Origin of the sequence: Aeromicrobium wangtongii (assembly GCF_024584515.1) — a bacterium.
Lineage (GTDB): Bacteria > Actinomycetota > Actinomycetes > Propionibacteriales > Nocardioidaceae > Aeromicrobium > Aeromicrobium wangtongii.
Map to the genome: position 1 here is coordinate 2585344 of NZ_CP102173.1, position 57317 is coordinate 2642660.

Here is a 57317-nt window from a genome sequence, read left to right on the forward strand (position 1 = left end):
GCGCACACCAGCAGGACCAACGACATGCCGATGACGAAGATCGACGCCGATCCCTTCTCGCTGCGGGTGCTCATTCGGTCCTCCGGTAGGTGTCGAGCGGGGCGCCGCCGCTCGCGCTCATCGACAACGATCCGGGCAGCCCCAGCAGGCCCAGGCCGTCGTGGGGCACCTCGCAGTCGATCGTGACCTCGACGGAGCCACCGGCGCGGAAGTTGTTGTCGTCGAAACGCGCCATGCGGCACGAGGCGAAGCCGTCGAGAGCGGCCGACGCCGACTGCTCGGCTGCCGAGCGGGCGGCCCCGGATGAGCGCTCCAGCGACGCGGCTCGTGCCGCGTCGCGTGCTGCCGCCTCCATGTCGGCGCGCACCGACACCCAGCGGCCGCCGGCGACGACCAGCAGCATGAACAGCACCAGGATGGGGATCATCAGGACGACCTCGACCGCCATGGATCCCTCCTCACGCCGGACGGGCCGCTGCACGTCGCCGGTCACTCGTCCTCCCGGAACTGCTCGACAGGGCCCTGCACCTCTTCGCTCAGGCGCGGACGTCCGATGAACGGCAACAGCTGCTCGCCGTCGGCCTCGACGACGGCACGGACGTCGCGGTCGCCGTTGACCAGCTCGACCTGTACGTCGATCCGGGACAACAGTCCCCGGCCGAGGTCGTCGGCGTACTGCCGGCCGCGCTCGATGCCGGCGGCACGGTCGCCGGTGACCCGGGTCGTCCGGGCCGCCTCGCGGGCGGCCGCCGACACGGCCTGGTTGCCCAGGTACACCAGGGCGAACTGGATCGTCAGGATGATCGCGACCATGAGCAGCGGCAGGTAGAGCACCAGCTCGATGGCGCTGGTGCCCTCCTCCCGGTTTCTGCGCGGTCGCGATCGGGTCATTACTGGTTCTTGATCTCGTTGCTGATCTCGTTGGCCTCGCTGGTCAGCGCGCCCTGGAGGATGCCGGCGATCACGACGCAGATGCCGACCACGATCGCGGCGATGATGACCCACTCGACCGCCGAGGCGCCACGCTCGTCGTCGGTGCGTGCTCGGTGCCGACGGACGTCGAGCATGGCGATCAGGAAACCGATGGGGGATGCCGGGTTCAACATGGATGTTCCTCCTGGGTGGGGGTGGTGGGACGAGGCGGACATCAGACGCCGGTGATCTCGGAGATCGCCGGGTAGATGAGGAATACGAGGAAGCCGACGCACAGCAGGAGCTGCGCGATCAGCATGGACTGGGAACGCTGGGCCGCGCGGCTCTCGGAGTCGGCGAGCTCGCGTTGGCGCATGGACGCCGCGCGGGCCGACAGGGAGTCGCGCACCTGCGCACCGTCCTCGGCGACGAGCGCGAGGGCCGCGGCGAGATCGCGCAGCTCCTCGACGGCCATCTCCTCGCCCAGGTCGCCGAGCGCGGCCCACGGCGTGACCCCCTGCAGCCGCGCGGACTCGATCGTGTCGCGCAGCCGGACCATGGCCCACCCGTCGCTGAGCTGGGCGGCCGAGGACAGCGCCTCCGGCACACCCCGGCCGCCGGCCAGGTTCATGGCGACCAGGTCGAGGAAGGCTCCCACGACGTGCCGGAAGTCGCGGCGCCGCTCCACCGCCTGGGTCGACAGCTGGGCGGTGGTCAGCACGACACCGCCGAGGGCGCCGACGCCGGCCAGCCACAGCGGGACCACAGGGCTGAGACCGAACATCGCAACGGCAGGCGCCAGCATGAGCGTGGGTGCGAACAGGCCGGCGACACCAGCCAGGACCGACATCCCCAGGTGCGCCTCGACCGAACGTCCCATGACGGACAGATCGGCGCGGACGCCGGCCGGGATGCGCCAGCCGCGCATCTCCAGCATCGTCCAGACCGACGAGCCGATCCGGCGCATCCGGACGGACTCCTTGCTGTGCCGCCGGTCGGCGGTCAACGAGTCCTGGACGCGGTTGCGCATGCGCGCGGAGTCCAGTCGGGCCAGCTCGGCGGCGGCCGTGCCGGTGCCACGGTCGAACTGCAGGGCCAGCGTCAGGCCGCCGAGGCCGGCCAGGGCGCCGGCCAGCAGGACGAGCATCATCGGACCGCACCTCCTGAGACCGGGGCCTCGGCCTGGAACAGGAACCGGGCGGGCAGCTCGAAGACCGACAGGCGCCGCATCCACATGAATCCGGCAGCGAACAGGCCGAGCACGATCAGCAGGACCAGCTGCCCCACGAACGAGGAGTAGGGCTCGACGTAGTCGCGGTTGAACAAGGTCAGCCCGAGCACGAAGGTCACCGAGATCGCCACCACGATCTGCACGCTGCGGCGGGTGCTGGCTCGGGAGGACACCACGCGGCGGCGCATCTCCAGCTCTTCACGCGCCGATCCGGCCAGGGAGGTGAGGACCTCGCGCAGGCCGGGCCCGCGCAGCCGCGCGTTGAGCATCAGCGCCGCGACGATGAGATCGGCGCTCGCATCGTCCAGGTCGTCGGCGAATCGCTGCAGCGCCACCGGCAGCGGGGTGCGCACACGCAGTCGGTCCGACATCGCGATCAGCTGGGGCGAGATGGCTGGCGCGGCGGCGTAGGCGGTGGCGGGGATCGCCTGTTCCAGGCCGACGGCGCCGGCGATCGTGTCGCGCAGGGACTCGGTCCAGGCCGCGAGGCCCTCGAGCTGCGCGATGGCCCGCTTCTCGCTGGACGCACCGCCGAACAGGGCGGGGCCGAAGAACACCAGCAGTCCCCCGGCGCCGGCCAGGACGGGCCACCTCGTCAGGACCAGCAGCAGCAGGCCGACACCGATGGCCACGGGCAGGCGGGTGCCGTACGCCTTCAGCTTGGGCAGCAGGGTCGAGGGGATCACGACGCGCGAGGGCGCCTCGGGCGTCAGCGCCCACACCAGCAGCAGGGCCGCGGCGCCGACGGCCGCGCCCAGCAGCACGATCACCAGCAGGCTGGACTCCAGCATCAGGCGTCCTGCGGATGGAACAGGGCAGGCTGGTAGCCGGCAGCGATCAGGTCGTCCATGCAGCTGACGGAGGCCGCGGGAACGACCGAGCCGTCCGGGCCCTCCGCGAACACCTCGCTGGACAGCACCCGTCCGTCGACGCCGTTGACCTCGCGCACCGAGGTGATGACACGGCGCAGGTTGCCGCCGGACGCGTACTCGTTGCGACGCTCGACGAACACGACGAAGTCGATGGCTCCGGCGATCAGCATCATGGTGGCATCGGCAGGCAGGCGCTCGGCGGACTGGATCGCGTACGTGCAGATACGGTTGAAGACCTCGAGGGACGAGTTGGCGTGGATCGTCGACAACGAGCCGTCGTTGCCCTGGCTCATGGCGTTGAGCATCGTCACGATCTCGTCGCCGAGCACCTCGCCCACGATGACCCGGCTGGGGTTCATGCGCAGCGACCGCCGCACGAGATCGGCCATCCCGATCTGGCCGCGGCCCTCGGAGTTGGGCAGGCGCTCCTCGAACGAGACGACATTGGGGTGCAGGTCGGGGAACTCCCCCAGACCGAGCTCCAGGGCGCGCTCGACCGTGATGAGACGTTCGTGCGGCTCGATCTCGTTGGCCAGTGCGCGCAGCAGCGTCGTCTTTCCGGCGTTCGTGGCGCCGGCGATCATGATGTTCTTGCGAGCACCGACGGCGGCCGACAGGAACGAGGCCAGGTCGGGGGTCATCGTGCCGTTCTCGACCAGCGTCTCCAGCGACACCCGGCTCAGCCGGGCGCGGCGGATCGACAGGGACGGACGCTGGGTGACGCCCATGACGGCTGACAGACGGCTGCCATCGGGCAGCCGCAGGTCGAGCTCCGGGTTGGCGGTGTCGAACGGACGGCTCGTCAGACCGGAGTAGGCGCCGAGCACCTGCACCAGCTCGACGAGCTCGTCATCGCTCTCGGCCACCGGCGGCATCCGGCGCTCCTCGCCGTCGGCGTAGCCGACGAACACGTTGTCGTAGCCGTTGATGTCGATGTTCTCGACGTCCGGATCGTCCAGCAGCGGCTGGAGCCGTCCGACGCCGTACAGGGCGGCGTGGATGCCGTCGGCGAGCTCGGCCTCCTCGGCCAGGTCCGGGGGCGTGCGTCCCGCGGCGATCTCGGCGCGGGCATGGCCCTCCAGCACGCGGGCGATCACGGCGCGGGCGAACTGGCGCTCGTCCTCGCTGGTCATCCCGGGCAGTCCGGCAGCGGCGTCGTCGCGACGCTGGCGGGACAGGCGGTCGGCGACCTCTTCGCGCAGGCGGCGCAGCAGCAGCTGGTCCATCGTCACACCGCCGCCTCGTGCTCGGGCTCCCACGCGGCCTCACGGGGGGCGACGAGCGCCTGCACGCGCGTGGCGACGTCGAGCAGGGAGCGGTGGAACAGGGAACGGCGCAGAGCCCGGTCGGAGATGGCCGGGAGCGCGCGGACCGTCTTGGGGTCGTGGGCCACGGTGCCCAGCACCGGCACGTCGATGCCGCTGCTGGCCAGCAGCCGGCCCAGGTCGTCGGCGCTGCGCCGGTCGCCGGGGTCACCGACCAGCAGGACGGCGGTCCGGACCCGATCGCCCTGGCCCGCCCGCACTGCGTCGGACATCCACCGCAGCCGCTCGCGCAGGTGCGCCAGGGCCGCGATCTCCGAACGTGCGACCAGCACGATCGCCGAGGCCTGCTCCAGCACCGGCATCGCCGGCGAGCCGGGGCTGAGCCGTCCGCAGTCGGCCAGCACGTCGGCGGAGGCGTTGCGCAGGCCCGCACCGATGTGGGGCCAGGCCGGGCCGAGGCCCTGCACCTGGCCGGGACCGGCGACACCCACCAGCACCTGGGTGCCGTCCTCGGCACGTTGCAGGTGATCGGCGAGGTCGGCGGCCTTGCCGCTGCGCACGGCGGCACCGTACGACAACAGACCGTTGTCGTGGTCCAGCGGCAGACCGTCGCTGCGGCCGAGCCGCAGGCCGATGTCGCCGCCGACCGGGTCCAGGTCGGCCACCACGACGTCCCGGTGCCACACCGACGCCAGACCGGTGACGGTCTGGGTGACGCCCGGTGATCCCTTGGCCGAGGCGAAGGCGATGAGCGTCATGAGCTGCTGCCCCCCAGCACCGTCAGCTGGGCGCTGTCGACCGTCACGCCGCGGCGGATCAGTGCCATGCCGAGCAGCTCGTTGCCGGCGGCGTCGATCACCTCGTCAGCGGCGTCGGCGGGAACGACGACCGTCGCGGTGCTGTTGCGGCTCCCACCGCCCGAGAGCCCTGCGTCCCCGCCGGTCTGCTCACTGAGGATCAGGCCCACGGCCAACGGCCGGACCGAGGACGATCCGTCACCCAGACGCACGAGGCGCACCTCGTCACCCGAGCGCAGGGTCGGTGGGAACTGACCGGACTTCAAGGTCACGCCGACCTGCACCTGATCGGACGTGAACGGCTCGGCGGTCGTCAGCAGGGAGGTGTCGAGCAGCTGCCCCTCCGACAACGAGGTCATCGTGTAGGCCTTGAGGACCATGCTGGCGTCCTTCTCGGGAATCAGCCGCAGGCCCTCGCTGGCGACGCGCGTGGTGCCGAGCATGTCGGTCGTGATCCGGGTGCCGGCCGGGACGTCCTGGGTCAGCACCAGCACCGGCTCGCGCGAGTCCAGCCGCAGGGCCAGCAGGCCGGCCAGCGCGGCGCCTCCGACGATCAGCAGCACGGCGAGCGCTGCCAGGGCCGGGCGCCGGCGACGCGGCGGGGACGGCCGATCCGAGCTGAGCGCTGCGACCGCGGACCGGGAGCGAACTCCTCGCGCAGCGCGATCGCGCTGCCGGTCGTGCACCGAGACCCCGGACTCCCGGGTGGACTCCTTCACCATTGCTGCAACTTCCCCTGGATGGCGGGGTGCTCAGCGTCCGACCGAGGAACTCGGCGTGCACTGCCCCCGCAAGTTGACACAAGACGAGGTCATCTTAGGGGGACAGAGGCGCAAACGGCACGCGGTACGACAGAGTGTCCGGCACAGGCCGCCTCATGGGCGGACAGCACGTCCGCATTGCTTGCTACCTTGCGGTGCATGGCTGACCAGTCCGCGACCCAGGAGGCGCGTCGTGGTGGGTGATCGGCTGATCGGGCGGGCAGCGACGTCCTTGCTCGATCGCGACCACGCGGCGATCCCGCCCGAGGAGCTGCCCCTGTGGGAACGCGCCGAGGCCTTGAAGATCCTGCGCCGCGAGTGCGACTCGTGGACGCGTCTGGGCGCGGGACTCGTGGCGTGGGTCGGGGCGGTCGTCGGGGCGGCGGCCCTGTCCGCGGTCGTCTCGCACGACGCGCCGGTGTGGTTGCGCATCGTGTGCCTGGTCGCGGGCGCCGCCCTGGTGATCGGCTCGTGGCGTCTCGGACGCCGAGCCTGGCTGGCCGGACGCCGGGTCATCGACGCCTATTGCTGGTGGACGCTGCTGCCCGAGCGGATGCCGCAGGGTGGCGCCGGCGTCGACGGGTGGCGGGCCAACCCGGTCGTGGACGCGGTCCAGGCACGGTTGTTCGTCTTCGAGGGCGCCCGCGTCGTGCGCATCGCCCTGGCCGCCGTGTCGATGCTGGCTCCGCTGGCCTTCCTCGACACGCTCGACCGGGGACCCCGCGCCTCCTGGTACGAGGGCGAGACGACGTCGTTGTGGCTGTTCTGTCTGGCCTTCCTGACGGTGGGCCTCGGAACCGGCGCGGTGCTGCTGTGGGGGCAGTTCCGTGCGGCCCGCGCCTACACCGAGCGCGATCCCGTCCAGCGGTGGCTGCTGCGCCGTGACCGCTGACCGGCGTCCCTGACCGCGAACGCTCAGCGGGCCTGGTCGTGGGCCATCAGCGCGACGCCGAGCGACAGCCGTGAGGCGGGATCGTCGATCGGGACGCCCAGCACCTGCTCGATCCGCGCGAGCTTGGCGTACAGGGACGGACGGTTGCGGTGCGCCGTCCGGGCGAGCTCGGCCTTGTTGCCGCCGACCGCCAGGTACATGCGCAGCAGGTCGAGCAGTCCGTCGCCGTGCCGCGCCTCGTGCTCCAGGAGCGGGTCGAGCTCGGCCTCGACGAAGGCCTGCACCCGTGGGTCGTCGCGCAGCTGGGCGACCAGTCCGTGCAGGCGGATGTCGGCCTGCCGGTGGAAGGGTCGGTCGCTCGGGCCCATCTCGTGGGCGACCCGCGCCACGTGCTGCCCGATCCGCAACGAGCGCGCCGTGCGCAGCAGACCGGCATCGGTCGTCCCCACCCCGACGGTCAGCCGACCGCCGTCCTCGGCGTGCAGCGCCTGTGCCAGCGCCGTCAGGACCGCGTCGTCGGTCGTCCCGGCCGGGATCGACATCAGCAGACCCACCTGGTCGTCCCCGAGCAGGCCCGACACCGCAGAGAGCCGCGCGGCGCCGAGCGTCCGCGCGACGCGCTCGGTCAGCCGGCGCCGCGCCCGCAGGGCAGACGTCGCGTCGGCGGGCGCATCGGACTGGACGACGACCGCGACGTAGCGCGATCCCGCCGTCAGACCCAGGGCGCGCGCCCGGGTGGACGCGGTGGTCTCGTCGACGATCCGCTCCTCGAGCAGCTCGGTGAGGAAGCCGCCCTGCGCCTGCAGCTGCAGCGACAGCTGATCGCGCTCGACCATCCGGGACAGCTGCAGGGCCTGGGCGGTGCGCTCGATCAGCATCCCGGACCGTTGCTGGTCGGCGACAGGATTCGGGATCACCAGGCGTCCCCACGCATTGCCGCGGTTGCCGACCGGCGTCGTGAGCCATCCCTCCACCCCCGTCAGGGCGGTGTGCTCGACCAGCGGGCACAGCCGGGAGCGCCGCTCCCAGTCCGCCAGCAGCCCTGCCGCGGGCCGGCCGATCGCGTGGAAGGCGACGACCCGGCGGTTGAGGTCCTCCAGCACCATCGAGGCGCCGGCGATCGCGGCACCGGCCCGCACGATGTCATCGGGTCCTCCCCCGTCCAGGCTCAGCGCCGTGAACGTCTCGTGGACCTGCTGGGCGAAGCGCACGAAGTCGAAGCGGTCGGCCACGATCTCGCGGTGGACCTGCTCGGTCACCAGGACGAACCGGGTCTGCCGGTGCAGCACGACGACGGGGAATTCGGCGTCCCGGGCCACGTCCAGCACCGGCTGCGGCACGGACCTGAACCGCTCGCCCAGCTCGATGACCAGACCGGCCGCGCCCGCATCGATCAGCGCCGAGACGTAGGCGACGGCCGCATCGGCCGAACCGCTCATCGCCAGGCCGGTGGACAAGATCAGCTCCTCGCCCTCCAGCAGGCCGGCGACCTCCTCGACCTCGCTGACATGCACCCATCGCACCGCCCGGTCCAGCTGTGATCCGCCGGTGAGCACCTCGGGGCGACCCGCGCGCATCTCCGCGGTGGCCAGGATCGAGCGGACAGTGGGCACCATCGCTCCATCCTAGGCAACAATGTGTCGCCCCACGAGCGGATCCGGCGACAGATCGTCCGTTGTCAGTCGGACGAGCGAGGCGCAGGCTGGGCCCATGACGGACACCACGATCGGACACTGGCTCGACAACGCGATCTTCGACGGGAGCTCCGGACGCTTCGGCGACGTGACGAACCCCGCGACTGGCGAGGTGACCGGCCAGGTCGTCCTGGCCGACGAGGCGGACGCGGCGCGGGTCATCGCCGCGGCCCGCCGGGCGGCGCCGGGCTGGGCCGCCACCTCGTTGTCGCAGCGCACGCGGATCATGTTCCGGTTCCGCGAGCTGCTCAACGAGCGCAAGACCGAGCTGGCCGCGATCATCACCGCCGAGCACGGCAAGGTGCTCGACGACGCCCTGGGTGAGGTGACCCGCGGCCTGGAGGTCGTCGAGTTCGCGTGCGGCATGCCGCACCTGCTCAAGGGGGCGACGTCCGAGCAGATCTCGACCGGCGTGGACATCCACTCCACCCGCCAGCCGCTCGGCGTCGTCGGCATCATCAGCCCGTTCAACTTCCCGGCCATGGTGCCGATGTGGTTCTTCCCGATCGCGATCGCCGCCGGCAACACCGTCGTGGTCAAGCCGAGCGAGAAGGACCCGTCGGCGCTGCTGTGGACCGCTGCACTGTGGAAGGAGGCCGGGCTGCCCGACGGCGTCTTCAACGTGCTGCAGGGCGACAAGGTGGCCGTCGACGCCCTGCTGGACTCCCCCGACGTCAAGTCGATCAGCTTCGTCGGATCGACGCCCATCGCCCGGTACGTCTATGAGCGCGCGACCCAGGCCGGCAAGCGCGTGCAGGCCCTCGGCGGCGCGAAGAACCACATGCTGGTGCTGCCGGACGCGGACCTGGACCTGGCTGCCGACGCGGCGGTGAACGCCGGCTACGGCTCGGCCGGTGAGCGCTGCATGGCGATCAGCGTCGTCGTCGCCGTCGGCTCCAGCGCCGACGACATGGTCGCCAAGATCGCCGAGCGCACCCGCACCCTGCGCATCGGCGACGGGACTCGCGGCACCGACATGGGCCCGCTCGTGACGCTGGCGCACCGCGACAAGGTGGCGTCCTTCATCGGCGAGGGAGCCGAGGCCGGCGCCTCCCTGGTGATCGACGGACGCGGATCGCCGGCCGACGGCGCCGACGACGGCTTCTGGCTCGGGCCCACGCTGTTCGATCACGTGACACCCGACATGAGCATCTACACCGAGGAGATCTTCGGTCCGGTGCTCAGCGTCGTGCGGGTCGAGACGTACGACGAGGGGGTCGAGCTGATCAACGCGAACCCGTACGGCAACGGTGTCGCGATCTTCACCAAGAACGGCGGGGCTGCCCGCAAGTTCGAGATCGAGGTCGAGGTCGGCATGGTCGGCGTCAACGTCCCGATCCCGGTGCCGATGGCCTACTACTCGTTCGGCGGCTGGAAGAACTCGCTGTTCGGCGACACCCACGCGCACGGGGTCGAGGGCGTCCACTTCTTCACCCGCGGCAAGGTCGTCACGACCCGCTGGGCCGATCCTGCGGTGTCACCCTCCGGTGGCCTCGAGCTCGCCTTCCCGACCCACGCCTAGGAGCGCCGCATGTCCCGCACGTACGACCTCGACCGCGCGCACGTCTTCCACTCCTGGTCCGCCCAGGCCGAGATCAGCCCCATGGTGGTGGCCGGGGCCCTCGGCAGCGAGGTGTGGGACGAGGACGGCACCCGCTACCTCGACTTCTCCAGCCAGCTGGTGTTCACCAACATCGGCCACCAGCACCCGCGGGTCGTCGCCGCCATCCAGGAGCAGGCGGCCACGCTGTGCACCATCGCACCGGCGGTCGCGAATGCCGCCCGGTCCGAGGCCGCCCGCCTGATCGCGTCGCACGCGCCCGACGGCATGGACAAGGTGTTCTTCACCAATGGCGGCGCGGACGCCAACGAGCACGCGATCCGGATGGCGCGCCTGCACACCGGACGGACCAAGGTCTTGTCGACGTACCGCTCCTACCACGGCGGCACGCAGCTGGCGGTCAACGTGACGGGCGACCCCAGGCGCTGGGCGAACGACTCGGCGTCGACCGGGACGGTGCACTTCTTCGGCCCGTTCCTGTACCGCTCGGAGTTCCACGCCACGACCGAGGAGCAGGAGTGCGAGCGGGCCCTCGCGCACCTGCGCCGGGTCATCGAGAACGAGGGACCCGCGACGATCGCCGCGATCATCCTGGAGACCGTGCCCGGCACAGCCGGGATCATGGTGCCGCCGCCGGGCTACCTCGCCGGCGTCCGGGCGCTGTGCGACGAGCACGGCATCGTGCTGATCGCCGACGAGGTGATGTGCGGGTTCGGTCGCACCGGCGCGTGGTTCGCGATCGACCACTTCGACCTGGTGCCGGACCTGATCACCTTCGCGAAGGGCGTCAACTCCGGCTACGTCCCGATGGGCGGCGTGATCATCAGCGAGGCGATCGCCGCGACGTTCGACCACCGCCCCTACCCCGGCGGGCTGACCTACTCGGGCCACCCGCTCGCCGCGGCTGCTGCGGTCGCGGCGATCACCGTGATGCAGGACGAGCGCGTCGTGGAGAACGCGGCCCGGCTCGGCGCCGAGGTGTTCGGCCCGGGGCTTGCCGAGATCGCCGAGCGGCACCCGTCCGTGGGCGAGGTGCGCGGGCTCGGCGTGTTCTGGGCCCTCGAGCTGGTCGCCGACCCGCAGACGCGCGAGCCGCTGGCACCGTACGGCGGGAGCTCAACGGCGATGGGCGAGATCGTGGCCGCGTGCACGAAGGCCGGGATGCTGCCGTTCGCGAACTTCAACCGCATCCACGTGGTGCCGCCGTGCAACATCCCCGACGACCAGGCGCGCCGCGGTCTCGCGATCCTCGACGAGGCCCTCACTCTGGCCGACGCCCACGTGCGGTGATCCCGGTCTAACGGACCTTGGTGACCAACGACTGGATCTCGCCGACCTGCAGCGCGTAGGGGGCGCTGGTGTTGCGGACGCCGCCGGGGATCGTGCCCGTCACACCGCCCGGCGCGGTGTAGGTGACCTCGAATGTGCGGGTGAGCGTCACCGAGACCGTGCCGGAGCGCCGGTAGGCGTGCTCGACGGCGCCGGGCGCGCCCACGGGCGCCCCCTGCACCCCGGCTCCCGTTCCGGTGGTGCCGTCGCCGAAGGCCCAGGTGAACCCGCTCGGGGCGAAGGTCAGGCCGATCGTCTGCCCCAGCACCTCGACCGACGCCTCCACGCTCGCACTGTCGGCGAAGAAGTTGTTGGGGACGTTCACATAGGACCGGGTCGTCGGCTCGACGTTCACGGTCGTCGCGGGAGCAGCCTTGCGCGCCTCGTCGGCGATGTCGGCCGTCGTGATGACGACCGGACCCCCCTCGTCGGGATCGTTCGGGCCGCGGCACTGGGTGCCCGGCAGAAGCTCCCAGTCCGCGCCCTCGGCCACCGAGCCGTCGGCGTCGTGCTGCCGCGTGTAGACGCGGTAGCGGATGTCGCCTTCCCTGGGGCAGCTGGAGACCGCCTGTCCGCACAGGACGTCGGCGCCGCCCTCGACGTCGTTGGCCGAGCACGCCGGAATGTAGCGGTACTCCTTGTACGGCTTGGGGATGCGGATCACCGCTGGCCCATCGTTGCCGGGGCCGGTCGGGTCGGTCGTGGTGTCATCATCACGGATGATGACGGTGTCGCCGTCGCCTCCGGCCTTCGGATCAGCGGCTGCAGCGGTTGCGGTTCCGAGCACCACCGCGGCCGTCACGGCCAACAGCACCGAGATCCGCCGCCACGACCTGCCGGTCGTCGTCCGGGTCATGACTCGTCCTTGGCCGAGTAGTTGGTCAACCGCCAGCGGTCTTCCTTCCACGTCATCAGCACCCGCATCGTCAGGCGCGTCGGCTCGTCGAAGGTCTCGATCGTCTTGTCTGTGGCCGTGTCGACCTTGCGCCCGGTCGAGAGCCCGACGACCTGCTCGACGAGGATCTGGCCGGTGGCCTCGTCCTGGTCGATGATCTTGGCGTCGCTGATGACCGGCGCGGAGTCGAACTCCTGCTTGACCGTGCCGTCCTTCTGCACCTGCTTGGCCAGGTTGATGCAGCCCTTGCAGTCGGGGGTGGCCATGGCCAGGAACTCGTCGAGGTCGGCGCCCGTCGTGACGGCGATGACCCGCTGACCGACGAACTCGGCGAATGCGAGCGCACTGGCGTCGCTCTTGTCGTCCTTCGGTCGCTCAGCCGGGGCCGGGGCGGCCGTCGTCGGAGCAGCGGTCGTGGACGGGGCCTTGGTGGCCTTCGGCTCCGCGTCGTCGCTGCCCCCGCAGCCGGCGACGAGGACGAGCGCAAACGCGGCGCAGCCGGCGCGAACGGAAAGGTTCGTGGTCAGCACTCGGGCTCCTCGATGGGGTCTGGGCTGGCGTGGACTGCGCTCACCATATCGAACTACGGACACCTGGTCCGTTCGGACGATCTCAGGCGTGCAGACTTGCCAGCTCGTCGGCGACCGCGTCGAGCTGCTCGGCGGTCGTGGCCCGGCCGAAGGTGAAGCGCACCGCGGTCTGGGCGACCTCGGCCGGGTAGCCCATCGCGGTCAGCACGTGGCTGGGCTCGTCGCTGCCGGCGGCGCAGGCAGATCCGCTGGAGCTGACGATGCCGCGGCGCTCGAGATCGAGCAGGATCGACTCACCGCTGGTGCCCGGGAAGACGAATGAAGCGCTGCCGGGCAGCCGGTGCCCGCGGTGCCCGGTGAGGACTGCGGCCGGCACGTCGGTGAGCACGCGGTCGATGAAGGCGTCGCGCATCGCCACGACCTGGTCGTTCGACCCGCCGGCGAGTCGCAGCGCCGTCGCCATGCCGACCGCGGCCGCGACGTTCTCGGTGCCGGAGCGCCGCCCGCCCTCCTGCCCGCCGCCGTGGATCAGCGGCTCCAGCGGTACCCGCCGGTTCACGTACAGGACCCCGATCCCCTTCGGGGCGCCGAGCTTGTGACCGGAGATGCTCATGGCCTGCACCCCCAGACGTCCGACGTCCAGGTCCAGCCAGCCAGCGGTCTGCACCGCATCGGTGTGGAACGGCACCCCGCGGTCCGCTGCGATCCGTGCCAGGGTCTCGATCTGCTGGATCGTGCCGACCTCGTTGTTGGCGTGCTGGACGCTGACCAGCGTCGTGTCGTCGCGCAGGGCGGCCTCCAGCGTCGGCGGCTGCACCATCGCGTCGCGGTCGACCGGCAGGATCGTGATGTCGTACCCCAGCCGGCCGAGGAAGGCCGCGGACTCCAGCACGGCGGGGTGCTCGACCGCCGACACGATCACGTGCCGTCCGCGCGGCGCGGCCAGCGCGATGCCCTTGATCGCAGCGTTGTCGGACTCGGTACCGCCGGAGGTGAAGGTGATCTCGGAGGCTCGTGCGCCCAGCGCGGACGCGACGTCCGCTCGGGCCTGCTCGAGGGCGCGGCTGGCGGACTCCCCCACCTCATGATGGCTCGACGGGTTGCCGAAGTCAGCGCTCAGGAACGGCCACATGGCCTCCAGCACCTCGCGCTTGACCGGTGTCGTGGCGGCTTCGTCCAGGTAGATCACGAGTGGCCCCTCAGGAGACGTCGATGTCGAGCCCGAGGTCGAGGGCCCGGACGCTGTGGGTGAGGGCACCGACCGAGATGACGTCGACGCCGGTGCGCGCGATGTCGGCGACCGTGTCCAGGGTGATCCCGCCGCTGGCATCGACCAGGGCCCGGCCGTCGATCTTGACGACGCCGGCGCGGGTGTCGTCGAGGCTGAAGTTGTCCAGCATGATCGTGCCGACGACGCCCGACTCCAGCACCGCGTCGATCTGGTCGAGCCGGTCGACCTCGACCTCGATGTGCGTCGTGTGCGGCAGCTGGTCGGCGGCCTGGCGCAGTGCCGCGGTGACGTCAGGGATGACCGCCAGGTGGTTGTCCTTGGCCATCACGGCGTCCGACAGGGAGAACCGGTGGTTGTGCCCGCCGCCGCAGCGCACCGCGTGCCGCTCCAGGGCGCGCAGCCCCGGGGTGGTCTTGCGGGTGTCGGCGATGCGGACACCGGTGCCGGCGACGGCTTCGACGTACGTGCGGGTCAGCGTCGCGATGCCGCTCATGCGCTGCACCAGGTTGAGCGCGACCCGCTCGGCCTGCAGGACGGCCCGCGCCGCCCCGACGACCTCGGCCAGCACCGTGCCCGCCTCGAAGGAGTCGCCGTCCGCGAGGTGCATCGTGACCTCGACCGACGGGTCGAGCGTCGTCATCGCGATCTCGAAGACCTCCGCCCCGGCCAGGACCCCCGGCTCGCGGGCGACCAGCCGGGCATTGGCGATCGCGTCGGCGGGCACCAGCGTCTGCGAGGTCAGGTCGCCGAAGGGCGCGTCCTCGTCGAGGGCCAGGTCGACGACGCGCTGGATCTGGCGGCGCTCAAGCATGGGGAGTCCTCGGGGTGGCGGCGATTGCCGAGTGGCGCGCCTGGTCGGGGGCGGACTGCGGGAAGTCGGTGCGGAAGTGCCCGCCACGGGACTCGCGGCGCGCCAGGGCGCTGGCGACGACGGCGCGGGCCACGACCAGCAGATTGGCGTCCTCGGCGGCCTTGGCGTCGGTGACCGCGGGCGACTTCCATCGCCGCAGCTCGGCGGCCGCCTGCTCCAGGTCCGCGCCGTTGCGCGCCAGACCGGCGGCGTCCCACATCAGCTGCTGCAGGTCGGTGCGGCTGACGTCGTGGGCATCGGGATCGTCGGTCAGGTCGAGGCCGAGCGGCTCCTGCCACTCGCCGTCGAACGCCGTCAGGGGTGCCGGCGACAGGATGCTCTCGACGACACGTGCGCCGTAGACCGCCCCCTCCAGCAGCGAGTTGGACGCCAGCCGGTTGGCGCCGTGCAGGCCGTTGCACGCGACCTCGCCTACCGCGTACAGGCCGGGCAGCGACGTGCGTCCCCACTCGTCGGTGCGGATGCCGCCCATGTAGTAGTGCGCAGCGGGGGCCACCGGGATCGGCTCGCGGCTCCAGTCGTGGCCCTGCGCGCGGCAGGCCGCGTCGATGTTGGGGAACCGCTTGGCCAGGAACTCCGCGCCCAGCGCAGTGGCGTCCAGCCGGACCGGGACGCCCGGCTGGCGGGCCATTTGCTGGGCGATGCCCCGAGCGACGACATCACGAGGGGCCAGCTCGGCATCCGGGTGGACGGCGGGCATGAACCGCTGTCCGTCGGCGTCGATCAGCACCGCGCCCTCGCCGCGGACCGCCTCGGAGATCAGGAAGTTGCCCGGGGCGTCCAGGGACGTCGGGTGGAACTGGAAGAACTCCAGGTCGGCGGCCACCGCACCGGCGCGCAGCGCCATGCCGAGCCCGTCGGCCGTCGCGACCTCCGGATTGGTCGTGAACGGGAACAGCTGCCCGGCTCCCCCGGTCGCCAGCACGACGGCGTCGGCGCGCAGCACCTCCCCGCCGAGCAGGCGGACGCCGACCACGGCCGCGCGTCCTGAGCCTGTCGAAGGGGCCTCCAGCAGCAGGTCGACGACCGTCGTCCGCTCACGGACGACGACTTCGCTCTCGCGGAGCCTGTCGATCAGCGCGTACGCGATGGCCGCCCCGGTGGCGTCCCCGCCCGCGTGCAGGATGCGCGCGTGGGCGTGGGCGGCCTCCAGGCCGTGGGACAGCTCGCCGTCGTGGCGGTCGAACGGGACACCCCGTGCGATCAGCGTGTCCATCGCGCCCGGACCGTCGGTGCACAGCACCCGCACCGTGTCGGCGTCGCTGATCCCGGCGCCGGCGACCAGCGTGTCGGCGATGTGCGACTCGACGGTGTCGCCGAGGCGGGGTGCGCCCGGATCGGCCATCTCGTCGATGACCACCGCGACGCCGCCCTGCGCGTACCGGGTGTTGCTCTGCGCCAGATCGGCCTTGGTCAGCAGCGTGACGTCGCACGGGTGTGAGCGGTCGAGTGCCACGGCGTCGAGCGCCACGGTCATGCCGGCCACACCGCTGCCGACCACGATGATGCTGGTCATCTGTTCGTCCTCACTTCGGGAGCGCGGCGAGCATGCGCTCGAGGGCGACCTTGGCGTCGGCCGCGACGTCGTCGGCGACGACGATCTGGTTGTGGACCTCGCCGGCCACCAGGCCGTCGAGCGTCCAGGCGAGGTACCCGGGGTGGATGCGGTACATCGTCGAGCAGGGGCACACGACCGGGTCGAGGCAGAAGATCGTCCGGTCCGGGAACTCCGCCGCCAGGCGGTTGACCATGTTGATCTCGGTGCCGATCGCGATGGTGTCGCCGGGCTCGGACGCGATGACGAACTTGCGGATCGCGTCGGTCGAGCCGGCCGCGTCGGCAGCGTCGACGACCGGCATCGGGCTCTCGGGGTGCACGATGACCTTGACGCCCGGGTGCTCGGCCCGCGCCTTCTCGATCTGGGCGACCGTGAAACGCTTGTGGACCGAGCAGAAGCCGTGCCAGAGGATGACCTTGGCGTCACGGATCTCGTCCTCGGTGTTGCCGCCCAGCGGCTTGCGGGGGTTCCACATCGGCATCTGCTCCAGCGGGACGCCCATCGCCTTGGCGGTGTTGCGGCCCAGGTGCTGATCGGGGAAGAACAGCACCCGCTGGCCGCGCTCGAAGGCCCACTCCAGCACCGTCGCGGCATTCGAGGACGTGCACACGATGCCGCCGTTGCGTCCGCAGAACGCCTTGAGCGCCGCGGAGGAGTTCATGTAGGTGACCGGGATGACCGGCTGGCGGCCGTCGGCGTCCGGCTCGGTGCCGTAGATGTCCAGCAGGTCCTCCCAGCACGCCTCGACCGAGTCCTCGTCGGCCATGTCGGCCATCGAGCAGCCGGCGGCCAGATTCGGCAGGACGACCTTCTGCTCGGGACGGGCCAGGATGTCGGCGGTCTCGGCCATGAAGTGGACACCGCAGAACACGATCGTCTCGGCGTCCGGCTTGGTCAGCGCGGCATTGGCCAGCTGGAAGGAGTCGCCCACGAAGTCGGCGTACTGGATGACCTCGTCGCGCTGGTAGAAGTGGCCCAGGATCACGAGGCGGTCGCCCAATGTCTTCTTCGCGGCGGCGATGCGGGCGTGCAGCTCCTCGTCGCTCATCCGCTGATAGGCCGCCGGCAGCTGGCCGGGACGCACGACGGGCTCGGGGATCACGTCGTTCTCGGACGCGCCGGGACCGTAGCCGGGGAACGTGTCGAACTCCCACGGGCCCTTCGCCAGGTCGACGTCGCAGCTCTGGGCGGGCTGCTCGACGATCAGGGTGTTGATGGAGGTCATCGCTGCTCCTCGGGTGAGGGTGAGGGCGCGCCCGCCTCGAAGCGGTACAGCGCAGGTGGACGGTGGCTGGTGCCCTTCAGGCAGGTGCCGGTGGGGACGAGCGTCTTGGTGGCCATGACCTGGCGTCGGAAGTTGGCCGGGTCGAGCGTCGTGCGCAGGACCGCCTCGTGGACGGCCCGCAGGTCGGCCAGGGTGAACTCCGGGGGCAGGAAGGCGTGGGCGATCGGCGTGTACGTGATCTTCGCGCGCAGCCGCGCCAGCGCGTACTCGACGATCGCGGTGTGGTCGAAGGCCAGCGGCGGCAGCTCGTCGGCCACGAACCACTCGACGTTCTCGCCGTCGACGGCGCGTGCGACCTCGTCCTGGCGCACCAGCGCCCAGTAGACGATCGAGACGACCCGCTCGTCCGGCGAGCGGTCGACGTTGCCGAAGGCGTAGAGCTGCTCGAGGTAGTTGGGCGCCAGCCCCGTGGTGCGCTCGAGGGTGTGCCGGGCACTGGCGGCGAGATCCTCGTCAGCCTCCAGCGGCCCACCGGGCAGCGCCCACTGCCCCTCGTAGGGCTCGCGGATGCGGCGCACCAGCGGCAGCCACAGCGTCATCAGACCGGTCTCGGGATGGGGCCGCAGCGCGAAGATCACCGTCGAGACCGCGAGCGAGACCCGCTGGTCGACCGAGGACGAAACCGTCATGGCAGCGATCCTGACTTAAGGTTGGACTGACTTTAAGGTCACCCTAGCCGCCCCTTAAGGTCACGTCAACCCTAAGTTCCCCCATCCGCCGACGAGTCACGTAGGTCCGCTCGCGAGTCACGCACCCCCGCCGAGGAGTCGCGTAGTTCCGCTCGCGAGTCGCGTAGGCCCATCGAGGAGTCACTCATGGCGCAGGCAGACGCGCCCTGGGTGACTCGTCGCCGGGTATGGGTGACTCGTCAGCGGACCTGCGTGACTCGTCAGCGGATGTGCGCGGGGTGGGGGTCGGTGATGATGGGTGGATGCTGCTCGCCGACGTCGTCGCCACCTCCGTCGCGGTGTCCGCCACGCGGTCCCGGTCGGCCAAGGCGTCGATGCTGGCCGCCCTGCTGGGCCGGACCGCGGCGGAGAGCCCCGAGGACATCGCGACCGTCACGTCGTACCTGGCCGGTGCGCTGCGACAGCGACGTACGGGGCTCGGCTGGCGCTCGCTGCAGGACGTCCCGCCGCCGGCCGCCGCGCCCAGCCTGACCGTGTCCCAGGTGCACGAGTCGTTCGAGCAGCTCGCTGCGCTGGCCGGCACCGGATCGCAGCAGGCGCGGCGCGCGGCGACGACCCGGCTCATGGCACAGGCCACCGCCGACGAGCAGCGCTGGCTGCGCGGCATCGTCACCGGCGAGGTGCGCCAGGGTGCGCTCGACTCGCTGGTCCAGGACGCGCTGGCGATCGCCGGCGGCGTCCCGGCAGCATCCGTCCGGCGCGCAGCCATGATGGCCGGCTCCACGGTCGACATCGCGCCGGCGGCACTCACCGGTGGGGAGGAGGCGCTGGCCGCGTTCACCCTGGCCGTGGGACGACCCGTGCTGCCGATGCTGGCGTCCACCGCGCCGACGATCGAGGCGGCGATGACCAAGGCGGGCGGTGGCGTGGTCGCGGTCGACACCAAGCTCGACGGCGTCCGCATCCAGGTGCACCGCAACGGTGACGACGTGCGGGTGGTGACCCGATCGCTCGACGACGTGACGTCCCGCCACCCCGAGGTCGTCGCGGCCGCGCGGGCGCTGGCCTGCGACACCGTGGTGCTCGACGGTGAGGTCCTCGCACTCGGCCCGGACGGGCGTCCGCGTCCCTTCCAGGAGACGGCGTCGCGGGCCGCCTCGGCGACCGGGGTCGAGCTGACGCCGGCCTTCTTCGACCTGCTGCACCTGGACGGACGCGATCTGGTCGACGCTCCGACGTCCGAGCGGCTCGCGGCGCTCGAATCCGTCGTGCCCGAGCGGTTCCGGGTGCGGCGGCTGCTGACGTCGGACGTCGCCGCGGCGGAGGCCTTCGCCGAGAGCGTGCTCGGCCTGGGGCACGAGGGCGTCGTGGTCAAGAGCCTGGCCGCGCCGTACGCCGCCGGACGACGCGGCGCGACGTGGGTCAAGGTCAAGCCCGTGCACACCCTCGACCTGGTCGTGCTGGCGGTGGAACGCGGCTCGGGACGGCGCAGCGGTTGGCTGTCGAACATCCACCTCGGCGCGCGCGACGGTGACGGCTTCGTGATGCTCGGCAAGACGTTCAAGGGCATGACCGACGAGATGCTCGCCCGGCAGACCGAGCGCTTCCGAGAGCTGCAGGTCGCCGACGACGGCTACGTCGTGACCGTCCGCCCCGAGCAGGTGGTCGAGGTCGCCTTCGACGGCGTCCAGCGATCGACCCGGTACCCCGGCGGCGTCGCACTCAGGTTCGCGCGCGTCGTCCGCTACCGCGACGACAAGACACCCGCCGAGGCCGACACGCTCGACACCGTCCGCGGGTACCTGGGTCCGTCAGAGCCCGCGGGCGACGCTTCGTGAGTGCGCCCACCCCATGCGCAGCTCGCCGACGAAGAGGTACCAGGTGGATGCGGTGAAGGTGACCGCCCAGATCAGGCCCATCATCGCGAAGCCGGCCTGCGAACCGTCCATGTCGATCGGGTCCGACGGGGCGAGGGCCAGACCGAAGATCGACCACGCGAAGACAGCGGCCAGGAACGCGAACGCCGCGAGGGCCGATCGCAGGACGTAACGACCCGAAGGCGTCGTCGGCCACCCACACCGCGTAGGCCAGACGTACCTGCTCGCCGGCCCGGACGACCGCCATGCCCAGCACGGCACCGGGCACCCCGACGGCCAGACCGATGACGGCGGCGAGCGCAGTCACGCCGGCGCCGTCCTCCTCCCCCACCGCGATCACGGCCACCCCGAGGAGCAGCCCACCGACGATGATCAGCAGCAGGCTCACACCCGCCAGTCCGAACCGCCACAGGCTGCAGAACTCGTCGTCCAGTCGCGCGGCAGCCCGGCGGTGCGCGAAGCGTCCGGTGTCATCCGGTGCCTCCGCGGCGACGACCAGTGCCATGGCGTCCTCAGCGATCAGCATCGTCGTGCCCCCTCACATCTGGGCGTCACGCTAACAACGATCACTGGAAGTCGCGGCCGCGGTGACGGGCCGGGATCGCGCGGCCGGCCTCGGGATAGACCTCCTCGATGCGCATGAGCTTGTCGGCGACCAGGTTGGTGACGCCCTCGTGGCTGCGCTCGAGGATGCCCCGGATGACCATGCCGGCCGCATTGCGGCCCACGACCCGGTAGCGCGCCCACAGCGCCTGCGAGCACACGACGTTGAGCATCCCGGTCTCGTCCTCGAGGTTGAGGAACGTGACCCCCGCGGCGGTGGACGGGCGCTGCCGGTGAGTGATGAGCCCGGCGACCTTGACCCGGCGAGCGGCCTCATGGGTCGCGGTGTCGGCGACCGACAGGATGCCCTCGGCCTGCAGCAGCGGCCGCAGGTGCTCGATCGGGTGGGTCTGGGTCGAGATGCCCGTCGCCCACAGATCGGCCATCGTGACCTCGACGTCGCTCATGCCCGGCAGCATCGGTGGCGGTGCGGTGACCTCGGTGCCCTCGAGCTGGGTGGGGCTCTGGACGTAGCCGGCGTTCCACAGCGCCTGGCGGCGCGAGATGCCGAAGACGTCGAACGCCCCGGCGGTGGCCAGCGACTCCATCTGCGCCACCGTCAGCCCGGTGCGCCGGGCGACGTCGGCCATGTCGGCAAAGGACTCGCGCTCGCGCTCGGCCACGATGCGCTCCGCGACCTCCTTGCCGATGCCCTGTACCTCGTCGAGGCCGAGGCGGACGGCGTACGCGCCGTCGCGGCGGTGCTCGGGTGTCGGATCGGGGGTGCCCGGGACGAACTTCGGCACCGGCGGCTGCCGGCGCGACAGGCAGGCATCGCGTCCGGTCGCTCCCCCGTCGCCGATCGGCTCCAGATCGGCCAGCGCACCCGAGCGCAGGATGTCGGGACGCAGGACCGTGACGCCGTGCCGCCGCGCATCGGTCGTCAGGGACTGCGGGGAGTAGAAGCCCATCGGCTGGTTGCGCAGCAGCGCCGCCAGGAACGCGCCGGGATAGTGCAGCTTGAGCCACGAGCTGGCATAGACCAGCAGCGAGAAGCTCAGCGCGTGGCTCTCGGCGAAGCCGAAGTTCGCGAACGACTTGATCCGCTGGTAGATCGCCTCGGACTCCTCGGGCGTCAGGCCGTGGCGCGCCATGCCCGCGAAGAGCTTGTCCTCCAGCGACTCGATCCGCTCGATGCCGCGCTTGGACCCCATCGCGCGCCGCAGCAGATCGGCCTCGTCGCCCGTGCAGTCACCGATCGCGATCGCCATCTGCATCAGCTGCTCCTGGAACAGGGGCACGCCCAGCGTCCGCTCCAGCACCGGCTCGAGGATCGGGTGCGGGTACGTCACCGGTTCCTTGCCCATCGCGCGGCGGATGTACGGGTGCACCGCACCGCCCTGGATGGGTCCGGGGCGGATCAGCGCGATCTCGATCGCCAGGTCGTACGCCCGGCGGGGCTGCAGCCGGGGCAGGGTGCCGATCTGCGCCCGGCTCTCGACCTGGAACACCCCGATCGAGTCGGCCCGGCACAGCATGTCGTAGACCCCGGCCTCCTCCTTGGGCATCGAGTCCAGATCCCACTCCTCCCCCAGGTGCTCCGCAACGATGCGCATCGTGTGGTCGAGTGCGCCGAGCATCCCCAGGCCCAGCAGGTCGAACTTGACCAGCCCCATGAACTCGCAGGCGTCCTTGTCCCACTGCAGGACGGTGCGCTTGTCCATGCGGCCCCGCTCGATGGGACACACCTCGCCGACGGGGCGCTCGGTCAGGATCATGCCGCCGGAGTGGATGCCCAGGTGCCGCGGCGCGGTCATCAGCTGGCGGGCCAGCCCGGTCACCGGCGCGGGGACACCCTCGACGTCCTCGCTGCCCATCGCCCCCCAGCCGTCGATCTGCTTGGACCAGGCATCCTGCTGGCCCACCGAGTAGCCCAGCGCCTTGGCCGCATCGCGGATCGCGGAGCGGGGGCGGTAGCTGATGACATTGGCGACCTGCGCCGCGTTGTGGCGTCCGTACGTGTCGTAGACCCACTGGATGACCTCCTCGCGGCGGTCGGAGTCGAAGTCGACGTCGATGTCCGGCTCCTCCTCGCGGGTCGTGGCGAGGAAGCGCTCGAACGGCAGGTTGAAGAAGATCGAGTCGATCGCGGTGATCTCCAGGGCGTAGCAGAGCGCCGAGTTGGCCGAGGATCCTCGGCCCTGGCACAAGATCTTGCGGCTGCGCGCGAACTGGACGATGTCGTGGACGATCAGGAAGTAGCCCGGGAAGTCCTTCTCCTCGATGACCGCGAGCTCGCGCTCGATGCGCTCCCGGGCGGCCTGCTCGTTGCCGGCGTAGCGCTTGCGGATGCCGCGCTCGGCCAGGACCCGCAGCCAGCTCATCGCGGTGTGCCCCTCCGGGATGCCCTGGCGCGGCAGCCGCGGTGTCGCGGCGCGCAGGTCGAAGGCCAGCTCGTCGGCCAGCGGGACGGTGCGGGCCACCGCCCCCGGGTAGCGGCGGAACAGCAGCTGCATCTCCACCCCCGACCGCAGGTGCGCGGCCCCCGTCGCCGGCAGCCAGCCGTCCATCTCGGCCAGGCTGCGCCGCGCGCGGACCGCGGCCATCGCCGCGGCCATCCGGCCACCGGTGGGCTGGGCGAAGTGGACGTTGCCCGTCGCGATGGTCGCCAGGCCGTGATCGCGGGCCAGCTCGGCCAGGACGTCGTTGGCGGCGCTGTCGGTCGGGAAGCCGTGGTCGATGAGCTCGACGACCACGCCGTCTCGGCCGAAGCGCTCGGTGAGCAGGTCGAGCGCGGACGCCGCGGCCTCACGTCCGCCCGCGGCCAACGCCTGGCGGACGTGCCCCTTGCGGCATCCGGTCAGGACGACCCAGTGGTCGCGGCCCCGCTCGGCCAGCGCGTCCAGGTCGTAGACGGGGCGGCCCTTCTCGTCGCCGCGCAGCTGGGCGTCGGTGATCGCGGCGGCGAGCCGGTGATAGCCCTCGACACCCCGCGCCAGTGCCAGCAGGTGGGTGCCCTCCGGATCGGCGACCCCGTTCTGCGGGGTACGCAGCCCCAGCGACAGCTCGGCACCGTAGATCGTCCGCAGGCCGGCCGCCGGGTACTTGGCTGCCTCCTCGGCGAATCGCGGCGCCCCGTAGAAGCCGTCGTGATCGGTGATGGCCAGCCCGTGCAGCCCCAGCGCGATCGCCTCCTCGACGAGCACATCGGGACCGCTGGCGCCGTCCAGGAAGCTGAAGTGGCTGTGGCAGTGCAGCTCGGCATAGGGCACCGCGGGGGTGGCGGGTGGCTCTATCTGCTTGGGACCGGTCTTGCGCCGCTTGCGCGACCAGCCGGGTGCGTCCCCACCGTCGGGCTCGGGCCGTCCCGACAGCCGCCGCTCCAGATCGCGCCACGACACGTCCGGATTGTTGAACCCCATCAGGCCCCCCAACCCGCTGAGTGTGACGTTTGCGCGCCTTCGGACGCGTGCTGGCGCGCGGAAACGTCGCACTCAGCGGGGACGTCAGTCATAGCGGGCCTCGGTCCACCACTGGCCGGCCTCCACGATCATCAGGAAGGCGCTGCCGTCGACGCCGACGACCTGGAAGCGAGCGATCCGGCGGGCCGCCGCCTCGTCCCACCACTGGTCGTCGACCGGCCACGGCCCGGCCCACGCCGCGACGGGCTGCCAGCCCTGATCGGCCGCCACCCGGAAGCGCGCCGGCTCCCCCGTGACGACACCACGGCCGGAGACCCCGATCGGCTGCCCCTCGGCTCCGACGACCATGGCCTGCTGCGGCGAGGGATAGACCGTCGCCGGCGCCGGGGCGGGCAGGCTGCCGGGCCACGGCAGGGCAGCCGGCCGGCTCGCCACGGGACGCTCGCCCCACGGCGTCAGCAGGTGCCGCTCCCCCGGGCCGCGGCCGCCCTGCACCGTGACGGAGACGACCGACTCGTGCCCCACGATGCTCTGCACCCGGGCCACGCCCCGCTCGACCCGCTCGTCGGGGCCGCCGCCGAAGAGACTGTCGGCATGATCGCCCAACGGCTCGGTGACCTCGGGGATCAGTCGCACGGCGTCGACGGGGGCACGGATCGCGCCCTGGACCGACAGCTGCCAGCGGAGGCGATCAACCAGGTCGGTCGGCCCGAACCAGCGCGGATGCATCCAGCGCCGCGACGACGCCAGCGAGCCGTCGGCGTCGACCTCGATCAGCACCGTCGTGCACACCAGGCCGTGGCCGGCCAGATCGGTGACGAAGGCCTCGGCGGTGGTGCGCAGGCTGAAGGCGATGGGGTCGACCAGGTCCAGCGGCGGCTCCAGCACCAGCGTCGCGTCGAACTCCGGCGGCACCTGACGGCGGCTGATGGGGTGCGGGTCCTGACCCCGCGCCAGCCGGTGCAGCAGCGCCCCGTGCGTGCCGAACCGGGTGTGGACGTCGGACGGGGGCAGCGATGCGAAGTCGCCCAGCGTCCGCAGCCCCATGCGGCGCAGCAGGCCCACCAGATCGGCGTCGTCGAGGGCGTCGATCGGCAGGTCGTGCAGGAACTCCCCCGAGCCCCCGGCCGGGACGACGAGGCTGTCCTGGGCGAGCGCCCGGCGGGCCGCCTGCTCCGCGGCGAACAGTCCGTCGGCGACCCCGGCGCGCACGTCCCACACACCGAGACCGACCAGGCGCTCGGCGATGACGGCAGCCGCCTCGGCCTCGCCGCCGTAGAACCGGGACGGCACCGCGATCGCGCACAGCCCGGGCCGCAGCGGGGCGACCCCGGGGCTGAGCTCCTCGATCGCGGTCAGCACCGCCTCGAAGGCGCGCGCATCGGCGTCGGGGTGGTGATCGTGCAGGACGAGCCCGGGGCACCGCGACTGGGCGTCACGGCGCCGCATGCCTCGGCGGACGCCCTCGGACCGGGCGGCCTGCGAGCAGGCCAGCACCTGCCCCTTGTCGATCACGGCGGCCGGCACGGACGCGGGCACGTCGACCGCCACGATCGGCCAGTCCGGCGCCCACAGCACCATCGTGCGGGCCATCAGGACACGCTCCGCAGACGGGTCGGCGCCTCGACCGACGCGGGGCTCTCGACCCGGCGGATGACCTGCGAGGCATCGGGCAGCCACAGCCGGCGGCGGCGGGCCGGAGCCGTGCCCCGCTGCACCTCGACCGTGGCCTGGCGAGCCTGCAGATGGCCGTGACCACGTCCCAGGCCCGCCCACTCGACATCGCGCAGCATGACCCGCGCCTCGCTGCGCGGCCAGTCACCGTACGAGATCAGGATGCCGCCCCGCTGGCGCAGCCGGGCAGCGATGCGGGCCGCGTCCTTGGCGCCGACCGTCGAGGGCGCCCGCAGCACCACGACGGCGAGCACGTCGATCAGGGCCGCGGTGACCTCGAGCCAGGCCTCCCCCGGATCGGGCACCAGGATCGTCCGGCGCAGCTCGACACCAGCCGCCGCCGCCGACTCGAGGCCCAGCTCGGCCGAGCCTACGACCCCGCACCAGGCGCCATCGGCCGACGGGCCGGCCATGAGCGCCGTGACCAGGCTCATCGAGTCGACCGAGTAGGCCGACCCCGCCTGCAGCTGCAGCAACCCGGCGAAGGCGGGGTGCGTGGCCACGGGCTGGGCGGCAGGACGACCCTGCATCTGGTCGACCCGCGCCCGCAGCTCGCTCAGGGTGGGGGCGGCAACGTTCACTCATCCATGATCGAACATATGTTCGATCGAGTCAATCTCGCGAGTGGCGCAAACCCATCCCCGAGTGGCGCAGATTGGGACGACACGCCGTCTCAAAAAGTCCGATCTGCGCCACTCGCGGATTTCGTGGGTGGGTGGGTGGGTCAGGCGCCGAGCTGGATGGAGGCTCCCGGGATCGCGTCGAGCAGGCGGCGCGTGTACTCCTCGCTCGGGTGATCGAACACCTGGCTGACCGATGCGGACTCCACGACCTTGCCGTTCTGCATGACCAGGACGTCGTCGGCGATCTGCCGCACGACCGCCAGGTCGTGCGTGATGAACAGATAGCTGAGCCCGAGCTCGGCCTGCAGCTCGTTGAGCAGCTCCAGGATCTGTGCCTGCACCAGGACGTCCAGCGCCGAGACCGCCTCGTCGCAGATCACGACCTCCGGGTCCAGCGCCAGGGCACGGGCGATCGCCACGCGCTGCCGCTGACCACCGGACAGCTCGCCGGGATAGCGCGACATCACCGTCGTCGGCAGCGAGACCCGGTCGAGCAGGTTGCGCACCTTGGCCTCGCGCTCCTTCTTGGTGCCGACGTTGTGCGTGCTCAGCGGCTCCTCGATCGACTGATAGATCGAGAACAGCGGATCCAGCGAGGCGTACGGGTTCTGGAACACCGGCTGCATCTGACGACGCAGCCGGAGCCGCTCGGCCTTGGTCTTGAGATCACGCAGGTTGTGGCCGTCGAACTCGACGCTTCCCGAGGTCGGCGGGAGCAGGTCCAGCACCATGCGGGCCACCGTGGACTTGCCCGATCCGGACTCGCCCACGATCGCGGTCGTGGTGCCACGACGCAGCCGGAACGACACATCGTCCACGGCCTTGAAGTCCACCTTCTGCCACGGCTTGGCGCCGCGCAGCGTGAAGACCTTGGTCAGGTTGTCCACGACGATGATGTCGTCGCGGCCCTCCCCCAGGGCCTCGCTGGCCTCCAGCTCCGCGGCGATCTCGGCGGCAGTCTGCACCGCCTGCTCGCGCACCTCGGCACGAGCCGCGGTGACCGATGACAGCCGCTGCGACGCCAGCGACGGCGCCTTGGCCACGAGTCGCTTCGTGTACGGGTGCTCCGGGTTCTGCAGGATCTCCCGGGCCGGGCCGGACTCGACGACCTTGCCGCGGTACATCACGACGAGGTGGTCGGCACGCTCGGCGGCCAGGCCCAGGTCGTGGGTGATCAGCATGACCGCGACGCCCAGGGTGTCGGTGAGGCTGTCGAGATGGTCCAGGATCTGCTTCTGGACCGTGACGTCGAGGGCCGAGGTCGGCTCGTCGGCGATCAGCAGCTTGGGACGTGCCGCCAGGCCCATCGCGATCAGCGCGCGCTGCCGCATGCCGCCGGAGAACTCGTGCGGGTACTGGCGGGCGCGACGCTCGGCATCGGGCAGACCAGCCTCCTCCAGCAGCTCGACGACGCGCTTGTCGGCGGCCGCACCCGTGGCGACCCCGTTGGCGACCAGCGCCTCCTTGATCTGGGTGCCGACCCGCCACAGCGGGTTGAGGTTGGACATCGGGTCCTGCGGGACGAGACCGATCGACGACCCGCGCAGGGCCATGATCTGCTTGCGACCACCCTTGGCGATGTCATTGCCCTCGAACAGGATGGATCCGCCGGTGATCTCGCCGTTGCCGGGCAGCAGGCCGATCACGGCGTGCGCGAGGGTCGACTTGCCCGATCCGGACTCACCGACGATCGCGATGGTCTGGCCGGGGTAGATCGTCAGGCTCGCGCCGTCGACCGCGGTCAGGATCTGCTTGCCGGCACGGAAGCCGACCTTGAGATCGTCGATCTGCAGCAGCGGCTGGGTGCTCACGGGGTTGGAGCTCACTTCTTCCTCGCCTTCGGGTCGAGCGCCTCACGGACGGCCTCACCCAGCAGGATGAAGCCCAGCACGGTGAAGGCCAGCGCCGTGGCCGGCACGAACATGACGCTGAGGTTCTGGCCGGAACGGACCTGGTTCTGTGCGGCGGAGATGTCATTGCCCCACGAGACGACGTTGCTGGGCAGGCCGAGGCCCAGGAACGACAGGGACGACTCGGCGACGATGAACACGCCCAGCGAGATCGTGGAGGCCACGATGACCGGGGCCAGCGCGTTCGGCACGATGTGCTTGCGCAGGTTCTTCATCTTCGAGGCACCGATCGCCGTGGCGGCGTCGACGAACTCGAGGTTCTTGATCTCCAGCACCGCACCACGCATCTGACGGGTGATCTGCGGCCAGGCGAACAGCGACAGGGCCGCCACCACGACGAACACCGAGCCCCAGAACCCACGGTTCGGGAAGGTGTTGTTGAGCACCGAGATGACCACGATGCAGGCCAGCAGCAGCGGGATCGAGAAGAAGATGTCGCTGAAGCGCGAGATCAGGGTGTCGACGATGCCGCCGTAGAAACCGGCGATCGCGCCGGTGATCATGCCCAGGATCGCGGTGAGGATCGTGGTGAGCAGGCCGATCGTGACCGAGGCGCGCGCACCGTGGACCGTACGGGCCCACACATCGGCACCCTGCTGGGTGAAGCCGAACGGGTGGCCGTTGGAGGCCGGCTCGAAGCTGTTCTCCAGCGAGGCCTTCTGCGGATCGACGCTGGTGAACAGCGACGGGAAGAAGATCATCGCGGCGATGACCAGCAGGATCGCCGTGGCGACCCAGAACAGAGGCGAGGTGCGCAGTCGCTTCCACGCCTCCTTCCACTGGTTCTCCGGCACGGCGTCGACGTCGACGGCGTCGATCGCCCGCAGCGGGGTCTCCTCGAGAGGGGCGACGTAACGCTCCTGGCCCGGACGTGTCTCAGACATAGCGGATCCTCGGGTCGAGTACGGCGTAGATGAGATCGACCAGCAGGCTCATGAGCACATAGACCATGACCATGAAGGTCACGATGGCCACGACCGTGGAGGTCTCACCCTTGGCAATGGCCGTGTAGGCCGCATTGCCGATGCCGGGGATGTTGAAGATGGTCTCGGTGATGATCGCCCCGGCCATCAGCGAGCCGAGGTTGATGCCGATGTAGGTGACGACCGGCACCAGGGAGTTGCGCAGCACGTGGTTGCGCACCACGAGGCGGTTCGACAGCCCCTTGGCGCGGGCGGTGCGGACGTGGTCGGCGGTGAGGTTCTCGGCGACCGAGGTGCGGGTCAGGCGGATCGTGTAGGCGAAGTTCGCGATCGCCAGCACGATGGCCGGCAACAGCAGCTTGCCGATGTTCCAGTCCGGCCCGACGGTGGGCTCGACCCAGCCGAGCTTGACGCCGAAGATCAGCTGCAGCACGAAGCCGAGCACGAAGATGGGGATCGACAGCAGGGCCAGCGAGATGACCAGCATCGAGGAGTCGAACCAGCCGTTGCGGCGCAGCCCGGCCAGGGTGCCGAGGCCGATGCCGAGGATCGCGTCGATCAGCAGGGCCATGACGGCCAGCGTCACGGTGACCGGGAAGGTCTGCCCGATCAGCTCGATGACCGGCTGGCCGGCGAAGGTCTCGCCGAAGTCCAGCGTGATCGCGCTCTTGACGAACTGGAGCCACTGGATGAACAAGGGGTCGTCCAGATGGTACTGAGCAGCGAGCGCATCGCGGACCTCGTCAGAGACGGGCTTGTTGCCGGCGAGGTTGAGGATCGGGTCACCCGGGCGAAGCTTCAGCAGGATGAACAGGATCAGCGTCGCGCCGAGGAACACCGGAATGGTCTGCAGCAATCGCTTGCCGACGTACCACCACACGATTGACCTCCTGGGGTCGTGGAAGGGGTGGGCCCGCGCCAACGGTACTCCTGCGAGCACGCGTCAGACGCGGCGACCGGATGCGCACCGATCGAGAGCGGGCGGAAGAAACGGAGGCGACCCCAGCCGGGGTCGCCTCCGCTTCGTCACCTAGGACAACGGACGACTACTTCGTGAGCTTGTAGTAGTCCGGCTTCTGCTGCCAGTTGAACTCGAAGCCCTTGAGCTTCGTCGACGTCGCAGCCGTGGCGTTCTGGTACCACAGCGGAACGGCCGGCAGGTCCTTGAGCAGGATGGTCTGCGCCTGGCTGATCAGCTTGTAGCGATCGTCGCCGGTCGCCGAGGAGGCCTGCTGGACCAGCTTGTCGAACTCCTTGTTGCTGTAGTCACCGTCGTTCGAACCAGCGCCCGTGGCGTAGATCGGTCCGAGGTAGTTCAGCATCGACGGGTAGTCCGCCTGCCAACCGGTACGGAACGCGGTCTTGATCGTGCGATCGGTGATGTCCTTGCGGAGCTCATCGAACGTCGGGTAGACCTTGCCGGACGAGTCGATGCCCAGCGTCGTCTTGATCTGGTTGGTGACCGCGTCGACGAACTCCTTGTTTCCGGCGCCGTCGTTGTTGTACGCGAGCTGGAACGAACCGGTCCACTTCTGGATGGCGTCCGCCTGCGCCCACAGCTTCTTGGCCTCATCGGCGTTGTACTGCAGGACCTCGTTGCCGGGCACGTCCTCGACCCAACCGTCGAGCACCGGGGAGGTGAAGTCGGTCGCCGGGGTACGCGTGTTGTTGAAGATCTTGTCCGTGATCTGACCGCGGTTCAGCGCCATCGAGATCGCCGCACGACGCAGCTCGCCCTCTTCACCCGAGAAGTGCTTGAGGCGCTCGGGGATCGTGAAGGAGGAGAAGTTCGAGCCGGGCTCGTTGTACGCCGTGACCTTCTTGTCGCTCTCGAAGGTCTTCAGGGCGCTCGGCGGGACCTGGTCCAGGACGTCGAGGTTGTTGGACTGGACGTCGGTGTAAGCCGCGTCCGTTCCGCCACCGGCGTAGAACTTGAAGATCAGGCCGTCGTTCTTGGGCTTGTGCGCACCGGTGTAGTCCGGGTTGGGCACGAGCGAGATCTGCTTGTTGCGCTCCCAGCCGCTCTTGCTCAGCTTGTACGGGCCGTTGCCGATGGGACGCTCGCCGAACTCCTTGGTGATCTTGCCCGAGGCGTCGTAGGCCGCGTCGGGGACCGGGAAGTACGCCGAGTAGCCGAGGCGCAGCGGGAAGTCCGACTCCGGCTCCTTCAGCGTGATCGTGAACGAGGTGTCGTCGATGATCTTCAGGCCGGAGATCGTGTCGGCGCCGTCGACGGTGTAACCCTCTTCGTCGGTGCCCTCGATCGGGTAGAAGAAGTAGTTGTTGAGCTGCTTGTTGGCAGCCGTCGCGCCATAGTTCCACGCGTTGACGAAGGACTTGGAGGTCACGTCGGAGCCGTCGGTGAACTTCCAGGGCTTGAGCTTGACGGTCCAGACGGTGCTGTCCTCGTTGGGCTCGATCGACTCGGCGACCTCATTGACCACGGAGCCGTCGGAGTTGTAGGCCGTCAGACCCGAGAACAGGTTCTGCAGAGGATCGCCACCGCCGACCTCGTTCGTCGCGGTCGGGATCAACGGGTTCTGCGGGTTGGTGCCGTAGACCGTGATCACGTTGCCGTCGCTCGAGCTCTTGCTGTCACTGTCGCCACCGCAGGCGGCAAGTGTCAGGCTCGCAACGGCAACCAGGGCCACACCCGCAAGGCGTGTACGCCGGGTGAGTCGCATGGAATCCTCCTGTGAATTATGTTCTGCACGCTGGCGCGCGCCCCTTATGACTATCACCGGGAAAGGTCCCCGAACAGGGCGGGGGTCCGGCTTAACCAAAGTGTCACCAAAAATGTCAATAGCCCCCGCGGGTGGCCTGCCGTGGTCCGTACAGGTCACCCCGCCGTCCGCAGGGCATGACGACGGCCGGCCCCCGCAGAGCGGAGACCGGCCGTCGTGGGGAGCTGGAGTCAGCCCTTGCGCTTCTTGATCTCGTCGGTCGCCTGCGGGAGTACTTCCTTCAGATCTCCCACGACACCGAAGTCGACGAGCTCGAAGATCGGCGCCTCGTCGTCCTTGTTGACCGCGACGATCGTCTTGGACGTCTGCATGCCGGCGCGGTGCTGGATCGCACCCGAGATGCCGTTCGCGACGTACAGCTGCGGCGAGACCGTCTTGCCGGTCTGGCCCACCTGGAAGGTGTGCGGGTACCAGCCGGAGTCGACCGCGGCGCGCGAGGCGCCGACAGCTGCGCCGAGCGAGTCCGCGAAGGCCTCGACGGCGGTGAAGTCGCCACCGGTGCCACGGCCGCCGGACACAACGATCGCGGCCTCGGTCAGCTCGGGACGACCCGAGGCGGCCTTCTCCTTGGACGAGGTGATCTTGGCGGTCTTGGCCGCATCGGAGATCTCGGCCGTGACGGCCTCGACGGTTCCGGCGCCCGTGACGGCCTCGGGAGCGGTCGAGTTGGGCTTCACCGTGATGATCGGCGTGCCCTGGCTGACCTGCGCCTGGACCGTGAAGTTGCCGGCGAAGACCGACTGGGTCGTGGTGATGGTGTCACCGGCGACCTGGACGTCGACCGCGTCGCCGATCCAGCCGGACTGGGTCTTCAGCGCCACGCGGGCGCTGATCTCCTTGCCCTCGGTGCTGGCACCGGCGAGGACGGCGGCGGGGCTCTTCTCGGACACGAGCTGCGCGAGCGCCTCGGCCTTGGGGCCCACGAGGTACTCACCGAATGCGGCGTCGTCGAAGGTGTAGATCTTCTCGGCGCCGTACTCGGCAAGGACGCCGTTGTCAGCCGCTCCGAAGACGACCGCGGACGGCTCGCCGATGCGGCGGGCGATCGTGAGCAGCTCGAGCGACGGCTTGGTGACCTTGCCGTCGACGGCGTCGATCAGTACGAGTACTTCAGTCATGTCAAATCCCTTTTTCCGTCGAGTCTTCTCAGACGAACTTCTTGGAGGCGAGGAACTCGACGAGCTTGGCGCCGCCGTCTCCCTCGTCGGTCACGATCTCGCCGGCGGTGCGCGGCGGGCGGGGCTCGAAGGACTCGACCTTCGTCCAGGCGTTGTCCAGGCCGACGGAACCGGCGTCGATGCCCAGGTCCTCCAGCGTCCACTCCTGGACGTCCTTCTTCTTGGCGGCCATGATGCCCTTGAAGGACGGGTAGCGGGCCTCGCCGGTCTGGTCGGTGACCGACAGCACGAGCTTGCCGGTGGCCTCGATCTCCTGCGTGGCGACATCGCCGTCGCGGCGGATCTTGACCGTGTCGCCGTCGACCGTGATCTCCGAGGCGAAGGTGACGGCCGGCAGGCCGAGGCGCTCGGCGACGAGGGTCGGGACGACGCCCAGGCCGGCGTCGGTGGACGCCATGCCGAACACGACGAGGTCGTAGTCGAGCTTCTCGATCGCCTTGGCCAGGACCAGCGAGGTCGCGAACGCGTCGGATCCGTGGATCGCGTCGTCCTGCACGTGGACGCCGGCGTCGGCGCCCATCTGCAGGGCCTTGCGCACCGCGTCGGCCGCCTGCTCGGGCCCGACCGTCAGCACCGTGACGTCGCCGTCGCCGGCCTCCACGATCTGCAGCGCCTGCTCGACCGCGTACTCGTCGAGCTCGGAGAGCAGACCGTCGACACCAACCCGGTCGACGGTGTTATCGGCGCTGAAGGTCCGGTCGGCCGTGGCGTCGGGGACGTACTTCACAGCGACAACGATTTTGGTCACGAGGACCCTCCTGTGAATCTGGGGCACGACGACCAGACGGCCGTCGCGTCAGTCAGTGGACTGTGGTGGAGCCACCTTGTCACGCCGGAACGCATCCTTGTTAGGTGGCCCTACTTCATCTGAATGTTACCCAAGCGTAAGAACCCGGGCGACCTGTCACAGGCATGCCGTAGGTCACATCGGGGATGTTTCGGGCCCTAGTCCCGCGGCCGGGGACGCAGCACCGACTGGGCGACCAGGCCCACCATCAGATAGCCGATCGACCCGGCACCCCACGCCACGAGCGCCTCCTTGGTGTCGGCCTTCGCACCGCTGAACGAGAAGACGTCCCGCAGCGGGCCCACCAGGACGTCACACGTCCCGGAGACCAGGTCGTACGGCTGCCCGGAGTCGGCGTCCAGCCCGACCAGCAACGCGCCGACGGCCAGGACCACCGAGCAGATCAGTCCGATGGTGCCGATCAGGCCAGCGAGCACGGACCGGATCAGCCGTCGACCGCCGGCGCTCGTCGCTCCTGCACGCAGCCGCTGCCCCAGCGGCGTCCTGGGCTCGCGGGGCGGCTCCACGATGCGGTCGCGCTTGGCCGCCCGTTCGCGACCGTCCTCCTGACGGGCCGGACGGGTCGCGGATCGCTCAGGTGCGTCGGACGACTCTTTTTTTGGTCGTGGGGGCGAGGGCCGCGGGCTCGTCATTCACCTCCGCGGGCGGTTGGGGATCGGACTCGTCCGCGGGTGCGTCGTCCAGCGGCATCCCGGCGGCGGTCTGGGCGACCCGCTCGGCCTCCGCCGCGGCGGCCTCGAGCCACTCCAACGCCGTGCGCTCGGCCTCCTGCAGCTTCTCCTGCACGGCCACCTGGGCTGCGGCGACCTGCTCGCGCGCATCCTGCTGCGCCCGCTCGGCGACCCGTCGGGCCTCTTCGTGGGCAGCGGCGATCCGGGCCGCGGCCTCCGTCTCGGCCTCGGCCAGCTTGGCCGCGGCCTGCGCCGCCACCTCGTCGGCCTGGGCGCGAGCGGCGTCGAGAAGGCGCTGCGCCTCCTGCTCGGCCAGCTCGAGCCGGCGCTGGGCGGTCGCCCCCGCCTCGTTCTGGGCCTGCTCGGCCAGGCGCCGTGCCTCGTCCTCCGCCTGCTCGATGCGGTGCTGGGCCTCCTGCTCGGCCGCGGCGACCCGCTCGTCGGCAGCCTGCTCGGCAGCCTTGAGCTGGGCGGCGACGAGCTCACGCTGCGCCTCCTCGTCCGCGGTGACGCGGGCCGATGCCGCGGCGCGCTCACGGGCGGACTGCTCCATCACACGGGCGGCCTCGGCGCGGGCCGCGGCGACCCGCTGCTGGGCGGCGGCACTGGCAGCCGCGAGCCTCTCGGCAAAGGTCGTCTGCGCCGACGTGGCCTCCAGCGTCTCGATGACCGGCTCCTCCACGACGACAGGGCCCGGGACCTGCTCCGGCTCGGGCTCGGCCGGCTCCGGGTCCGGGACCGGTTCGGCCTCCGGCTCGGGCTGGGGCTCCGGCTCGGGTATCGACTCGGCCTGGGGCACGATCGCCGGCTCCATCTCCATCTCGGCGGCCGGTTCGGGGTCGGCGACCGGCTCAGGACGAGCGGCCTGCCGGCGTGAGGCGGCGAAGGACTTGGCAGCCGCGCGCTCGGCGCGACGCTTCTCGGCAGCGGCCTGACGCGCAGCGCGTGTCGCCGCGCGGCGCGCCCGCGGGCTGTTGTCATCGTCCAGCTGCAGCGCGGCGTCCGGCTGTGGGGGCTGTGAGTCGGTCATGACTGCCTTTCATCTACCGCTGTGACACGTCCGGTCAGTATGCCCGCCATCCGTCCGGTCTGCCACGCGCCTGCAGCGGCGAGAACCGATCGGCCGGGAACGGGTGGGACCGGCTCAGACGAACCAACGAGCCAGCCGTGATTTGGTCCCGCGGGATCTGCGGACGATCCCCGCGCCCCTCCGCGCGAGCGAGGTCGGGCGGCACCCTGCATGATGGGGGTCTACTACTGGGTAATAAAGGAGGCCGGGTGCGGATCGCACTGCTGTCGTACCGGACCAAGGAGCACTGCGGCGGCCAGGGCGTCTACGTCAGGCACCTGAGCCAGGGGCTGGCCGAGCTCGGCCACGAGGTCGAGGTGTTCTCCGGACAGCCGTATCCCGAGGACCTGGATCCACGGGTCGCGCTGACGAAGGTCCCGAGCATGGACTTCTTCCGCGAGCCCGATCCTTTCCGCACGCCCCGTCCCAGCGAGTTCCGCAGCGCGACCGACGTCCTGGAGTACGCGCTCACGCTGACCGGCTGCTTCGCCGAGCCGCTGACGTTCACCCTGCGTGCCTCGCGCCTGCTCAAGAAGCGCGTCGCCGACTTCGACATCGTGCACGACAACCAAAGCCTCGGCTACGGACTGCTGGCGATCATGCGACGGATGCCGCTGGCCGCCACGGTGCACCACCCGATCAGCCGCGACCGACGGGTCGACCTGGCCGCCGCGAAGACCTGGAAGCGCAAGCTGTCGGTGGCCCGGTGGTACGGATTCGTCCCGATGCAGGCCCGCGTCGCGCGGCGGATCCCGATCGTCCTCGCGGTGGCCGGCACCTCGGCGGCCGACTCGGTCAACGACTTCGACCTCGACCAGGAGCAGATGCGCGTCGTCCCCCTCGGCGTCGACACCGAGCTGTTCGCCCCGTCCGAGGACCGTGTCCCCGGACGCATCGTCGCGATCGCCAGCGCCGACCGGCCGCTGAAGGGAGTCGTGCACCTGCTCGAGGCGCTCGCGAAGGTGCGCACCGAGCACGACGTGCACCTCGAGCTCGTCTCGAACCTCGAGCCCGGCGGCCCCACCGAGCGCCGTATCGCCGAGCTGGGCCTCACCGATGCCGTGCACGTCGTCAACGGGATCTCCGACGAGGAGCTCGGCGCCCTGCTGGCATCCGGGGAGATCATGTGCGTGCCGTCGTTGTACGAGGGCTTCTCGCTGCCGACCGTCGAGGCGATGTCGTGCGGCACCCCGATCGTCGCGACCCGCGCCGGCGCGCTGCCCGAGGTCGTCGGCACCGATGAGAACGGTGACAGCGAGTGCGCCGTCCTGGTCGAGCCGGGAGACGCCGATGCCCTGGCCGCCGCGATCCGCGGTCTGGTCGACTCCCCCGAGACACGCGCTCGTCTCGGCGCCGCCGGACGCCGGCGCGCCGTCGAGCGCTACAGCTGGACGGCGGTCGCCGAGGCGACCGTCGCCGCCTACACCGAGGCCATCGATGCCATGACCGCAAGGAACCGCCATGCTGACCGTTGACTTCGACCGACTGAGGGTCGGCCGCCGCACCCGCTTCATCGACGTCGGCGCCGGCGCCGGCCGTCACTCCTACGAGGCGCTGCGCCGTGGCGCCGACGTCATCGCCTATGACATGGACGAGGTCGAGCTCAAGGGCGTCGACGGCATGTTCGGCGCGATGGCCGAGGTCGGCGAGGTCCCGCCGGGCGGTTCCGCGCAGGTCGAGGTCGGCGACATCCTCGACATGCCCTACGAGGACGGCTCGTTCGACGTCGTGCTGGCCTCGGAGATCCTGGAGCACGTCCCCGAGATCGACCAGGCCATCGCCGAGCTCGTGCGCATCACCGCGCCGGGCGGCATCCTGGCCGTCACGGTCCCCCGCTGGCTGCCCGAGCGCATCTGCTGGGCCCTGTCGGACGAGTACCACGCCAACGAGGGCGGGCACATCCGCATCTTCAAGGCCGATGAGCTGCAGTCCTCGATCGAGGCGCACGGACTGACGATGACGCACCGCGAGCACGCCCACGCACTGCACGCGCCCTACTGGTGGATCAAGTGCGCCGTGGGCGTCAACCGCGACCAGCACCCGCTCGTCCGCGCGTACCACCGCCTGCTGGTGTGGGACATGATGAAGGCCCCGGCGGCCACCCGTCTGACCGAGCGGGCCCTCAACCCGTTGATCGGCAAGAGCGTGGCGCTCTACTTCAGCAAACCGTTCTGACGATGACGACACCTTTTGTCCCGGGGGTGCTGACCGCGGCGCAGGTCGAGCAGACCGCCGCCTCGATCGAGGCGACCCAGCTGCCGTCCGGCGCCATCCCGTGGTTCGAGGGCGGCCACACCGATCCGTGGGACCACGTCCAGGGCGCGATGGCGCTGACCGCGGCGGGCCGGCTCGATGCCGCCGTCCAGGCGTACGAGTGGTCGCGGACCGAGCAGCGCGCGGACGGCTCGTGGGCGATCCGCTACGACGGCGACGTCGTCACCGACCCCAACACCGACTCCAACTTCTGTGCCTACCTGGCCACCGGCGTGTGGCACCACTGGCAGGCCACCGGCGACCGGTCCTTCCTGGACCGGATGTGGCCCGTCGTGGAGCGTGGCCTCGACGCGGCCCTGGCGATGCAACGACCCGATGGCGCCGTCGTGTGGGCCTCGGCCCGCGGCGTCGCCGAGCCGGATGCCCTGGTCACCGGCAACGCCAGCATCCACCTGAGCCTGCGGTGCGGGCTCGCGCTGGCCGCTGCCGTGGGTGGGAGCCGGCCCGACTGGGAGCTGTCCGCCGCACGGCTGCGCCACGTCCTCGATGAGCATCCCGAGGTGTTCGCGGCCAAGCCGACCCACGCGATGGACTGGTACTACCCCGTGCTGGGTGGCGCCCTCCCCCGCTCCACCGCCGAGGCGCACATCGACCACCGCTGGGACGAGTTCGTGACCGATGATCTCGGATCCCGCTGCGTCAGCACCAATCCGTGGGTGACGGGCGCCGAGACGTGCGAGCTGGTGCTGGCCCTGGACGTGCTGGGCCGGACCGAGGACGCCATCGCCCAGCTCGCCGCCATGCAGCACCTGCGCGAGGCCGACGGCTCGTACTGGACCGGGCTCGTCTACGACGAAGGCGTCCGCTGGCCGGTCGAGCGCACGACGTGGACCGGCGCGACGGTCGTCCTGGCGGCCGATGCGCTGTCCCGCACGACCCCGGCCAACGGACTGTTCCGTGGCGCCGGGCTCCCCCTGTGCGACTGGAAGGTCGATACCCCATGCCCCCTGTGAGCTTTCCCGCCGAGCTGGCCGCACTGGTCGACGCGACCCGCGGCTTCATGCCGGCCGACGAGGGCCTGGCGCTGCACGCCGCCGCGACGGAGTACCTGCAGGGCGGTGTCGCGATGGAGATCGGCACGTACTGCGGCAAGTCGACGATCTACCTGGCGCACGCCGCCTCGGTGACCGGTTCGACCGCGGCGACGATCGACCACCACCGGGGCTCCGAGGAGCAGCAGCCCGGCTGGGAGTACCACGACGAGTCGGTCGTCGACCCCGAGCTGGGGCTCATGGACACCCTGCCCTTCGCGCGGCGGGCGATCGCCGCATCGGGCCTGGAGGAGTTCGTGGTGCTGATGGTCGGCCGCTCGTCGGCGATCTCGCGCTGGTGGCAGTCGCCGCTCGACCTGGTGTTCATCGACGGTGGGCACACCGAGGAGGCGGCGCAGGCGGACTTCCACGGCTGGGCGCCGCACGTGCGCCTCGGCGGCGCGCTGGTCATCCACGACGTGTTCCCCGATCCCGCCGACGGCGGCCAGGCCCCGTACCGGATCTACCGGCAGGCCCTGGACAGCGGTGAGTTCGTGGAGCGCTCGGTCACCGGGTCGCTGCGCGTCCTGCAGCGGGTCGTGCTCTCCGCGCACGTGCACTAGCCCGAGGCGGTGTCCCAGCCACCCATCACTGCTGTGACAGGTGGCTGGGACACCGCTCCCCCGGGGTCAGGCTTCCGGGGCCAGCCAGAGGACGCCGCTGGGCGGCAGCTGCAGCACGGCGGACGCCTCGAAGCCGTGCATCGGGACCTCCTCGGCCTCGACCGCGCCGAGGTTGCCGACCCCCGAGCCGCCGTAGATCTCGGCGTCCGTGTTGAGGACCTCGCGCCAGGTCCCGGCCGACGGCAGGCCGATCCGGTAGTCCAGGTGCGGCTCCCCCGCGAAGTTGGCGATGCACGCCACCTGCGAGCCGTCCGAGCCGATGCGCAGGAAGGCGATGACGTTGCCCGCGGTGTCGCTGGCGTCGATCCAACGGAATCCCTGCGGCTGGTCGTCGATCGTCCACAGTGCGGGCGCCGAGCGGTAGAACGAGTTGAGATCGCCGACCAGCTGCTGGATGCCCCGGTGCAGCGGGTCGTCGAGCTGGTCCCAGGCCAGCGAGCCCGACTCGGCCCACTCGGTCTCCTGGCCGAACTCGCCGCCCATGAACACCATCTGCTTGCCGGGGTGGGCCCACATGAAGGCCAGCAGACCGCGCACGCCGGCTGCCTTGTTCCAGGCGTCGCCGGGCATGCGGCCCCACAGCGATCCCTTGCCGTGGACGACCTCGTCGTGCGACAGCGGCAGCACGAAGTTCTCGCTGAACGCGTAGTCGATCGAGAACGTCATCTCGCCGTGGTGGTACGACCGGTGGATGGGGTCGTTGCCGAGGTAGGACAGCGTGTCGTGCATCCAGCCCATGTTCCACTTGAAGCCGAAGCCGAGCCCGCCCTCGCTGGTCGGCCGGCTGACACCGGGCCACGCGGTCGACTCCTCGGCGATCATCATGACGTCGGGGTGGTGCTTGTAGACCGTGGCGTTGAGCTCCTGCAGCATCTGCACGGCCTCGAGGTTCTCGCGGCCGCCGTGCACGTTGGGCACCCACTCGCCCTCGTTGCGGGAGTAGTCCAGGTACAGCATGGACGCGACGGCGTCCACGCGCAGGCCGTCGAGGTGGAACTCCTCGAACCAGTACAGGGCGTTGGCGACCAGGAAGTTGCGCACCTCGCGGCGCCCGAAGTCGAACACGTAGGTGCCCCAGTCGGGCTGCTCGCCGCGGCGCGGATCCGGGTGCTCGTACAACGGGGTGCCGTCGAAGCGGGCCAGCGCCCACTCGTCCTTCGGGAAGTGCGCCGGCACCCAGTCCACGATGACGCCGAAGCCGCGGCGGTGCAGCTCGTCGACGAACCAGCGGAAGTCGTCCGGGGACCCGAAGCGGGACGTCGGCGCGTAGTAGGACGTGACCTGGTAGCCCCACGAGCCGCCGAAGGGATGCTCGGCGACCGGCATCAGCTCGACGTGCGTGAAGCCCGTCTCGGCCAGGTAGTCGGCCAGCTCGTGGGCCAGCTGACGGTAGTCCAGGCCGGGCCGCCACGAGCCCAGGTGCATCTCGTAGATGCTCATCGGCGCGTGCAGCGGCGACGTCTTGGCCCGCTCGGCGATCCACGCGTCATCGGTCCAGGTGTGGGTCGAGCGGGTCACGACCGATGCCGTCGCCGGTGGCACCTCGGTGCCGAAGGCCATCGGATCGGCCTTCTCACGCCACACGCCGTCGGGGCCCTGGATGCGGAACTTGTAGGCCGTGCCGGTCCCGACGCCCGGGACGAACAGGGACCAGACCCCCGAGCCGATGGGACGCATAGCGTGCTGGTCGCCGCCCCAGAAGTTGAAGTCGCCGATGACCTGCACGGCCTGGGCGTTGGGCGCCCAGACCGAGAAGGAGGTGCCGTCGGTGGGGCCGTCCGGTCCGTCGTACGTCCGCGGATGGGCGCCCAGCACCTCCCACAGGCGTTCGTGCCGGCCCTCGGCGATCAGGTGCAGGTCGAGCTCACCGATCGCGGCGGGCCACTGGAAGATGTCGGTCATGATCAGCTGCCTTCGGTCATGATGCGTTCGATCGAGGCCAGCGGCACGACCAGCCAGTCCGGCCGGTTGGCGTGCTCGTAGGACACCTCGTACACGGCCTTGTCCAGCTCGAGCGCACGCAGCAGCGCGGTGCTGTCGCGGGGGTCGGAGCCGGCGATCTTGGCGTAGCCGTCACAGAACGCATCGCGGTTGTGGCGGGCCCAGCTCATCCCCGCCTCGGTGAGGAGCGGGTCGGCCGGCTGGCCCACCAGCAGCTGCTGGGCGGCGTAGTCGAAGGAGCGCAGCATCCCGGCGACGTCACGCAACGCCGATCGCAGCGCGGCCCGCTCGGCGATCGAGGCCGCGGGCTCGCCCTCGAAGTCCAGCAGCAGCCAGCCGTTGAGGGTGCGCAGCACCTGCCCCAGGTGCAGGTCGCCGTGCACGTACTGCATCTCGACGGGCACGGGCACCGAGCGGATCTCCTCGAAGGCCGAGCGCAGGCCCGGCACGTGCGGCACCAGCTCGGGCACCTGGGCGGCGACCCGGTCGAGCCGTTCGGTCATCGCATCGACGGTGGCGTCCAGGTTGTCGCGGTCGGCGGGCTCGGTGCCCAGCGCGGCACGCAGATCGGCGTGCACCTGCGCGACGGCCTTGCCCAGGCGGTACGCCTCGCCGGAGAAGTCTCCGCCGTGCTCACCGGGTGCCAGGGCGGGATCTGCCATCAGGTCGCGGACGCTCGTCGTGGCCATGACCCAGCCGTCCGCCGCATCGGGCAGGAAGCGCTGCAGCATGCCGATCGTGGTCGGCTCGCCGTCCAGGACACCGGTGATCGAGCCGAGCGGATCGGCGATGTGCTGGCAGCCGACCTCGCGCAGCGCACGGTGCAGCATGAGGTCCTTGTTGAGACCGGGGGTGAGCTTGCGGAACAGCTTCAGGATGTACTGGCTGCCGAACACCAACGAGGTGTTGCTCTGCTCGGTCGTGATGGGGTGCGCGCGCAGCCCCCCGGTCACCTCGGCACCGGGCTCCTTCTCGAACGTGAGGTCGCCGATCGTCTCCTCCTGCGCGATCAGGTCCAGCAGCACAGCGGTCAGGTCGGCGTCGCCGGATGCCTCGTAGCAGGTCAGGCCGGACTCCACGCCGATCGCCGCCGAGCTCGCGACGTCAGGGATCTCGGCCTGCCGGCTGCCGACCAGCAGCTGGTACGGCTCGCGCCGCGTCCCCTGCTCGACCTCCACCACGAGGTGGATCAGCAGCGGGTCGCCGTCGGTGACGGTCGTCCAGCTCACCGGGTGCACCGCCTGGACCGGGCGGTCCTTGCCCGCGAACCAGCGCTGGGTCGGCAACCAGTGCGGCAGCTCGGCCGCCAGCTCTCGCACCAGGTCTTCGTGGGTCGCTGTCATGCCATGCTCCTTCGCTCACCGTCGTCGCCGGATTCGGACAGCTGGAACCAGTAGAAGCCGTGGCCCGGCAGGGTCAGCAGGTACGGCAGCTCGCCGATGCGCGGGAAGCGCACGGTGCCGGTCAGCTCCACCGGGGTGAAGCCCTCGTACGCGCCCAGCTCCAGCTCGACGGGCTGCGGGAACCTGGACAGGTTGTTGACGCACAGCACGACGTCCAGCTCGCCGTCGGGACGCTCCCATCGGCGCAGGTAGGACAGGACGCTGGGGTTGGAGCCGCCGAGATCGACGAACTCGCCCTCCGCGAACGCGTGGTGCTGCTTGCGCACCGCGATCATGCGGCGGGTCCAGTTCAGCAGCGATGCGGCGTTGTCCTGCTGCGCCTCGACGTTGATGGCCTCGTACCCGTACGTCGGGTCCATGATCGGCGGCAGGTAGACGCGGCCCGGATCGGCGCGTGAGAAGCCGGCGTTGCGGTCCGGCGACCACTGCATCGGGGTGCGGACCGCGTCGCGGTCGCCGAGCCAGATGTTGTCGCCCATGCCGATCTCGTCGCCGTAGTACAGGACCGGCGAGCCGGGCAGGCTCAGCAGCATCGCGGTGAACAGCTCCAGCTGGTTGCGATCGTTGTCCAGCAGCGGTGCCAGCCGCCGGCGGATGCCGATGTTGGCCTTCATCCGCGGATCCTTGGCGTACTCGCGGTACATGTAGTCGCGCTCGTCGTCGGTGACCATCTCGAGGGTCAGCTCGTCGTGGTTGCGCAGGAAGATGCCCCACTGCGTGCCGGAGGGGATCTCGGGCGTCTGCTGCAGGATCTCCGAGATCGGGAAGCGGGACTCACGGCGTACCGCCATGAAGATGCGCGGCATCAGCGGGAAGTGGAAGGCCATGTGGCACTCGTCGCCGCCCACGGCCGGATCGCCGAAGTACTCCACGACATCGGCCGGCCACTGGTTGGCCTCGGCCAGCAGGATGCGGCCCGGGTACTCGCGGTCGACGACCTCACGCACCTTGCGCAGGTACTCGTGGGTGCGCGGGAGGTTCTCGCCGTTGGTGCCCTCCTCCTCGAACAGGTACGGCACGGCGTCCAGCCGGAAGCCGTCGATGCCCAGGTCCAGCCAGAAGCGCAGCGTGTCGATCATCGCCTCCTGGACGGCCTCGTTCTCGAAGTTGAGATCGGGCTGGTGGCTGAAGAACCGGTGCCAGAAGAACTGTCCACGGACCGGGTCGTAGGTCCAGTTGGACGACTCGGTGTCGACGAAGATGACGCGCGCGTCGGGGTAGCCGGAGTCGTCGTCGGCCCACACGTAGAAGTCGCCGTACGGCCCCTCGGGGTCGTTGCGGGACTGCTGGAACCACGGGTGCGCGTCGGAGGTGTGGTTGAGCACCAGGTCGGTGATGACCCGGATGTTGCGCTTGTGCGCCTCCTCCAGCAGGAACACGAAGTCCTCGACCGTGCCGAACTCGGGCAGGACTGCGCGGAAGTCACTGATGTCGTAGCCCCCGTCGCGCAGCGGCGAGGCGTAGAACGGCGGCAGCCACAGGCAGTCGACGCCGAGCCACTGCAGGTAGTCCAGCTTGCCGGCGAGCCCGCGCAGGTCACCCGTGCCGTCGCCGTTGGAGTCCGCGAACGCCCGCACGAGGACCTCGTAGAACACCGCGTGCTTGAACCACGAGGGATCACTGGGCGCCTGCTCGGCATGGTCGAAGTCATCGGCCTGCGGCTCGACGAGCGTGCCGTCTTCCTCGATCCCCTCGCCGGTGTGCGGCGTGTCGTCGAGACCCTCGAGTGCCCCGTCGGGTGCTGGTGCGGTGTCTTCCATCGTCTCCCTCACTGTTGCGGTCATGTCGAGACGGTCACCCATCAGGTGAGCTCGCGCTCGGGTTCTTCGGGCCTGCGCTGCAGGCTCAGGATGTGCGCGACGGCCCGCGTCGGGTCGAGGCGCACGTAGTTGGCCGCACCCCAGTCATAGCTCTCGCCCGTCACCTCGTCGTGGGCGACGAGACGGTCGTCCCACGCCAGGCCCAGCGCGGGCAGGTCGATGTGGACGGTGCCCTCGCGTGCCTCGTGCGGGTCGAGCGTGACGACCACGAGCACCGTGTCACCGGTCGCCGGGTCCTGCTTGGAGTACGCCACGAGGGCCTCGTGGTCCACGTCGTGGACGTGCAGCGTCCGCATCTGCTGCAGCGCCGGGTGGTCGCGGCGGATCTCGTTGAGCCGGGTGATCCACGGCTCCAGGGAGCGTCCCTCCTCCAGCGCGGCGGCCCAGTCGCGCGGTCGCAGCTCGAACTTCTCCGAGTGCAGGTACTCCTCGCTGCCGGGCTTCTGCGGCTCGTGCTCATAGATCTCGAAGCCGGAGTACACGCCCCACGTCGGCGACAGCGTCGAGGCCAGCGCGGCGCGGATCGCGAACATCGCCGGTCCGCCGACCTGCAGGTGCTCGGGCAGGATGTCGGGGGTGTTGACGAACAGATTGGGCCGCGACTCGTCCCAGTGGTCGCGGATCTCCTCGGCGAAGTCGATGATCTCGGCCTTGGTCGTGCGCCACGTGAAGTAGGTGTAGCTCTGCGTGAAGCCGGCGCGGCCCAGTCCGTACAGCCGGGCCGGACGGGTGAACGCCTCGGCCAGGAACAGGACGTCCGGGTGGGTCTTCTTGACCGTCGCGATGAGCCACGCCCAGAAGTTGGTGGGCTTGGTGTGCGGGTTGTCGACGCGGAAGATGCGCACCCCACGCTCGACCCACACCATCGTCACGCGCAGCATCTCGGCGTACGCCGCATCCGGGTCGTTGTCGAAGTTCAGCGGATAGATGTCCTGGTACTTCTTGGGCGGGTTCTCCGCGTACGCGATCGTGCCGTCGGGCAGCACCGTGAAGAACTCGGGGTGCTCCGCGGCCCACGGGTGATCGGGAGCGGCCTGGAGCGCGAGGTCGAGCGCGATCTCCAGGTCGAGGGCCTTGGCGCGCTTGATCAGGGCGTCGAAGTCCTTCATGGTGCCCAGCTCGGGATGGATCGTGTCGTGGCCGCCCTCGACGGCGCCGATCGCCCAGGGCGAGCCGACGTCGTCAGGCGTCGGGGTCAGCGTGTTGTCCTTGCCCTTGCGGTTGATCCGGCCGATGGGGTGGATCGGCGGGAAGTAGACGACGTCGAAGCCCATCTGGGCGACCCGGTCGAGCGCCTTCGTGGTGGTCTTGAACGTGCCGTGGCGCGGGTTGCCGGCCGGGTCGACGCCGCCGGTCGAGCGGGGGAACAGCTCGTACCAGGAGCCGAACGCCGCCCGCGTGCGATCCACGTCCAGAACCAGCGGCTCGCCCTCGGTGATGAGCTCGCGGACCGGGTCGTCGTGCATCGCCTGCTGGACCTCCGGACCCAGGGCGAGGGCCAGGCGGTCGTCGATCGGCAGCTCGGTCGCCCGCAGCGCCGTCGCGGCGTCCTTGAGCAGGCCCTTGCGGCGTCGCCCGATCTTCAGGTCCAGCAGCCGGGCACCGATCTCCAGGTCGTTGGCGAGCTCGTCGGCCCCTTGGCCGGCGGCGCGCTTGACCGACGCGGCGTGCGTCCAGGTCGCCCACGGATCGCCCCACGCGTCGACGCGGAACGTCCACAAGCCCACGTCATCGGGCACGATCGTGGCCGCGAAGTGGTCCAGGCCGTCGGCCAGGTCGGTCATCCGGGTCGTGCGCTCGCGCCCGTCCGGACCCCACCACACGACCGTCGCCGCCACGGCGTCATGACCTTCGCGCCACACCGTCGCGGTGATCGGGACGTGCTCACCGACCACGGCCTTGGCGGGATCTCGTCCTCCCGCGACCTGCGGTGTGACGTCATCGATGCCGAGTCGGCCAGTCATGCACGCTCCAATGGTGTGTCGAATGTCTTTGAGTCAGGCCGTCGCCCGCACCCAGCCTTCCATGCCTCGCGCCAGACGCAACGCGTCCGGCACGACGATCAGATGTCGATCGGCGACTCACCGGCCAGCGCCTTGGCCACGACGCCACGCGGCGTGCGGTCGCCCAGCAGCGTCGCAGCGCAGAAGTCCGCTGCGAGCCGTTCGAACTCGCGGCCACGCCGCAGCATCGCGTGCTTGGCACCCGCAACCCGGACGAAGGAGACGTCCGCGGTCTGCCCCAGCCCTCGCGCGGCGGCGGCGGCGTTCGCGGGCGACGCGATGCGGTCGTCCGTGCCGTGGACGATCAGCACCCGGCGCCCGGTCAGGTCGACTGCCCCGTCGGCCGGATAGACCCACGGGTTGAGGGCGACGAGGCTGCTGACCTCGGGCCGCCTGGCCGCCAGGATCGCGGCGCGCCCGCCCAGGGAGTGCCCGACCAGTCCGACCGGCAGGCCGGAGCCGAAGCCCTCATGCAGCTGGTCGATCGCCCAGTGGACGTCGTCCACGGGTGTGTGGCTGGCATCCCAGCCCCGCGTGGAGTTGAGCAGCCGGTACACCGCGAGCCGCCGGGGATCGGCTCGCGCGATCCGCTTCGCGACCGGGATCATGCGCAGGACCGACAGCTGGGTGGGGCTGACCATCGGGTTGTCCCGACGACTGGCCCCGCCGTGCAGCACCAGCACGACCGCCTCCGCGTGTCGCGGCTCCGAGACGGCGATGAGGCGGGGGCTGTTGGTCACGGCTCCCCAGTGCCCGGAATCAGGCCGTCACAAACCGTGCCGCCCACCACACCGGGCGGTCCGGCCGTTCACTGCGCCCGCGGGGCCTTGAGCAGCAGCAGCGAGCGTCCCTGCATCGTGACCGTGGCCCGCGCCGCCAGCGGCTCGTCGGAGATCGGGGCCCCGTCTGCGGTCGTGGTGTCGAGCGTCGGCTCGAAGCTCGTGCCGAACTCGGCCCCCGGCAGGATGACGTCGATCGGCTCGGCGCCGGCATGCATCAACAGCAGCCAGGAGTGGTCCGTGAGCACCTCGCCCTCGCGGGTGCGGGACTGGCTGTTCGAGCCGTCGATCCACATCCCGAGGGTGCGGCATCGCTCATCGGCCCAGGCCGCCTCGTCCATCTCCTCGCCGTCGGGGCGAAGCCAGATCAGGTCGGGACGGCCGGTCGGCGTCGTGCGTCCGTCGAAGAACTCCGGCTGGCGCAGCGCGGGGCTCTGCGCGCGCAGGAAGATGACCCGGCGGGCGAAGGCCAGCATCTCCTCGGACGCCTCGGTGGGCGTCCAGTCGATCCACGAGGTGGGATCGTCCAGGCAGTACGCATTGTTGTTGCCGTGCTGGGTGCGCCACCGCTCGTCGCCGGCCACGAACATGGGCGTCCCGGTGGACAGCATCAGGGTCGCGAACAGGTTGCGCGCCTGCCGGCGGCGCAGCTGGACGATCTGTGGGTCGTCGGTGTCGCCCTCGACCCCGTGGTTCCACGACCGGTTGTCATTCGTGCCGTCCCGGTTGTCCTCGCCGTTGGCCTCGTTGTGCTTGTGGTCGTACGAGACGAGGTCACGCAACGTGAACCCGTCGTGGGCGTCGACGAAGTTGATCGACTGCCACGGCCGGCGCAGGCTGTGGTCGTACAGGTCGGATGATCCGGAGAGTCGGAAGGCCAGGTCGGCGACCCCCGTCGCGCCGCGCCAGAAGTCGCGCACCGTGTCGCGGTACACCCCGTTCCACTCGGCCCACTGCGCCCCGAACGACCCGACCTTGTACCCCTCCCCCGTCGCGTCCCAGGGCTCGGCGATCAGCTTGCACCGGGACAGCACCGGATCGGTGGTGATGGCGGTCAGCAGGGCCGACGCGGGGTCGAAGTGCCCACCGTGCGGTCGGCCCATCGTGCTGGCCAGGTCGAACCGGAAGCCGTCGACGCCCAGCTCGGTGGTCCAGTAGCGCAGCGAGTCGGTCACGAGCCGGATGACCGTGGGCGAGCTCGCCTCGAGGGTGTTGCCGCAGCCGGTGATGTCGGCCATGTGGCCGTCCCCGTCGTGCAGGTAGTACGCCGTCGCCTCGTATCCACGAAAGCTCAGCGTGGGCCCGTCGGGCCCGCCCTCGCACGTGTGGTTGTAGACGACGTCGACGATGACCTCGATGTCCGCCGCGTGCAGCGCGGCGACCATCGTGCGGAACTCCTCGACCTCACGACCCGGTTCGCTGGCGTAGCCGGCATGCGGGGCGAAGTACCCCAGCGGCGAGTAGCCCCAGTAGTTCTGTCGGCCCGCCCTGATCAGGGACGGCTCGTCGCAGAAGGCCTGCACCGGCAGCAGCTCGACGCTAGTGACGCCGAGGCGGACCAGGTGATCGATCACCGCAGGATGCGCCACGCCCAGATAGGTGCCGCGCAGCGCCTCGGGGACGTCCGGGTGCTGCGCCGTGAGGCCCTTGACGTGCAGCTCGTAGACGACCGTCTCCTCGAACGGGATCTCCGGCTTGGTCCCGGTGTCCGGGCCGCCGGGGCTCGTCACGACGCTCAGCGGCACGCTGCCCAGCGAGTCGACGGCACTGGGCTCGTCGCCCTCGGGGTCGTCGGCGTAGCCGAGCGCGGCCTGCAGGTTCGTCAGCGTGCCGCTGATGCGGCGGGCATATGGGTCCACCAGGAGCTTGTGCGGATTGCAGCGCAGCCCCGACTTCGGGTCGTACGGCCCGTGCACGCGGTAGCCGTACTTCTGCCCCGGCGTGACACCGGGGACCAGCCCGTGCCAGACCCCGAACGTCCGCTCGGGCAGCTCGATGCGCCGCTCGGCGCCGTCGTCGTCCACCAGGCACACCTCGACCCGGTCGGCGACGCTGCTCGCCACCGCGAACCGCACTCCCCCGGCCTCGGGATGGGCGCCGAGGGGAAACGGGCGGCCGGCAAGCACCTGGGCATCGGGCGTGGGGTGGGTGGCCATGCCGTCAGTCTCGCAGGTGGGCGTCTGCCGACCGGGTCGACGGCCGAACTACCCCGCCAGCGCCTTGGTGGCCTTCTTCTCGGCCTTCGTGGCCTTCTTCTCGGCCTTGGTCACCTGCTTCTGGGCCTTGCGCACCTTGCGGCCCTCGCCGTTGCCGTCCAGGGCCAGACTCGTCCCGATGCCCAACAGCCACACGTCCTTGGCCAGTCCGGTGCCGTCCTGGGTCGGGCGGATGCCGTCGCGCATCCCGGGGGTCTTGGCGTACAGCCCGAGCAGACCGGCCGAGAAGGCGGTGAGCCCCAGGCCGACCTTGCGCGAGGAGATGAACGGCGTGAGCAGCGCTGCGCCGAGCGCCATCTCACCGGCAGCCAGCGCCTTGACGAACGTCGGCGGCTGGACGTTCTTGACCGCCGGATAGGTGCCGGACGCGAATCCATGGAGGCCGGCGGCCGCCTCGGCGTCGGCGGACCACTTCGTCAGCCCGGAGTTGAGGATGAACGCGCCGGCCGTGGCGCGGAGCGGGGCGTGGGACAGGCGGAACGACATGCGGAAGCCTCCAGATGGGTGACGATTCAATCTCTCGTCCCCACCGTACGGCGCACCGGCCGACTTCGCCCGCCGCGCCGCCGGCGGGACCGAGGATGAGGGATTTGGGTCGTCCTGACTACCGCTATTCCTCATCCTCGGTCCCTCGCTAGCCTCGGGGGATGCGCTTCAGCCAGGTCGACGTCTTCACCGACGAGCTCATGTACGGCAACCCGGTCGCGGTCGTCCACGACGCCGACGGCCTCACCGATGACCAGATGGCTGCCTTCGCCCGCTGGACGAATCTGTCGGAGACGACCTTCCTGCTCTCGCCGAGCGATCCCGGCGCCGACTACCGGCTGCGGATCTTCACGACCCGCGGCGAGCTGCCGTTCGCAGGTCACCCGACGCTCGGCTCGGCCAGGGCGTGGCTGACCGCTGGTGGACGGCCGCGGGGCCCCGGCGAGCTGGTGCAGGAGTGCGCCGCCGGGCCGGTCCGGGTGCGCGACGACGGCCGGCGGCTGGCGTTCGCCGCTCCCCCGCTGCGCCGCGGGGGTCCGGTCGACGAGGCGGACGTCGACCAGGTCGCCGACGCACTCGGCATCTCGCGCGCGGACGTCGTGGACGCCCGGTGGGCGGACAACGGCCCGGGTTGGGTCGCCCTGTTGCTGGCCGACGCCGACGCCGTCCTGGCCGTGGAGCCGCGCGGCTTCGGCGACATCGACAAGGTCGGCGTCGTCGGCCCCCATGCCGCCGGCGGTGACGCCGACTTCGAGGTGCGGGCGTTCTTCCCGCCCGGTGAGGACCCCGTCACCGGCAGCCTCAACGCGGCGATCGGCCAGTGGCTGATCGGCTCCGGCCGGGCGCCGGACTCGTACGTCGCCGCCCAGGGCACCCTCCTCGGCCGCCGCGGACGCGTCCACGTCGACCGCATCGGCGATGACATCTGGGTCGGCGGCGACACCGTCGTCGGCGTCACCGGCACCGTCGCCCTCTGAACGGGACCGATCTTTCGGCGTCTGCGGCGTCAGGGGCTGCCGAAAGGCAGAAAGATCGGTCTCAGCTGGTGGAGGTGACGTCGATGCTGCCCTCGGCGAAGTCGACGCGGACCTGGAACCGGCCACGGTGCATCACGATCCAGGAGTCGTCGTCGGCGACCTCGACCGCGAAGCTCGCCAGTGACGGATCGGACAGCTCGGGGTGCTCACGGCGCAGGGCGATGAGCGAGCGGTGCAGCTCCAGCATGTCGCGGTGGTCGTCCTCCTCGAGCTCGGACCAGTTCAGCTTCGAGCGCTCGAACGTGGCCGGGTCCATCGGATCGGGCACCTCGGACTCGCCCCAGCCGTGCCGGCCGAACTCCCGGCGCCGGCCCGTGCGGACCGCATCGGCCAGCTCGGGGTCGGGGAACGAGGCGAAGAACTGCCACGGCGTGGACGCCGCCCACTCCTCGCCCATGAACAGCATCGGCGTGTACGGGCCGAGCAGCACGATCGCCGCGCCGCAGGCCAGCAGTCCCGGGCCCACCGTCGCCGAGATGCGGTCGCCGGTGGCCCGGTTGCCGATCTGGTCGTGGTTCTGCAGGTAGGCGAGGAAGGCCGTGCCCGGCAGGGACGCGGTGTCAACCGGGCGGCCGTGCGACCGCTCGCGGAACGAGGACCAGGTGCCGTCGTGGAAGAACACCCTTTGCAGCGTCTTGGCGAGCGCGCCCGGTGCCGCGAAATCGGCGTAGTAGCCGTCGGTCTCGCCGGTCAGGCGCACGTGCAGCGCGTGGTGCAGGTCGTCCGACCACTGGGCGTCCATGCCCAGGCCGTGCTCCGCGCGCGGGGTGACCGTGCGCGGGTCGTTCTGGTCGGACTCGGCGATGAGCGTGAGCGGACGTCCCAGCGCCTGCGACAGGCGCGCGGTCTCGGCCGAGAGCTCTTCGAGGATCGGCAACGCCCGCCCGTCGACCAGGGCGTGGACGGCATCGAGCCGCAGCCCGTCGACGTGGAAGTGCTCGAACCAGGTCAGCGCGTTGTCCAGCACGTAGCGCCGGACCTCGTCGGACTGCGGACCGTCCAGGTTCAGCGCCGGGCCCCAGTCGTTCTGGCCCGCGAAGTACGGCCCGAACCGGTCCAGGTAGGCGCCCGAGGGGCCCAGGTGGTTGTAGACGACGTCCAGCACGACGCCCAGCCCGCGGGCGTGGCAGGCGTCGACGAAGCGCTTGAAGCCGTCGGGACCGCCGTACGGCTCGTGCACCGCGCCCCACAGCACCCCGTCGTAGCCCCAGCCGTGAGGGCCGTCGAAGGAGTTGACCGGCAGCACCTCGACCAGGTCGATGCCCAGGTCGACGAGGTGGTCCAGCCGCTGGATCGCGGAGTCGAAGGTGCCCTCCGGGGTGAAGGTGCCGATGTGCAGCTCGTACAGCACCGAGCGCTCGAGGGCCCGTCCCGGCCAGTCCTGGTCGGTCCACGCGAAGGCGGAGTGGTCGTACGTGCGCGAGGCCGCGTGGACACCGCCCGGCTGCCACCCCGACCGCGGATCGGGCAGCGGGGTGTCGTCGTCACCGAGCAGGAAGGCGTAGTCGGTACCAGCGGGCGCGTCGACGTCCGCGCGCCACCAGCCGCCCTCGGCGGCCTGCATCGGGTGGTCCTGGCCGTCGACGCGAACCTGGACGCGGTCCAGCTCTGGGCACCACACGCGAATCGTCATGCAGCGAGCCTAGGGGCGTTGCGGCGGGCCGCAATCGGGTACTCGGGCGACATCCGTCACCGTTTGATCGCGCAGGAGCCGCCATGTTGATCGTCATCGTCGGTGCCACCGGCAACATCGGGACGGCGGTGACCCGCGAGCTCGCCCACGCCCACGACGTCGTCGGCGTCGCCCGCCGGGTCCCGGACGTCCCGCCCGCCGCCGAGGGCCTGGCGTCGGTGCGCTGGGTGTCGGCGGACACCGCGACGAGCGACTTCGTCCCGATCTTTGAGGGCGCGGACGTCGTGGTGCACCTGGCCTGGCTGTTCCAACCGACGCACGACCCGGACCTGACCTGGGCCGCGAACGCCGTCGGGACCCGGCGGGTGCTGGACGCCGCCGCGCAGGCGGGCGTCCCGGCCGTGATCACCACGTCGTCGGTCGCGGCGTACTCGCCCCGCGGCGGCGGGCTCGCCGACGAGTCCTGGCCCACCGACGGGCCGTCGAGCGCGGCCTACGCGCGGGAGAAGGCATACGTCGAGCGCCTGCTGGACGTCTTCGAGCTCGAGCACCCGCAGACCCGGGTCGTCCGGTTCCGGCCCGCCTTCGTGTTCCAGCGCTCCGCCGCCACCGCACAGCGCCGGATCTTCGGTGGCCCGTTCCTGCCCGGTCGCCTCCTGGACCCCCGGTTCATCGCCGCGCTGCCGCTGCCGAAGGGCTTTGAGATGCAGGCCGTCCACTCCGCCGATCTGGCCCGGGCCATCGCGGCTGCCGTCGAGCGCCCGGTGTCCGGCGCGTTCAACATCGCGGCCGACGACGTGCTCGACGCCGCCGCGCTCGCCGACATCTTCTCGGCCCGCACCGTGCAGGTGCCGACCGGTCTGGTGCGGTCCGCGCTGGGCCTGGCCTGGCGGGCGCACCTGGTGCCCGCGCCGGCCAACCTGTTCGACGCCCTCATGCGCATCCCGATGATGTCGACCGCCCGAGCGCGCGCGGAGCTGGACTGGCAGCCGCAGCACACCGGGCGCGAGGCGCTCGAGGCCTTCCTGGACGGTGTGCGTCACGGCGCCGGCGGCGGGACGCCGGCCCTCGACCCGGACTCCAGCGGCCCCCTGCGCGTCAACGAGGTCCGCAGCGGTGTCGGCTCGCGACCCTGAGCTCCCGTCCCGCGGTCCAGTGAGGTCCGTGGGCGCCACGGCCGGGGCCCTGATCCGGGCGAGCCACCCCGGGCCCACGGCGGCGGTGACCGCACTGGCCGTCCTCCTCGCCTCCGTGTGGGACGCGGCGCCGCCCACGATCGTTCTGATCGGCGTCGCGGCGCTGACCGGTCAGCTCACCGTCGGGTGGTCCAACGACCTCATCGACCGGGACCGCGACCGCCGGTCGGCCCGCAGCGACAAGCCGTTGGCGACCGGCGCGCTGGCCGCCGCCGACGTCCGGGCAGCGATCGCCACAGCCGGGGTCGTCACGACGGCTACCTCCCTGTCGCTGGGCGCCCGGCCGGGCATCGCGCATCTCGTCCTGGTGGCCGCCGGCTGGGCCTACAACCTGGGCCTCAAGCGCACGCTGCTGTCGTGGCTGCCGTACGCCGTGTGCTTCGGCGGCCTGCCCGCCGTGGTGTCGCTCGCGGCCGGACGCGGCTGGGCGCCGGTGTGGACCGTCGCGGCGGGTGCGCTGCTGGGCACGGGTGCCCACCTGGTCAACGCCGTCCCGGACCTGGCGGACGACCGGCGCACCGGCGTGCGCGGGCTGCCGCACCGCCTCGGCGCCCGCCGCTCGATCGACGTCGCAACCGTCCTGCTGCTGGCCGGGACCGTCGTGACGCTGGTGGCGCCCGTCGGCGGCATCGACACGATCGCGGTCATCGCCCTGGCGGCCTGCGCCGGACTGCTGGTGGCGGGCCGTGTCGCGCCGGGGCGCGGGCCGTTCCGCGCCGCCGTGGGCATCGCGCTGGTCGACGTCGTCGCCCTGCTGGTGCGGGGCTGAGGTCAGCCCCGCACCAGCAGCGCGACCGGGTACTGGTCCAGCAGCGACGCGAGCCGCACCGGGGTGCCGTCCAGCGTCCGGCCCGTCAGGACGTCGGTCCAGGGCCCCGCGTCGAGCGCCAGGGTGGTGTCGCCCCAGCCGCCGGCCTCCGCGAGTCCGACGGGGAGCCGGGTCGCGACCGCGACGAGGTCCTCGCTGCGGCCGTAGGCGATCGCGTGATCGGCGGCCGGGCCGTCGGCGCGCAGCGGACGGTAGCCGCGGAACAGCTCGGGCCGGTCCCGGCGCAGGGTGAGCGCCCGGTGCACCAGCAGCAGCTTGGCCGCCCCGGAGGCGTCCACGGGCGGCACCTCGCCGTCCGCGATCCGGGCCAGCAGGTGCCGACGCTGCGCGTAGTCGACCGGTCGCCGGTTGTCGGGGTCGACCAGCGAGAAGTCCCACAGCTCGGTGCCCTGGTACACATCGGGCACCCCTGGCGACGTCAGCTGGATGAGCTTCTGGCTCAGCGAGTTGTGCCAGCCCGCGGCGGTGATGTGCGCGACGAAGGCGTCGACCTGGTCGCCGACCGTCTCTCGCACCCGCGCCGGCCAGTCGCGGATCTGCTGCTCGAACGCCTCGTCCGGCTCGGTCCACGTCGTGCGCAGCTTCGACTCGCGCGCCGCCTTGAGCAGGTAGTCCACGAGCCGCTCGTCGCTGATCGGTCCCGCACCCACGAGGGTCTGCCAGGCCAGCAGCTCCAGCGACGGCTCACCGAGCCCGGCCTCCTGCGACCAGCCGCGCACCGCGCCGGCGAAGTCGTCGGCCAGCTCGGACAGCACCGCCATCCGCGCGCGCGTGTCCTCGGAGCGCTTGGTGTCGTGCGTCGTCAGCGTGGTCATGGTCGCCGGGGCGTGGGCATCGCGGGCGGCAGCGAGGCGGTGGAACTCGTCCAGGCCGATGCCGAAGCGGTCGGGCGATCCACCGACCTCGTTGAGCGCCACGAACCGGGTGTACCGGTAGAACGTCGTGTCCTCGGTGCCCTTGGCCACCACCATGCCGGACGTCTGCTGGATGCGGGTCGCGAGCTCGCCGGTCGGGTGCTCGGTGACCTGCCGGTCCAGCGCGTCCAGCGCCACCGCCAGGTCGGGTCGCCGCTGCTTGGCCGTGGCGATCGCGCGGGTCCACGACTCGCCCACCTCGGGCAGGTAGGAGCGGTAGACGTCGAAGGCGATCATCGTCTCGGCCACCGCTGGCTGCGCGAAGACCGGGTCGATTCCCTCGACGAGCCCGGCGATCCGGCGCACCTCGGCGACCAGGATCTTGTCGGTCACCAGGCGGCGGGCGTTCTCCTCGACGGCTGCGTAGTCGGTGTCCTGACCGGCCTCGGCGGCCAGCGCCGTCATCGGCGCCTCGCCGGCCGGGTCGACCAGCACGCCGAAGATCTCCCCGAGCGCGTCGTAGCCGGTCGTCCCATCGACCGGCCAGCTCGCCGGCAGGGACTCGCCGGGATGCAGGATCTTCTCCACGACGATCCACGCGTACGGGGCGGCCTCGCGCAGGCGCCTCATGTAGACCGTGGGATCGGCCAGTCCGTCCGGGTGGTCGATCCGCAGACCGGTCACGTCCCCGTCCTCGACCCACCGCAGCACCTCGCCGTGCACGGCCTTGAAGACGTCCTGCTTCTCCACGCTCACGGCGGCCAGGGTCGTGATGTCGAAGAACCGGCGATAGTTCAGCTCGGTGTTGCCGCGGCGCCAGTCGACCAGCTCGTAGTTCTGCCGGTCGTGGATCTCTCGCGGCGTGCCGTCGACGTCTCCGGCGATCGGGAAGCGGTGATCGTGGTAGACCAGCTCCCGGCCCTCGACCGTCAGGGCGTCCAGATCGTCGGCCGATCCCAGCACGGGCACCAGGATGCGGCCGCGGCTCCAGTCGATGTCGAACCAGTGCGCGAACTGCGAGGCCCGGCCCTTGTCCAGGACGTCCCACCAGAACGGATTGGCCGTCTCCACCTCGATCGACATGTGATTGGGCACGATGTCGACCACGAAGCCCATCCCGGCCGCCCGGAGGGCATCGGCCAGCCCGAGCCGCGCCGGCTCGCCGCCGAGGGCGGGACGGGCCAGGCGCGGATCGGTGACGTCATACCCGTGGGTCGATCCGGGGGTGGCGTCCAGCACCGGGGAGACGTAGGCCGCGCCGACACCCAGATCGGACAGGTACTTGACCTGGTCACGGGCGTCGGCGAAGCCGAACTCCGGCCGCAGCTGCAGCCGGTAGGTCGAGGCGGGGGCGTCGCCGGTCATGCGTCCACCCGCTGCAGCACCACGACCGATCGCGCGGGGAGGGTGAACGTGCCACCGGCGGGCACCACGTCG

The 57317-nt window shown here is 70.9% G+C and carries 50 protein-coding genes (2 of these 50 only partly in view); 11 read left to right on the top strand and 39 right to left on the bottom strand.

Features of this window, described 5'->3' with window-relative positions; all coding sequences use genetic code 11:
* The 9 genes in view from NQV15_RS12710 to NQV15_RS12750 are tightly spaced (at most 41 nt apart) and all read right to left on the bottom strand, a layout consistent with a single transcriptional unit that may run on beyond the window.
* Positions 1 to 74 carry the start of a TadE/TadG family type IV pilus assembly protein gene (locus NQV15_RS12710; protein WP_232402206.1) on the bottom strand. Its footprint begins 340 nt before the window's first position, so the window shows 74 of its 414 coding nt (coding positions 1-74); its start codon is at positions 72 to 74; the stop codon falls past the left edge of the window.
* On the bottom strand, positions 71 to 448 hold the full coding sequence (locus NQV15_RS12715) for a TadE/TadG family type IV pilus assembly protein (RefSeq protein ID WP_232402204.1): 378 nt from the start codon (positions 446 to 448) through the stop codon (positions 71 to 73). Before NQV15_RS12715 ends, NQV15_RS12710 begins: the two co-directional genes overlap by 4 nt.
* A gap of 41 nt (positions 449 to 489) precedes the next feature.
* A complete protein-coding gene (locus tag NQV15_RS12720) occupies positions 490 to 891 on the bottom strand; it encodes a TadE/TadG family type IV pilus assembly protein (protein ID WP_232402202.1) in 402 nt (133 codons plus the stop codon).
* Positions 891 to 1106 carry a Flp family type IVb pilin gene (locus NQV15_RS12725; RefSeq protein WP_232402200.1) on the bottom strand — a complete coding sequence of 72 codons (216 nt, stop codon included), beginning with the start codon at positions 1104 to 1106 and terminating at the stop codon, positions 891 to 893. The genes NQV15_RS12720 and NQV15_RS12725 overlap by 1 nt, the downstream gene beginning before the upstream one ends.
* A gap of 41 nt (positions 1107 to 1147) precedes the next feature.
* The gene (locus NQV15_RS12730; RefSeq protein ID WP_232402197.1) at positions 1148 to 2062 is read right to left on the bottom strand and encodes a type II secretion system F family protein; all 915 of its coding nucleotides are present in this window, start codon (positions 2060 to 2062) and stop codon (positions 1148 to 1150) included.
* The gene (locus tag NQV15_RS12735) at positions 2059 to 2934 is read right to left on the bottom strand and encodes a type II secretion system F family protein (RefSeq protein WP_232402184.1); all 876 of its coding nucleotides are present in this window, start codon (positions 2932 to 2934) and stop codon (positions 2059 to 2061) included. The genes NQV15_RS12730 and NQV15_RS12735 overlap by 4 nt, the downstream gene beginning before the upstream one ends.
* Entirely contained in the window at positions 2934 to 4241 is a 1308-nt protein-coding gene (locus NQV15_RS12740; RefSeq protein ID WP_232402226.1) for a CpaF family protein, read from the bottom strand. Before NQV15_RS12740 ends, NQV15_RS12735 begins: the two co-directional genes overlap by 1 nt.
* Before the next feature lie 2 nt (positions 4242 to 4243).
* Complete coding sequence (locus NQV15_RS12745; protein WP_232402174.1) at positions 4244 to 5038, bottom strand: hypothetical protein; 795 nt, start codon at positions 5036 to 5038, stop codon at positions 4244 to 4246.
* Entirely contained in the window at positions 5035 to 5799 is a 765-nt protein-coding gene (locus NQV15_RS12750) for an SAF domain-containing protein (RefSeq protein ID WP_232402172.1), read from the bottom strand. The genes NQV15_RS12745 and NQV15_RS12750 overlap by 4 nt, the downstream gene beginning before the upstream one ends.
* Positions 5800 to 6034: 235 nt before the next feature.
* On the opposite strand from NQV15_RS12750, the gene NQV15_RS12755 reads away from it, so the two are divergent.
* Entirely contained in the window at positions 6035 to 6730 is a 696-nt protein-coding gene (locus NQV15_RS12755) for a hypothetical protein (protein ID WP_257125049.1), read from the top strand.
* 23 nt (positions 6731 to 6753) lie between these two features.
* Here the strand turns inward: NQV15_RS12755 and NQV15_RS12760 are convergent, their stop codons facing one another.
* The gene (locus NQV15_RS12760; protein WP_232402170.1) at positions 6754 to 8346 is read right to left on the bottom strand and encodes a PucR family transcriptional regulator; all 1593 of its coding nucleotides are present in this window, start codon (positions 8344 to 8346) and stop codon (positions 6754 to 6756) included.
* Positions 8347 to 8440: 94 nt separating this feature from the next.
* Between NQV15_RS12760 and NQV15_RS12765 the strand changes: the two genes are divergently transcribed.
* Together NQV15_RS12765 and NQV15_RS12770 are read left to right on the top strand one after the other, a co-directional pair.
* A complete protein-coding gene (locus tag NQV15_RS12765) occupies positions 8441 to 9946 on the top strand; it encodes a CoA-acylating methylmalonate-semialdehyde dehydrogenase (RefSeq protein WP_232402168.1) in 1506 nt (501 codons plus the stop codon).
* A 9-nt stretch (positions 9947 to 9955) separates the two neighbouring features.
* Complete coding sequence (locus tag NQV15_RS12770) at positions 9956 to 11275, top strand: aspartate aminotransferase family protein (RefSeq protein ID WP_232402166.1); 1320 nt, start codon at positions 9956 to 9958, stop codon at positions 11273 to 11275.
* A 7-nt stretch (positions 11276 to 11282) separates the two neighbouring features.
* On the opposite strand, the gene NQV15_RS12775 is transcribed toward NQV15_RS12770, so the two are convergent.
* The 7 genes from NQV15_RS12775 to NQV15_RS12805 form a co-directional block, all read right to left on the bottom strand.
* On the bottom strand, positions 11283 to 12170 hold the full coding sequence (locus NQV15_RS12775) for a hypothetical protein (RefSeq protein WP_232402165.1): 888 nt from the start codon (positions 12168 to 12170) through the stop codon (positions 11283 to 11285).
* On the bottom strand, positions 12167 to 12739 hold the full coding sequence (locus NQV15_RS12780; RefSeq protein ID WP_232402163.1) for a hypothetical protein: 573 nt from the start codon (positions 12737 to 12739) through the stop codon (positions 12167 to 12169). Before NQV15_RS12780 ends, NQV15_RS12775 begins: the two co-directional genes overlap by 4 nt.
* Before the next feature lie 82 nt (positions 12740 to 12821).
* On the bottom strand, positions 12822 to 13928 hold the full coding sequence (locus tag NQV15_RS12785) for a cysteine desulfurase family protein (RefSeq protein ID WP_232402161.1): 1107 nt from the start codon (positions 13926 to 13928) through the stop codon (positions 12822 to 12824).
* Between the two features lie 10 nt (positions 13929 to 13938).
* Positions 13939 to 14781 (bottom strand): carboxylating nicotinate-nucleotide diphosphorylase, encoded by an 843-nt coding sequence (nadC, locus tag NQV15_RS12790; RefSeq protein WP_232402158.1) that lies wholly within the window; start codon positions 14779 to 14781, stop codon positions 13939 to 13941.
* Positions 14774 to 16357, bottom strand: a complete 1584-nt coding sequence (gene nadB, locus NQV15_RS12795; RefSeq protein ID WP_232402156.1) for an L-aspartate oxidase — start codon at positions 16355 to 16357, stop codon at positions 14774 to 14776. Before nadB ends, nadC begins: the two co-directional genes overlap by 8 nt.
* A 10-nt stretch (positions 16358 to 16367) precedes the next feature.
* The gene (gene nadA, locus NQV15_RS12800; RefSeq protein ID WP_232402154.1) at positions 16368 to 17624 is read right to left on the bottom strand and encodes a quinolinate synthase NadA; all 1257 of its coding nucleotides are present in this window, start codon (positions 17622 to 17624) and stop codon (positions 16368 to 16370) included.
* The gene (locus tag NQV15_RS12805; RefSeq protein WP_232402152.1) at positions 17621 to 18313 is read right to left on the bottom strand and encodes an NUDIX hydrolase; all 693 of its coding nucleotides are present in this window, start codon (positions 18311 to 18313) and stop codon (positions 17621 to 17623) included. The genes nadA and NQV15_RS12805 overlap by 4 nt, the downstream gene beginning before the upstream one ends.
* A 302-nt stretch (positions 18314 to 18615) precedes the next feature.
* Between NQV15_RS12805 and NQV15_RS12810 the strand changes: the two genes are divergently transcribed.
* A complete protein-coding gene (locus NQV15_RS12810; RefSeq protein ID WP_232402150.1) occupies positions 18616 to 20151 on the top strand; it encodes an ATP-dependent DNA ligase in 1536 nt (511 codons plus the stop codon).
* Here NQV15_RS12810 and NQV15_RS12815 read toward each other — a convergent pair.
* From NQV15_RS12815 to NQV15_RS12870, 12 genes are all read right to left on the bottom strand, one after another.
* On the bottom strand, positions 20125 to 20451 hold the full coding sequence (locus tag NQV15_RS12815; RefSeq protein ID WP_257125050.1) for a hypothetical protein: 327 nt from the start codon (positions 20449 to 20451) through the stop codon (positions 20125 to 20127). The two genes, NQV15_RS12810 and NQV15_RS12815, sit on opposite strands and share 27 nt — an antisense overlap.
* A gap of 305 nt (positions 20452 to 20756) precedes the next feature.
* Positions 20757 to 24155, bottom strand: coding sequence for an error-prone DNA polymerase (locus tag NQV15_RS12820; RefSeq protein WP_232402147.1), 3399 nt, complete (start codon positions 24153 to 24155; stop codon positions 20757 to 20759).
* An 84-nt stretch (positions 24156 to 24239) separates the two neighbouring features.
* Complete coding sequence (locus tag NQV15_RS12825; RefSeq protein WP_232402145.1) at positions 24240 to 25748, bottom strand: DNA polymerase Y family protein; 1509 nt, start codon at positions 25746 to 25748, stop codon at positions 24240 to 24242.
* Positions 25748 to 26410 (bottom strand): hypothetical protein, encoded by a 663-nt coding sequence (locus NQV15_RS12830; RefSeq protein WP_232402143.1) that lies wholly within the window; start codon positions 26408 to 26410, stop codon positions 25748 to 25750. The genes NQV15_RS12825 and NQV15_RS12830 overlap by 1 nt, the downstream gene beginning before the upstream one ends.
* A gap of 143 nt (positions 26411 to 26553) precedes the next feature.
* The gene (locus tag NQV15_RS12835; protein WP_232402141.1) at positions 26554 to 28278 is read right to left on the bottom strand and encodes a dipeptide ABC transporter ATP-binding protein; all 1725 of its coding nucleotides are present in this window, start codon (positions 28276 to 28278) and stop codon (positions 26554 to 26556) included.
* Positions 28275 to 29246: an ABC transporter permease gene (locus NQV15_RS12840; protein ID WP_232402140.1), complete on the bottom strand. Its 972-nt coding sequence runs from the start codon at positions 29244 to 29246 to the stop codon at positions 28275 to 28277. The genes NQV15_RS12835 and NQV15_RS12840 overlap by 4 nt, the downstream gene beginning before the upstream one ends.
* Positions 29239 to 30165: an ABC transporter permease gene (locus tag NQV15_RS12845; RefSeq protein WP_232402137.1), complete on the bottom strand. Its 927-nt coding sequence runs from the start codon at positions 30163 to 30165 to the stop codon at positions 29239 to 29241. Before NQV15_RS12845 ends, NQV15_RS12840 begins: the two co-directional genes overlap by 8 nt.
* Positions 30166 to 30331: 166 nt before the next feature.
* Positions 30332 to 31969: a peptide ABC transporter substrate-binding protein gene (locus NQV15_RS12850; protein WP_232402135.1), complete on the bottom strand. Its 1638-nt coding sequence runs from the start codon at positions 31967 to 31969 to the stop codon at positions 30332 to 30334.
* Positions 31970 to 32199: 230 nt separating this feature from the next.
* A complete protein-coding gene (locus tag NQV15_RS12855; protein WP_232402133.1) occupies positions 32200 to 33147 on the bottom strand; it encodes an electron transfer flavoprotein subunit alpha/FixB family protein in 948 nt (315 codons plus the stop codon).
* A gap of 28 nt (positions 33148 to 33175) precedes the next feature.
* Positions 33176 to 33955 (bottom strand): electron transfer flavoprotein subunit beta/FixA family protein, encoded by a 780-nt coding sequence (locus NQV15_RS12860; RefSeq protein ID WP_232402132.1) that lies wholly within the window; start codon positions 33953 to 33955, stop codon positions 33176 to 33178.
* Between the two features lie 197 nt (positions 33956 to 34152).
* Positions 34153 to 34521: a hypothetical protein gene (locus NQV15_RS12865; protein ID WP_232402130.1), complete on the bottom strand. Its 369-nt coding sequence runs from the start codon at positions 34519 to 34521 to the stop codon at positions 34153 to 34155.
* 67 nt (positions 34522 to 34588) lie between these two features.
* On the bottom strand, positions 34589 to 35716 hold the full coding sequence (locus NQV15_RS12870) for a coiled-coil domain-containing protein (protein ID WP_232402127.1): 1128 nt from the start codon (positions 35714 to 35716) through the stop codon (positions 34589 to 34591).
* Between the two features lie 248 nt (positions 35717 to 35964).
* Here NQV15_RS12870 and NQV15_RS12875 point away from each other — a divergent pair, with 248 nt between their 5' ends.
* From NQV15_RS12875 to NQV15_RS12890, 4 genes are read left to right on the top strand one after another with little or no spacing between them, the layout of a single operon-like run.
* Positions 35965 to 37230: a glycosyltransferase family 4 protein gene (locus tag NQV15_RS12875; RefSeq protein ID WP_232402125.1), complete on the top strand. Its 1266-nt coding sequence runs from the start codon at positions 35965 to 35967 to the stop codon at positions 37228 to 37230.
* On the top strand, positions 37217 to 37930 hold the full coding sequence (locus NQV15_RS12880; protein WP_232402124.1) for a class I SAM-dependent methyltransferase: 714 nt from the start codon (positions 37217 to 37219) through the stop codon (positions 37928 to 37930). Before NQV15_RS12875 ends, NQV15_RS12880 begins: the two co-directional genes overlap by 14 nt.
* 2 nt (positions 37931 to 37932) lie before the next feature.
* Positions 37933 to 38982 (top strand): glucosidase family protein, encoded by a 1050-nt coding sequence (locus NQV15_RS12885; RefSeq protein ID WP_232402121.1) that lies wholly within the window; start codon positions 37933 to 37935, stop codon positions 38980 to 38982.
* Entirely contained in the window at positions 38970 to 39623 is a 654-nt protein-coding gene (locus tag NQV15_RS12890; RefSeq protein ID WP_232402119.1) for a class I SAM-dependent methyltransferase, read from the top strand. The genes NQV15_RS12885 and NQV15_RS12890 overlap by 13 nt, the downstream gene beginning before the upstream one ends.
* A gap of 66 nt (positions 39624 to 39689) precedes the next feature.
* On the opposite strand, the gene glgB is transcribed toward NQV15_RS12890, so the two are convergent.
* From glgB to NQV15_RS12925, 7 genes are all read right to left on the bottom strand, one after another.
* Positions 39690 to 41585, bottom strand: coding sequence for a 1,4-alpha-glucan branching protein GlgB (gene glgB, locus NQV15_RS12895; RefSeq protein ID WP_232402026.1), 1896 nt, complete (start codon positions 41583 to 41585; stop codon positions 39690 to 39692).
* 2 nt (positions 41586 to 41587) lie between these two features.
* On the bottom strand, positions 41588 to 42967 hold the full coding sequence (locus tag NQV15_RS12900) for a maltokinase N-terminal cap-like domain-containing protein (RefSeq protein ID WP_232402024.1): 1380 nt from the start codon (positions 42965 to 42967) through the stop codon (positions 41588 to 41590).
* Entirely contained in the window at positions 42964 to 44811 is a 1848-nt protein-coding gene (gene treS, locus NQV15_RS12905) for a maltose alpha-D-glucosyltransferase (protein ID WP_232402023.1), read from the bottom strand. Before treS ends, NQV15_RS12900 begins: the two co-directional genes overlap by 4 nt.
* 17 nt (positions 44812 to 44828) lie before the next feature.
* Positions 44829 to 46811, bottom strand: a complete 1983-nt coding sequence (locus tag NQV15_RS12910) for an alpha-1,4-glucan--maltose-1-phosphate maltosyltransferase (RefSeq protein ID WP_232402015.1) — start codon at positions 46809 to 46811, stop codon at positions 44829 to 44831.
* A gap of 98 nt (positions 46812 to 46909) precedes the next feature.
* Positions 46910 to 47590, bottom strand: coding sequence for an alpha/beta hydrolase (locus NQV15_RS12915; RefSeq protein WP_232402013.1), 681 nt, complete (start codon positions 47588 to 47590; stop codon positions 46910 to 46912).
* A 68-nt stretch (positions 47591 to 47658) separates the two neighbouring features.
* A complete protein-coding gene (gene glgX, locus NQV15_RS12920; RefSeq protein WP_232402011.1) occupies positions 47659 to 49785 on the bottom strand; it encodes a glycogen debranching protein GlgX in 2127 nt (708 codons plus the stop codon).
* A 48-nt stretch (positions 49786 to 49833) separates the two neighbouring features.
* Positions 49834 to 50331, bottom strand: a complete 498-nt coding sequence (locus tag NQV15_RS12925) for a hypothetical protein (RefSeq protein WP_232402009.1) — start codon at positions 50329 to 50331, stop codon at positions 49834 to 49836.
* A gap of 161 nt (positions 50332 to 50492) precedes the next feature.
* Between NQV15_RS12925 and NQV15_RS12930 the strand changes: the two genes are divergently transcribed.
* A complete protein-coding gene (locus NQV15_RS12930) occupies positions 50493 to 51308 on the top strand; it encodes a PhzF family phenazine biosynthesis protein (RefSeq protein WP_232402007.1) in 816 nt (271 codons plus the stop codon).
* Between the two features lie 61 nt (positions 51309 to 51369).
* On the opposite strand, the gene treZ is transcribed toward NQV15_RS12930, so the two are convergent.
* Entirely contained in the window at positions 51370 to 53001 is a 1632-nt protein-coding gene (treZ, locus tag NQV15_RS12935) for a malto-oligosyltrehalose trehalohydrolase (protein ID WP_232402006.1), read from the bottom strand.
* An 83-nt stretch (positions 53002 to 53084) separates the two neighbouring features.
* Here treZ and NQV15_RS12940 point away from each other — a divergent pair, with 83 nt between their 5' ends.
* Together NQV15_RS12940 and NQV15_RS12945 are read left to right on the top strand one after the other, a co-directional pair.
* On the top strand, positions 53085 to 54137 hold the full coding sequence (locus tag NQV15_RS12940) for an NAD-dependent epimerase/dehydratase family protein (protein WP_232401995.1): 1053 nt from the start codon (positions 53085 to 53087) through the stop codon (positions 54135 to 54137).
* Between the two features lie 28 nt (positions 54138 to 54165).
* The gene (locus NQV15_RS12945; protein WP_232401993.1) at positions 54166 to 54966 is read left to right on the top strand and encodes a UbiA family prenyltransferase; all 801 of its coding nucleotides are present in this window, start codon (positions 54166 to 54168) and stop codon (positions 54964 to 54966) included.
* A 2-nt stretch (positions 54967 to 54968) separates the two neighbouring features.
* Here NQV15_RS12945 and treY read toward each other — a convergent pair whose 3' ends face one another.
* Both treY and glgX (NQV15_RS12955) read right to left on the bottom strand, forming a co-directional pair.
* Positions 54969 to 57245, bottom strand: coding sequence for a malto-oligosyltrehalose synthase (gene treY, locus NQV15_RS12950; RefSeq protein WP_232401992.1), 2277 nt, complete (start codon positions 57243 to 57245; stop codon positions 54969 to 54971).
* On the bottom strand, positions 57242 to 57317 hold the end of the coding sequence (gene glgX / locus NQV15_RS12955) for a glycogen debranching protein GlgX (protein WP_232401990.1). The gene runs 2039 nt beyond the window's last position; the window shows 76 of its 2115 coding nt (coding positions 2040-2115); its start codon lies off the right edge, out of view — the gene reads right to left on this strand; it ends in the stop codon at positions 57242 to 57244. Before glgX (NQV15_RS12955) ends, treY begins: the two co-directional genes overlap by 4 nt.

Excerpts from the sequence above, each read along its gene's own strand:
- NQV15_RS12715 (WP_232402204.1), bottom strand. The coding sequence starts at position 448 with ATGGCGGTCGAGGTCGTCCTGATGATCCCCATCCTGGTGCTGTTCATG.
- NQV15_RS12720 (WP_232402202.1), bottom strand. The coding sequence starts at position 891 with ATGACCCGATCGCGACCGCGCAGAAACCGGGAGGAGGGCACCAGCGCC.
- NQV15_RS12725 (WP_232402200.1), bottom strand. The coding sequence starts at position 1,106 with ATGTTGAACCCGGCATCCCCCATCGGTTTCCTGATCGCCATGCTCGAC.
- NQV15_RS12730 (WP_232402197.1), bottom strand. The coding sequence starts at position 2,062 with ATGATGCTCGTCCTGCTGGCCGGCGCCCTGGCCGGCCTCGGCGGCCTG.
- NQV15_RS12735 (WP_232402184.1), bottom strand. The coding sequence starts at position 2,934 with ATGCTGGAGTCCAGCCTGCTGGTGATCGTGCTGCTGGGCGCGGCCGTC.
- NQV15_RS12740 (WP_232402226.1), bottom strand. The coding sequence starts at position 4,241 with ATGGACCAGCTGCTGCTGCGCCGCCTGCGCGAAGAGGTCGCCGACCGC.
- NQV15_RS12745 (WP_232402174.1), bottom strand. The coding sequence starts at position 5,038 with ATGACGCTCATCGCCTTCGCCTCGGCCAAGGGATCACCGGGCGTCACC.
- NQV15_RS12750 (WP_232402172.1), bottom strand. The coding sequence starts at position 5,799 with ATGGTGAAGGAGTCCACCCGGGAGTCCGGGGTCTCGGTGCACGACCGG.
- NQV15_RS12760 (WP_232402170.1), bottom strand. The coding sequence starts at position 8,346 with ATGGTGCCCACTGTCCGCTCGATCCTGGCCACCGCGGAGATGCGCGCG.
- NQV15_RS12765 (WP_232402168.1), top strand. The coding sequence starts at position 8,441 with ATGACGGACACCACGATCGGACACTGGCTCGACAACGCGATCTTCGAC.
- NQV15_RS12770 (WP_232402166.1), top strand. The coding sequence starts at position 9,956 with ATGTCCCGCACGTACGACCTCGACCGCGCGCACGTCTTCCACTCCTGG.
- NQV15_RS12775 (WP_232402165.1), bottom strand. The coding sequence starts at position 12,170 with ATGACCCGGACGACGACCGGCAGGTCGTGGCGGCGGATCTCGGTGCTG.
- nadC (WP_232402158.1), bottom strand. The coding sequence starts at position 14,781 with ATGCTTGAGCGCCGCCAGATCCAGCGCGTCGTCGACCTGGCCCTCGAC.
- nadB (WP_232402156.1), bottom strand. The coding sequence starts at position 16,357 with ATGACCAGCATCATCGTGGTCGGCAGCGGTGTGGCCGGCATGACCGTG.
- nadA (WP_232402154.1), bottom strand. The coding sequence starts at position 17,624 with ATGACCTCCATCAACACCCTGATCGTCGAGCAGCCCGCCCAGAGCTGC.
- NQV15_RS12805 (WP_232402152.1), bottom strand. The coding sequence starts at position 18,313 with ATGACGGTTTCGTCCTCGGTCGACCAGCGGGTCTCGCTCGCGGTCTCG.
- NQV15_RS12810 (WP_232402150.1), top strand. The coding sequence starts at position 18,616 with ATGCTGCTCGCCGACGTCGTCGCCACCTCCGTCGCGGTGTCCGCCACG.
- NQV15_RS12820 (WP_232402147.1), bottom strand. The coding sequence starts at position 24,155 with ATGGGGTTCAACAATCCGGACGTGTCGTGGCGCGATCTGGAGCGGCGG.
- NQV15_RS12825 (WP_232402145.1), bottom strand. The coding sequence starts at position 25,748 with ATGGCCCGCACGATGGTGCTGTGGGCGCCGGACTGGCCGATCGTGGCG.
- NQV15_RS12840 (WP_232402140.1), bottom strand. The coding sequence starts at position 29,246 with ATGTCTGAGACACGTCCGGGCCAGGAGCGTTACGTCGCCCCTCTCGAG.
- NQV15_RS12850 (WP_232402135.1), bottom strand. The coding sequence starts at position 31,969 with ATGCGACTCACCCGGCGTACACGCCTTGCGGGTGTGGCCCTGGTTGCC.
- NQV15_RS12855 (WP_232402133.1), bottom strand. The coding sequence starts at position 33,147 with ATGACTGAAGTACTCGTACTGATCGACGCCGTCGACGGCAAGGTCACC.
- NQV15_RS12870 (WP_232402127.1), bottom strand. The coding sequence starts at position 35,716 with ATGACCGACTCACAGCCCCCACAGCCGGACGCCGCGCTGCAGCTGGAC.
- NQV15_RS12880 (WP_232402124.1), top strand. The coding sequence starts at position 37,217 with ATGCTGACCGTTGACTTCGACCGACTGAGGGTCGGCCGCCGCACCCGC.
- NQV15_RS12885 (WP_232402121.1), top strand. The coding sequence starts at position 37,933 with ATGACGACACCTTTTGTCCCGGGGGTGCTGACCGCGGCGCAGGTCGAG.
- NQV15_RS12890 (WP_232402119.1), top strand. The coding sequence starts at position 38,970 with ATGCCCCCTGTGAGCTTTCCCGCCGAGCTGGCCGCACTGGTCGACGCG.
- glgB (WP_232402026.1), bottom strand. The coding sequence starts at position 41,585 with ATGACCGACATCTTCCAGTGGCCCGCCGCGATCGGTGAGCTCGACCTG.
- NQV15_RS12900 (WP_232402024.1), bottom strand. The coding sequence starts at position 42,967 with ATGACAGCGACCCACGAAGACCTGGTGCGAGAGCTGGCGGCCGAGCTG.
- treS (WP_232402023.1), bottom strand. The coding sequence starts at position 44,811 with ATGACCGCAACAGTGAGGGAGACGATGGAAGACACCGCACCAGCACCC.
- NQV15_RS12910 (WP_232402015.1), bottom strand. The coding sequence starts at position 46,811 with ATGACTGGCCGACTCGGCATCGATGACGTCACACCGCAGGTCGCGGGA.
- glgX (WP_232402011.1), bottom strand. The coding sequence starts at position 49,785 with ATGGCCACCCACCCCACGCCCGATGCCCAGGTGCTTGCCGGCCGCCCG.
- NQV15_RS12925 (WP_232402009.1), bottom strand. The coding sequence starts at position 50,331 with ATGTCGTTCCGCCTGTCCCACGCCCCGCTCCGCGCCACGGCCGGCGCG.
- NQV15_RS12930 (WP_232402007.1), top strand. The coding sequence starts at position 50,493 with ATGCGCTTCAGCCAGGTCGACGTCTTCACCGACGAGCTCATGTACGGC.
- treZ (WP_232402006.1), bottom strand. The coding sequence starts at position 53,001 with ATGACGATTCGCGTGTGGTGCCCAGAGCTGGACCGCGTCCAGGTTCGC.
- NQV15_RS12940 (WP_232401995.1), top strand. The coding sequence starts at position 53,085 with ATGTTGATCGTCATCGTCGGTGCCACCGGCAACATCGGGACGGCGGTG.
- treY (WP_232401992.1), bottom strand. The coding sequence starts at position 57,245 with ATGACCGGCGACGCCCCCGCCTCGACCTACCGGCTGCAGCTGCGGCCG.